The 53,493-nt window shown below is 71.2% G+C and carries 68 protein-coding genes and 3 pseudogenes (1 of these 71 running past the window's edge); 16 read left to right on the top strand and 55 right to left on the bottom strand.

All coding sequences use genetic code 11. The features are described 5' to 3' along the window. Nucleotides 1-565, top strand: a pseudogene (locus FF041_RS27615) (hypothetical protein); the annotation flags it as partial. Nucleotides 566-614: 49 nt separating this feature from the next. Here the strand turns inward: FF041_RS27615 and FF041_RS27620 are convergent. From FF041_RS27620 to FF041_RS27870, 51 genes are all read right to left on the bottom strand, one after another. Next, nucleotides 615-956, bottom strand: a complete 342-nt coding sequence (locus FF041_RS27620) for a hypothetical protein (RefSeq protein ID WP_323392883.1) — start codon at nucleotides 954-956, stop codon at nucleotides 615-617. Beyond that, nucleotides 953-1,189: a hypothetical protein gene (locus tag FF041_RS27625; RefSeq protein WP_323392884.1), complete on the bottom strand. Its 237-nt coding sequence runs from the start codon at nucleotides 1,187-1,189 to the stop codon at nucleotides 953-955. Before FF041_RS27625 ends, FF041_RS27620 begins: the two co-directional genes overlap by 4 nt. After that, nucleotides 1,186-1,401, bottom strand: coding sequence for a hypothetical protein (locus FF041_RS27630; protein WP_153525363.1), 216 nt, complete (start codon nucleotides 1,399-1,401; stop codon nucleotides 1,186-1,188). The genes FF041_RS27625 and FF041_RS27630 overlap by 4 nt, the downstream gene beginning before the upstream one ends. Before the next feature lie 2 nt (nucleotides 1,402-1,403). Then, on the bottom strand, nucleotides 1,404-2,288 hold the full coding sequence (locus tag FF041_RS27635; RefSeq protein ID WP_153525364.1) for a peptidoglycan-binding protein: 885 nt from the start codon (nucleotides 2,286-2,288) through the stop codon (nucleotides 1,404-1,406). After that, nucleotides 2,288-2,563, bottom strand: a complete 276-nt coding sequence (locus FF041_RS27640; RefSeq protein ID WP_153525365.1) for a hypothetical protein — start codon at nucleotides 2,561-2,563, stop codon at nucleotides 2,288-2,290. The genes FF041_RS27635 and FF041_RS27640 overlap by 1 nt, the downstream gene beginning before the upstream one ends. A gap of 66 nt (nucleotides 2,564-2,629) precedes the next feature. Then, the gene (locus FF041_RS27645; protein ID WP_153525366.1) at nucleotides 2,630-3,034 is read right to left on the bottom strand and encodes a hypothetical protein; all 405 of its coding nucleotides are present in this window, start codon (nucleotides 3,032-3,034) and stop codon (nucleotides 2,630-2,632) included. An 11-nt stretch (nucleotides 3,035-3,045) separates the two neighbouring features. Further along, complete coding sequence (locus FF041_RS27650) at nucleotides 3,046-5,829, bottom strand: hypothetical protein (RefSeq protein ID WP_153525367.1); 2,784 nt, start codon at nucleotides 5,827-5,829, stop codon at nucleotides 3,046-3,048. A gap of 3 nt (nucleotides 5,830-5,832) precedes the next feature. After that, nucleotides 5,833-8,658: a phage tail protein gene (locus tag FF041_RS27655; protein ID WP_153525368.1), complete on the bottom strand. Its 2,826-nt coding sequence runs from the start codon at nucleotides 8,656-8,658 to the stop codon at nucleotides 5,833-5,835. Nucleotides 8,659-8,690: 32 nt separating this feature from the next. Next, nucleotides 8,691-8,840: a hypothetical protein gene (locus tag FF041_RS27660; RefSeq protein WP_228388666.1), complete on the bottom strand. Its 150-nt coding sequence runs from the start codon at nucleotides 8,838-8,840 to the stop codon at nucleotides 8,691-8,693. 44 nt (nucleotides 8,841-8,884) lie between these two features. Beyond that, on the bottom strand, nucleotides 8,885-9,400 hold the full coding sequence (locus tag FF041_RS27665; protein ID WP_153525369.1) for a DUF7426 family protein: 516 nt from the start codon (nucleotides 9,398-9,400) through the stop codon (nucleotides 8,885-8,887). Beyond that, nucleotides 9,400-9,870: a phage tail tube protein gene (locus FF041_RS27670; protein ID WP_153525370.1), complete on the bottom strand. Its 471-nt coding sequence runs from the start codon at nucleotides 9,868-9,870 to the stop codon at nucleotides 9,400-9,402. Before FF041_RS27670 ends, FF041_RS27665 begins: the two co-directional genes overlap by 1 nt. A 13-nt stretch (nucleotides 9,871-9,883) precedes the next feature. Next, nucleotides 9,884-10,315 (bottom strand): minor capsid protein, encoded by a 432-nt coding sequence (locus FF041_RS27675; protein ID WP_323392887.1) that lies wholly within the window; start codon nucleotides 10,313-10,315, stop codon nucleotides 9,884-9,886. 52 nt (nucleotides 10,316-10,367) lie between these two features. After that, nucleotides 10,368-10,718 (bottom strand): hypothetical protein, encoded by a 351-nt coding sequence (locus tag FF041_RS27680; protein ID WP_323392888.1) that lies wholly within the window; start codon nucleotides 10,716-10,718, stop codon nucleotides 10,368-10,370. Continuing rightward, nucleotides 10,715-11,032, bottom strand: a complete 318-nt coding sequence (locus FF041_RS27685; RefSeq protein WP_323392890.1) for a hypothetical protein — start codon at nucleotides 11,030-11,032, stop codon at nucleotides 10,715-10,717. The genes FF041_RS27680 and FF041_RS27685 overlap by 4 nt, the downstream gene beginning before the upstream one ends. Further along, nucleotides 11,029-11,445: a hypothetical protein gene (locus tag FF041_RS27690; RefSeq protein WP_153525371.1), complete on the bottom strand. Its 417-nt coding sequence runs from the start codon at nucleotides 11,443-11,445 to the stop codon at nucleotides 11,029-11,031. Before FF041_RS27690 ends, FF041_RS27685 begins: the two co-directional genes overlap by 4 nt. Nucleotides 11,446-11,456: 11 nt before the next feature. Beyond that, complete coding sequence (locus FF041_RS27695; RefSeq protein WP_153525372.1) at nucleotides 11,457-11,960, bottom strand: hypothetical protein; 504 nt, start codon at nucleotides 11,958-11,960, stop codon at nucleotides 11,457-11,459. After that, a complete protein-coding gene (locus FF041_RS27700; RefSeq protein WP_153525373.1) occupies nucleotides 11,950-12,282 on the bottom strand; it encodes a hypothetical protein in 333 nt (110 codons plus the stop codon). The genes FF041_RS27695 and FF041_RS27700 overlap by 11 nt, the downstream gene beginning before the upstream one ends. 14 nt (nucleotides 12,283-12,296) lie before the next feature. Beyond that, on the bottom strand, nucleotides 12,297-13,247 hold the full coding sequence (locus tag FF041_RS27705) for an SU10 major capsid protein (protein WP_153525374.1): 951 nt from the start codon (nucleotides 13,245-13,247) through the stop codon (nucleotides 12,297-12,299). A 52-nt stretch (nucleotides 13,248-13,299) separates the two neighbouring features. Next, the gene (locus FF041_RS27710) at nucleotides 13,300-13,935 is read right to left on the bottom strand and encodes a hypothetical protein (protein WP_153525375.1); all 636 of its coding nucleotides are present in this window, start codon (nucleotides 13,933-13,935) and stop codon (nucleotides 13,300-13,302) included. A 101-nt stretch (nucleotides 13,936-14,036) separates the two neighbouring features. After that, complete coding sequence (locus FF041_RS27715; protein ID WP_153525376.1) at nucleotides 14,037-14,222, bottom strand: hypothetical protein; 186 nt, start codon at nucleotides 14,220-14,222, stop codon at nucleotides 14,037-14,039. Further along, nucleotides 14,219-16,219: a phage minor capsid protein gene (locus FF041_RS27720; RefSeq protein WP_323392892.1), complete on the bottom strand. Its 2,001-nt coding sequence runs from the start codon at nucleotides 16,217-16,219 to the stop codon at nucleotides 14,219-14,221. Before FF041_RS27720 ends, FF041_RS27715 begins: the two co-directional genes overlap by 4 nt. A gap of 16 nt (nucleotides 16,220-16,235) precedes the next feature. Beyond that, entirely contained in the window at nucleotides 16,236-17,798 is a 1,563-nt protein-coding gene (locus FF041_RS27725) for a hypothetical protein (RefSeq protein ID WP_153525377.1), read from the bottom strand. Then, nucleotides 17,779-18,030, bottom strand: a complete 252-nt coding sequence (locus FF041_RS27730) for a hypothetical protein (RefSeq protein WP_153525378.1) — start codon at nucleotides 18,028-18,030, stop codon at nucleotides 17,779-17,781. The genes FF041_RS27725 and FF041_RS27730 overlap by 20 nt, the downstream gene beginning before the upstream one ends. After that, nucleotides 18,030-19,277, bottom strand: a complete 1,248-nt coding sequence (locus FF041_RS27735; protein WP_153525379.1) for a PBSX family phage terminase large subunit — start codon at nucleotides 19,275-19,277, stop codon at nucleotides 18,030-18,032. The genes FF041_RS27730 and FF041_RS27735 overlap by 1 nt, the downstream gene beginning before the upstream one ends. Continuing rightward, nucleotides 19,277-19,810 carry a helix-turn-helix domain-containing protein gene (locus FF041_RS27740; RefSeq protein WP_153525380.1) on the bottom strand — a complete coding sequence of 178 codons (534 nt, stop codon included), beginning with the start codon at nucleotides 19,808-19,810 and terminating at the stop codon, nucleotides 19,277-19,279. Before FF041_RS27740 ends, FF041_RS27735 begins: the two co-directional genes overlap by 1 nt. A gap of 167 nt (nucleotides 19,811-19,977) precedes the next feature. Further along, nucleotides 19,978-20,415, bottom strand: coding sequence for a DUF6221 family protein (locus FF041_RS27745; RefSeq protein ID WP_153525381.1), 438 nt, complete (start codon nucleotides 20,413-20,415; stop codon nucleotides 19,978-19,980). Continuing rightward, nucleotides 20,412-20,624 (bottom strand): hypothetical protein, encoded by a 213-nt coding sequence (locus FF041_RS27750; protein WP_153525382.1) that lies wholly within the window; start codon nucleotides 20,622-20,624, stop codon nucleotides 20,412-20,414. Before FF041_RS27750 ends, FF041_RS27745 begins: the two co-directional genes overlap by 4 nt. After that, nucleotides 20,621-21,064, bottom strand: a complete 444-nt coding sequence (locus FF041_RS27755) for a hypothetical protein (RefSeq protein WP_153525383.1) — start codon at nucleotides 21,062-21,064, stop codon at nucleotides 20,621-20,623. The genes FF041_RS27750 and FF041_RS27755 overlap by 4 nt, the downstream gene beginning before the upstream one ends. 67 nt (nucleotides 21,065-21,131) lie before the next feature. Beyond that, the gene (locus FF041_RS27760) at nucleotides 21,132-21,905 is read right to left on the bottom strand and encodes a hypothetical protein (RefSeq protein ID WP_228388667.1); all 774 of its coding nucleotides are present in this window, start codon (nucleotides 21,903-21,905) and stop codon (nucleotides 21,132-21,134) included. Nucleotides 21,906-21,927: 22 nt separating this feature from the next. Then, nucleotides 21,928-22,083 carry a hypothetical protein gene (locus FF041_RS27765; RefSeq protein WP_153525384.1) on the bottom strand — a complete coding sequence of 52 codons (156 nt, stop codon included), beginning with the start codon at nucleotides 22,081-22,083 and terminating at the stop codon, nucleotides 21,928-21,930. Then, entirely contained in the window at nucleotides 22,080-22,487 is a 408-nt protein-coding gene (locus FF041_RS27770; RefSeq protein ID WP_153525385.1) for a hypothetical protein, read from the bottom strand. The genes FF041_RS27765 and FF041_RS27770 overlap by 4 nt, the downstream gene beginning before the upstream one ends. Continuing rightward, a complete protein-coding gene (locus FF041_RS27775) occupies nucleotides 22,484-22,795 on the bottom strand; it encodes a hypothetical protein (protein WP_153525386.1) in 312 nt (103 codons plus the stop codon). The genes FF041_RS27770 and FF041_RS27775 overlap by 4 nt, the downstream gene beginning before the upstream one ends. After that, nucleotides 22,792-23,661 (bottom strand): hypothetical protein, encoded by an 870-nt coding sequence (locus FF041_RS27780; protein WP_153525387.1) that lies wholly within the window; start codon nucleotides 23,659-23,661, stop codon nucleotides 22,792-22,794. Before FF041_RS27780 ends, FF041_RS27775 begins: the two co-directional genes overlap by 4 nt. Beyond that, nucleotides 23,658-23,888: a hypothetical protein gene (locus FF041_RS27785; RefSeq protein WP_153525388.1), complete on the bottom strand. Its 231-nt coding sequence runs from the start codon at nucleotides 23,886-23,888 to the stop codon at nucleotides 23,658-23,660. Before FF041_RS27785 ends, FF041_RS27780 begins: the two co-directional genes overlap by 4 nt. Nucleotides 23,889-24,002: 114 nt before the next feature. Next, nucleotides 24,003-24,743, bottom strand: coding sequence for a DNA-methyltransferase (locus FF041_RS27790; RefSeq protein ID WP_153525389.1), 741 nt, complete (start codon nucleotides 24,741-24,743; stop codon nucleotides 24,003-24,005). A gap of 36 nt (nucleotides 24,744-24,779) precedes the next feature. Continuing rightward, nucleotides 24,780-26,549 carry a DnaB-like helicase N-terminal domain-containing protein gene (locus FF041_RS27795; RefSeq protein WP_153525390.1) on the bottom strand — a complete coding sequence of 590 codons (1,770 nt, stop codon included), beginning with the start codon at nucleotides 26,547-26,549 and terminating at the stop codon, nucleotides 24,780-24,782. Between the two features lie 8 nt (nucleotides 26,550-26,557). Further along, entirely contained in the window at nucleotides 26,558-26,848 is a 291-nt protein-coding gene (locus FF041_RS27800) for a hypothetical protein (protein ID WP_153525391.1), read from the bottom strand. Then, nucleotides 26,848-27,219, bottom strand: coding sequence for a hypothetical protein (locus tag FF041_RS27805; protein WP_153525392.1), 372 nt, complete (start codon nucleotides 27,217-27,219; stop codon nucleotides 26,848-26,850). The genes FF041_RS27800 and FF041_RS27805 overlap by 1 nt, the downstream gene beginning before the upstream one ends. A gap of 11 nt (nucleotides 27,220-27,230) precedes the next feature. After that, entirely contained in the window at nucleotides 27,231-27,680 is a 450-nt protein-coding gene (locus tag FF041_RS27810; protein ID WP_153525393.1) for a hypothetical protein, read from the bottom strand. Beyond that, nucleotides 27,677-27,928 (bottom strand): hypothetical protein, encoded by a 252-nt coding sequence (locus FF041_RS27815; protein ID WP_153525394.1) that lies wholly within the window; start codon nucleotides 27,926-27,928, stop codon nucleotides 27,677-27,679. Before FF041_RS27815 ends, FF041_RS27810 begins: the two co-directional genes overlap by 4 nt. Next, nucleotides 27,925-28,548: a hypothetical protein gene (locus FF041_RS27820; RefSeq protein WP_323392895.1), complete on the bottom strand. Its 624-nt coding sequence runs from the start codon at nucleotides 28,546-28,548 to the stop codon at nucleotides 27,925-27,927. Before FF041_RS27820 ends, FF041_RS27815 begins: the two co-directional genes overlap by 4 nt. Beyond that, nucleotides 28,545-28,940 (bottom strand): hypothetical protein, encoded by a 396-nt coding sequence (locus FF041_RS27825; RefSeq protein WP_153525395.1) that lies wholly within the window; start codon nucleotides 28,938-28,940, stop codon nucleotides 28,545-28,547. The genes FF041_RS27820 and FF041_RS27825 overlap by 4 nt, the downstream gene beginning before the upstream one ends. Then, nucleotides 28,937-29,671, bottom strand: coding sequence for a 3'-5' exonuclease (locus FF041_RS27830; RefSeq protein ID WP_323392897.1), 735 nt, complete (start codon nucleotides 29,669-29,671; stop codon nucleotides 28,937-28,939). The genes FF041_RS27825 and FF041_RS27830 overlap by 4 nt, the downstream gene beginning before the upstream one ends. Then, entirely contained in the window at nucleotides 29,668-30,450 is a 783-nt protein-coding gene (locus FF041_RS27835) for an ERF family protein (protein WP_153525396.1), read from the bottom strand. Before FF041_RS27835 ends, FF041_RS27830 begins: the two co-directional genes overlap by 4 nt. Further along, complete coding sequence (locus tag FF041_RS27840) at nucleotides 30,447-31,496, bottom strand: YqaJ viral recombinase family nuclease (RefSeq protein WP_153525397.1); 1,050 nt, start codon at nucleotides 31,494-31,496, stop codon at nucleotides 30,447-30,449. The genes FF041_RS27835 and FF041_RS27840 overlap by 4 nt, the downstream gene beginning before the upstream one ends. Next, entirely contained in the window at nucleotides 31,493-32,221 is a 729-nt protein-coding gene (locus FF041_RS38195) for a hypothetical protein (RefSeq protein ID WP_194292198.1), read from the bottom strand. The genes FF041_RS27840 and FF041_RS38195 overlap by 4 nt, the downstream gene beginning before the upstream one ends. Then, the gene (locus FF041_RS27850) at nucleotides 32,218-32,628 is read right to left on the bottom strand and encodes a hypothetical protein (RefSeq protein WP_153525398.1); all 411 of its coding nucleotides are present in this window, start codon (nucleotides 32,626-32,628) and stop codon (nucleotides 32,218-32,220) included. The genes FF041_RS38195 and FF041_RS27850 overlap by 4 nt, the downstream gene beginning before the upstream one ends. Next, complete coding sequence (locus tag FF041_RS27855; protein ID WP_153525399.1) at nucleotides 32,621-32,872, bottom strand: hypothetical protein; 252 nt, start codon at nucleotides 32,870-32,872, stop codon at nucleotides 32,621-32,623. The genes FF041_RS27850 and FF041_RS27855 overlap by 8 nt, the downstream gene beginning before the upstream one ends. After that, on the bottom strand, nucleotides 32,869-33,300 hold the full coding sequence (locus FF041_RS27860) for a hypothetical protein (protein WP_153525400.1): 432 nt from the start codon (nucleotides 33,298-33,300) through the stop codon (nucleotides 32,869-32,871). Before FF041_RS27860 ends, FF041_RS27855 begins: the two co-directional genes overlap by 4 nt. Further along, complete coding sequence (locus tag FF041_RS27865) at nucleotides 33,297-33,677, bottom strand: hypothetical protein (protein WP_323392900.1); 381 nt, start codon at nucleotides 33,675-33,677, stop codon at nucleotides 33,297-33,299. The genes FF041_RS27860 and FF041_RS27865 overlap by 4 nt, the downstream gene beginning before the upstream one ends. Nucleotides 33,678-33,951: 274 nt before the next feature. After that, nucleotides 33,952-34,242 (bottom strand): helix-turn-helix domain-containing protein, encoded by a 291-nt coding sequence (locus FF041_RS27870; protein ID WP_194292199.1) that lies wholly within the window; start codon nucleotides 34,240-34,242, stop codon nucleotides 33,952-33,954. A gap of 260 nt (nucleotides 34,243-34,502) precedes the next feature. Between FF041_RS27870 and FF041_RS27875 the strand changes: the two genes are divergently transcribed. From FF041_RS27875 to FF041_RS27895, 6 genes and pseudogenes are all read left to right on the top strand, one after another. Further along, entirely contained in the window at nucleotides 34,503-34,910 is a 408-nt protein-coding gene (locus FF041_RS27875; protein WP_153525402.1) for a hypothetical protein, read from the top strand. Between the two features lie 165 nt (nucleotides 34,911-35,075). Then, a complete protein-coding gene (locus FF041_RS40595; protein WP_407698202.1) occupies nucleotides 35,076-35,519 on the top strand; it encodes a hypothetical protein in 444 nt (147 codons plus the stop codon). Nucleotides 35,520-35,534: 15 nt separating this feature from the next. Further along, a pseudogene (locus FF041_RS27880) lies at nucleotides 35,535-36,914 on the top strand (YifB family Mg chelatase-like AAA ATPase); the annotation flags it as partial. Then, on the top strand, nucleotides 36,914-38,188 hold the full coding sequence (dprA, locus tag FF041_RS27885) for a DNA-processing protein DprA (RefSeq protein ID WP_153525403.1): 1,275 nt from the start codon (nucleotides 36,914-36,916) through the stop codon (nucleotides 38,186-38,188). The pseudogene FF041_RS27880 and the gene dprA, both read left to right, overlap by 1 nt. Before the next feature lie 252 nt (nucleotides 38,189-38,440). Then, nucleotides 38,441-39,277 (top strand): RNA polymerase sigma factor WhiG, encoded by an 837-nt coding sequence (gene whiG, locus FF041_RS27890; RefSeq protein WP_153525404.1) that lies wholly within the window; start codon nucleotides 38,441-38,443, stop codon nucleotides 39,275-39,277. 70 nt (nucleotides 39,278-39,347) lie between these two features. Next, on the top strand, nucleotides 39,348-39,905 hold the full coding sequence (locus tag FF041_RS27895; protein ID WP_323392935.1) for a TetR/AcrR family transcriptional regulator: 558 nt from the start codon (nucleotides 39,348-39,350) through the stop codon (nucleotides 39,903-39,905). A 265-nt stretch (nucleotides 39,906-40,170) separates the two neighbouring features. Here FF041_RS27895 and FF041_RS27900 read toward each other — a convergent pair. Further along, a pseudogene (locus tag FF041_RS27900) lies at nucleotides 40,171-40,719 on the bottom strand (peptidoglycan DD-metalloendopeptidase family protein); the annotation flags it as partial. A gap of 218 nt (nucleotides 40,720-40,937) precedes the next feature. Between FF041_RS27900 and rpsB the strand changes: the two are divergent. From rpsB to FF041_RS27945, 9 genes are all read left to right on the top strand, one after another. Beyond that, entirely contained in the window at nucleotides 40,938-41,864 is a 927-nt protein-coding gene (rpsB, locus tag FF041_RS27905) for a 30S ribosomal protein S2 (RefSeq protein ID WP_153486259.1), read from the top strand. A gap of 145 nt (nucleotides 41,865-42,009) precedes the next feature. Further along, a complete protein-coding gene (tsf, locus tag FF041_RS27910; protein ID WP_153525405.1) occupies nucleotides 42,010-42,846 on the top strand; it encodes a translation elongation factor Ts in 837 nt (278 codons plus the stop codon). Nucleotides 42,847-43,043: 197 nt separating this feature from the next. Continuing rightward, nucleotides 43,044-43,838 carry a UMP kinase gene (gene pyrH / locus FF041_RS27915; protein WP_153486257.1) on the top strand — a complete coding sequence of 265 codons (795 nt, stop codon included), beginning with the start codon at nucleotides 43,044-43,046 and terminating at the stop codon, nucleotides 43,836-43,838. Between the two features lie 169 nt (nucleotides 43,839-44,007). After that, on the top strand, nucleotides 44,008-44,565 hold the full coding sequence (gene frr / locus FF041_RS27920; protein WP_323372240.1) for a ribosome recycling factor: 558 nt from the start codon (nucleotides 44,008-44,010) through the stop codon (nucleotides 44,563-44,565). Then, a complete protein-coding gene (locus FF041_RS27925; RefSeq protein ID WP_153486256.1) occupies nucleotides 44,565-45,737 on the top strand; it encodes a phosphatidate cytidylyltransferase in 1,173 nt (390 codons plus the stop codon). The genes frr and FF041_RS27925 overlap by 1 nt, the downstream gene beginning before the upstream one ends. Nucleotides 45,738-45,827: 90 nt before the next feature. Next, the gene (rlmN, locus tag FF041_RS27930) at nucleotides 45,828-46,934 is read left to right on the top strand and encodes a 23S rRNA (adenine(2503)-C(2))-methyltransferase RlmN (RefSeq protein WP_153525406.1); all 1,107 of its coding nucleotides are present in this window, start codon (nucleotides 45,828-45,830) and stop codon (nucleotides 46,932-46,934) included. 411 nt (nucleotides 46,935-47,345) lie between these two features. Next, nucleotides 47,346-48,440: a thiamine ABC transporter substrate-binding protein gene (locus FF041_RS27935; protein ID WP_323392903.1), complete on the top strand. Its 1,095-nt coding sequence runs from the start codon at nucleotides 47,346-47,348 to the stop codon at nucleotides 48,438-48,440. After that, a complete protein-coding gene (locus tag FF041_RS27940; RefSeq protein WP_407698203.1) occupies nucleotides 48,416-50,140 on the top strand; it encodes an ABC transporter permease in 1,725 nt (574 codons plus the stop codon). Before FF041_RS27935 ends, FF041_RS27940 begins: the two co-directional genes overlap by 25 nt. Next, nucleotides 50,140-51,162, top strand: coding sequence for an ABC transporter ATP-binding protein (locus FF041_RS27945; protein ID WP_153525408.1), 1,023 nt, complete (start codon nucleotides 50,140-50,142; stop codon nucleotides 51,160-51,162). Before FF041_RS27940 ends, FF041_RS27945 begins: the two co-directional genes overlap by 1 nt. 281 nt (nucleotides 51,163-51,443) lie before the next feature. Here FF041_RS27945 and FF041_RS27950 read toward each other — a convergent pair whose 3' ends face one another. The 3 genes in view from FF041_RS27950 to FF041_RS27960 are tightly spaced (each overlapping or abutting the next) and all read right to left on the bottom strand, a layout consistent with a single transcriptional unit that may run on beyond the window. Then, a complete protein-coding gene (locus tag FF041_RS27950) occupies nucleotides 51,444-52,064 on the bottom strand; it encodes a nuclear transport factor 2 family protein (RefSeq protein WP_323392906.1) in 621 nt (206 codons plus the stop codon). Continuing rightward, entirely contained in the window at nucleotides 52,061-53,200 is a 1,140-nt protein-coding gene (locus FF041_RS27955) for a hypothetical protein (protein ID WP_153525409.1), read from the bottom strand. The genes FF041_RS27950 and FF041_RS27955 overlap by 4 nt, the downstream gene beginning before the upstream one ends. Beyond that, a protein-coding gene (locus FF041_RS27960; protein WP_153525410.1) for an ABC transporter ATP-binding protein crosses the window boundary here: on the bottom strand, nucleotides 53,182-53,493 show its final stretch. The gene runs 417 nt beyond the window's last position; 312 of the gene's 729 nt are visible here — the last part of the coding sequence; its start codon lies off the right edge, out of view — the gene reads right to left on this strand; its stop codon occupies nucleotides 53,182-53,184. Before FF041_RS27960 ends, FF041_RS27955 begins: the two co-directional genes overlap by 19 nt.

Below are 53,493 nucleotides of genomic sequence, written 5' to 3' on the forward strand. Positions count from 1 at the left end.
ACGTCTCGGGTACTCGGCGGCGGCGATCACGGCCGCGGACCGCACCCGGCGGGCTCTCGGCCCGGACGCGCCCGCAGTAGCTCACGCGTGGGCCGCGGCGACGGAGGCTCTGGCGCACGCGGCGGCCGGTGACGCAACGATGGCCGATGAGGCGCTGGCGCGGTCGCGGGACGCGTCCGTACGCATACCGGAGGACACCCCGGTGCCGTGGCCGTGGCTCGGGCCCTTCGATCATCACAAGGTTGCTGCGGCCCGGATCTCGTGCGGGGCACTGCTCGGACGGCCCGGATGGGTGACAGGCGCGGTCGCGGACGTTCCGGCTGCCCTGTCCACCCCGCACGTCCGGCAGCGGGCGCTGCTGACGCTGGATCTGGCGGCCGGCCTTCTCGCCGCCGGGGACGTGGATGAGGCGTTCACCGTGGCGAGTGAAGCACTGCGCGTGGGCGCGGAGACGGAGTCCCACCGGCTGATTCACGGAGCGGTCGCGCTGCGGGGCCGGTACACCGGTGCCCGGCCACCGCGCTGTGTCGTCGCATTCGATGAGCAACTGGCGGCCGTGCTCTAAAACGCAGAAAGTCCCCTGCCCCTCCCGAAGGAGAGACAGGGGGCACAGCTCAGCGGGTGGTGAACTCCCACAGGGACACGGCGAGACCGAGCACACCCACCAACACGACCACGGACGCCAGCGGCCACCGGGCGCGTTCGAGGGCGTCCACACGGGCATCGTTCCGCTTCTGCCGCTCGGTCTCGCCGCGCTCGATCACATCGAGGCGTACGTCGTGCTCGTCGAGCCGCCGGGTGTGCTCCCGGATCTGCTCGTCGGTCTGATCGTGCCGCTGCATCAGCAGTGCGAGGGCACCGTCAGTGCGGGTGAACCCGACTTCGATCGTGCGCCGGATGCGCTCCAGCTCCACGGCGACCGCGGCCGGGTCCGACGAAGATGCAGGCGTAGTCACTGCGGGCCACCCCCGGGCCCGTCGACTATCCCGATCCCGACCCGATCAAGCAGCGCTTCCACACTCGGGAGCGCCATGACCCGCGCGAGCCCGCCCGCGACCGCGAGCGCCCCGGCCACCCACGGCAGCGACGCCGGGATCCCGGACGCCGCCACGATCCCGGGGAGCGCGACGGCCAGTGCGACGGCGGTCTGGAGCGCGGTCCGGACCGCACGCTTCGTGGTGTCCTTCACCGGTCCTCCCCGGGCAGATGCAGCGCGGCCCTCACCGCGCAGTCCTTCGCCTCCAAGATCTTCCGCAGGCACGTACTCCTCTCATCTCCGGCAGGCAGCGTGTCGGCCACCTCCTGGGCGAGCGCGGCGAAGGGCTTGCTCACCGCTTGAAGGCGCTCGGGCAGGTGGTGAGACGTGAAGTAGCGCAGGATGTACGGGTTTTGGTCGCTCATGATCAGTCCTCTCGATCAGCGTTGGGTACGCGGAGTCGCGCCCAGGATGCCGCGCCCGGGATGCCGTCAGCAGCGTTCCCCTCGTAGCCGAGCTTGCGCTGCCAGGCGGCGTACGACTTCCGGTCAGCCTCACCCCAGTTGGGGCCGGGGCCCACGGCGTACCGGCCGCAGCCCTCCGCCACCAGCCGTCTGCCCATGGCGGTGATGACCGCGCTGCGTCGACCCTGGGCGAAGAACGCGGCGCCGGGGAAGGGCTCGTACGACGGCTTCGGCTTCGACGGCGGCTTGTCGGGGCCGGCCGCGAGACGCCGGGCGATCCGGTCGCGCAGAAAGTCCATCGTGAAGCCACGGGGGTCGATTTTCCCCGGCTGCCACTCCTTGTGCCCGATCACCGAGCGCTGCGACCAGCCGTGCGCCCGGCAGATCGCCGCGGACACTCGTTCGATGGCCTCCAGCTGGACGGCGGGCCACGGATCACGGCCGTCGCCGAGGTTGACGCACTCGAAGCCGTAGAAGGAGCGGTTCCCGTCGGTGTCGGCCTCATTGTCGGCGGGCAGCGACCGCTCGGAGGCCACGGCCTGGAGCACGTCGCCGTCACCGAGTCCAGCATGGTTCGCCCGGCCGTAGCCGACGAGATGCACGGTGCCGTCCTTCGCGATCACGCCGTGACACAGCGGGCCCGGCAGGCTGCTGTGGCCGTCGCGGCAGAGCGCCACGGTGGACACGGTGCCCGTGGTGACGGTGTGATGGATCATCACCCCGTGCACCGGGCCCCACGGGCCCACATGGTTCCGGTTGTGCGTACGCCACCCCGGGTGCTCCACGACCGTGACGCCCTCTTCGCGGAGCGCGGCAAGTAGCCGGGCGGCTGTCAAGGGGGTGGCCATCACACACGCTCCGGCCAGTGCCAGGACCCGCCCGCCGCCGGGTCGGTGCAGCCGCCGTCGGCTCGGCGGCAGCCCCCGGCTGCGAGCGGGTGGTAGAAGCGGCCGGTCGGGTTGTCGACGGCGAGGCCGACCCGGTCCGGGTCGGCGAGGTCGACCTCGGTCACGACGGCGGCTCGGCAGGCGGGCGGGAATGCCCGGGTGCCGTCATCGAGGACGGGGGTGCCGTGGCTGACGTAGTGCACGATGCGGCCGATGCTCGGCGCGGGTATGGACATGATGCCTCCAGGGCAGCAGAAAGGCCCCGGCCGGACCGGCGCGGGGCAGGGGAACGTGGGGCCGTGTCAGCCGGTGACGAAGGCGCCGCTGAAATTCACGCTGTTCCCGGTCTGGATCTGAGAAGTCGGGTCCATCGAGGTGAGGTTGCAACCGCCACCGGCGGAGATCCGTACCGAGCCCGAGGCAACGCCCGACTTGTCGAACTGGACAATTTGGAGGTCTACCGGGCGGCAGTCAGGCGGCAGCACGCAGGCGGTGACGTCACCGATGTTGCCGGACGCCGACGCTGCGGGGAGGTCGGCACCGGACCGGGTCAGGGTCACGGAGAACTCCACGACGCCGCCCGATTTGCGGCCGGTGAAGTTCGTGAGGGTGAAGCCCGCGGCGGGGACGACTGTGCTGGTCAGCGCCACAGGGGTGGCGTCGTTGAGCCGGTCGGCAGTGATGCGCATACCTGAAAGCCACTGCATGTCTCCTCCTTCTACAGGGCGACGATGGCGGGGTGAGCGAGCCGGACATCCGTCCCGGCCGTGTGGGTTTTGCTGATGCCGTTGACGGCGCGGGTCACGGTGAACGTCTGCGTGCTGCTGGTGCCGGTGATGCCGGTCACCGTCATCACCTCCCCGCCGGCCCGGATATCGAAGGGGAAGTCCCCGGCACGGGCCGCTGAGGTCATCCACCGGGGCCCGGTCGTCGTGGTCACCGACAGGGCGGTAGCCGTCGCGGACACGCCCACGGCGAGCTGGGAGCCCGCAGTGTCCGCCCGCGCCGTCCCCTCCACGCCGACCGTCCACGGCCCGGCAGGGGTGCACACCAGGGTGACCTCCCACGTCCGGGGCAGAGGGATGTGGGTGATCTGCTGGACCAGCAGGTCGACGGGTTCCCCGGCGGCCCCCGCGTACAGCGGCAGCCCCACGATCCGGATCTTGTCGCCGATCCTCAGCCGGAGCACGTCCGGGATGAGCTGGGGCTGCTGGTGCAGCAGCACCCGGACCGAGGGGAACCGCGGTGCATCCCAGGTCCCGAGGTGGGCCCGCCAGGACGCGTGCTGCTGCGGCCGGTCGTCGGCGGCGAGGTTGAGGCTGATCGACTCGTCGTAGATCCCGACGCCGCCCTGCTCAGGCGGCTGGGCGCCGAGCGGCCCTTCCTCGATGACCACCCGGGCGCTCGAACCGCCGATCCGCTCCACCGTGACATCGTTCCGGATCCGCTGGTCGTCCTCCACCGGCTCCAGCGGCGGCGCTACGTGCCCGGCCGCGTAGTCCAGCACGAGGGTCGGGGTCTGGTTCTCCATGCTCGCGCGGTCCCGGTACCAGAGACCGATCCGATCCGGGCGCTCCGAGAGGATCCCGCCGTCGACCTCAGCGCAGTCGGCCACCAGGGCGGTGAGGACCGCCGGCCGTTGAGAGCCCATCTGCTCGGAGAGGCGGCTGGTGTCGCCGTCGTACCAGGCTATGGGCACCGTGGGTTCCTCAGCCGTGAGCCTGTTGAGCCTGTTGAGGGCGCTCTCCCCGGCGAAGCCATCATCCGCACCGGCGAAAATCGTGCTGCCGGGCGGGCTGGTGATGGAGTCCTCCGAGGCCCCCTGGTCGAACACCGCGAGATGCCCCACCGTCATGTCGGCCACGGCTGTACCCCAGGCACCGGACACGCCAGTGACCGCGCCCTGGAGGGTGGACGACGGAACGATGGCGGAGATGATCCAGAACGTGTCCTGGATGATGTTCCGCCAGCGGGCGAACAGCCTGAACCCGGCGGACCCGGGACCGGAGTAGATCGCCAGCCGGTTCCACACCCCGGCGAAATCCGCCAAGGCCTGCGGTTCGGTGTAGGTAAACCCGGCGATCACCTCGGCGTCCTCGTTCCGGGCCTCGATCCGTACCCCGGCGGTGCTGGCGTAGACGATGACCTGCCGGATCGACGGGCTGTTGACGACATCGACCCGGATGATCTCAGTCTGTGCCGCGGGCATCACCGGCAGGAAGTACACGAGCTCGACATGCCATCCGTACTCGGGACTGCGGGGCACAGCGGCCCGGATCGACGCGGGGGCCCGGACCTGAGGCAGCGGACCCGAGCCGCCGAGGGAGTCGACGGCGGCGAACTCCAGCCCGGTCACGGCCATGGGGGCGACGCCAGGCAGCGGGGATGCCGCCGTGGTGGAGGCCGGGCCGTCCTCCATCGGCCAGTACGCGATCAGGTTCGGATCGGTCGGGATCCTGCGACGCAGCGTGGAATCGATCGGCTTCCTGCCCTGCCCGAGGCGGCGGAGAATCCCCGCGGCCTCCATCGGGACCCACACATCCTGCCCTGACGGTGACCAACGGGACGGCAGGCTGCTGATCTCCCCGGTGAACAGGAAGTCCCGCTGCCGGACCGAGGCTGTACCGGAGAGGGTCCACGGCCGTCCGGCCCCATCCGTCCACCCGGTGACACCCGGAGCGAGCCCGCGGGCATCGACATCGGCAACAACAGCCCCATCGATCCCGGCACGGACCTGGACCCGGTAGACCCGGCCCCGGACCGGGACCCGAGGCGGGACAGTCGTGGAGTCCACGCCGCCGATCCGCAGTGGCGCGGTGCCCGCGAAGATGCTGGTCGCCCCGGCCTGGGTGAACTCCGCGAACACGGTCCACGGCCCGTCCAGGGACGGCGCGGTGTAGAAGCGGGCTACCCGGCCGGACGCCCCGTTGTCGACATCGAGCGTCACCCGGACCGCCGCCCGCTCCGGCAGCGGGGGCAAAGCCGCTGTCGCCGCGAGCACGGTGGTGCCGTCTGTCGTCCAGCCGAGCGAGAGCATCCGGTCGAGGAGCCGTAGCGCGTACGACCGCTGCCCGCCCGCGTCCCACTTCGAGACGAGCACCTGGTTCCTGCCCTGCTCGTTCCAATCGGTGGCCAGCTCAACCCGCAGATCGAGGTCCCCGGTGATGTCGAGGCTGGCATGGTCCGGGGTGGCGGCCATGGAGGCCAAGTCCCCGTCCAGGTCCAGATACGCATCCGTGCTGGGGACGGATATCTGGAGGCGGGTGTTGCGGCCCAGCCGCCCGAACCACGGCCCGAGCGGATTCCGCGGCGACAGGGCCCCGTCACCGTTGTTGAGGGTGAGCACGCAAGTGGACGGGTCCACTTGCGTGCCCTCCGCACTCATCCCGCTGATGATCCGGATCGGATCCCGGGTGTAGACCCGGGAGGTGATGTCGACCCGCTCACCGCCGCCGAGCTGGAGCTCCGCCCGCAGATCGAGCGGGGTCTCAGGAAACGCCACAACCTACCTCCGTCCTGCGATGACGAGCTGGACATCTCCACCGCGCACCCGCACGGAGCGCTGTACCGACTCCAGGATGAAATCGTCTTGAGGGCTCCCGCCCGAGCGGATCTCCAGCACGATCGGCCGACCCCCGGCTGTACCGACGGCGTCCGGCCGGGTGCCGGTCGGCCGGCCGCCGAGCGCGGGCACGGACGGCGGGGTGACCAGCGCGGCCATCGACTTATCGAGCGCCGGGGCCCCGGCGTCGATCCCGGCCTGGATGCCCCGGGGGATCCAGCGGCCGACCTGATCGGCCAGCACCCGCGACGGCGACTTGATCCCCAGCGCCTGTTTGATCGCCTTGGTCATGCCCTTGGCGATCAGCATCATCTGGCGCTCGATCGCCCCCTGCTCGGCTGCCAGACCCCTCACCAGGCCCTTCGCGGCGTGGATGCCTGCCCCGTACAGGGCGTCCCCGGTGACGTCCCCGGCGGCCTTGGCGGCGGTCACCAGCTGCCCCTGCGTGGAGTTGATTTCCTTGATCTGGCCCTTGGTCGCGTTCGCGAGAGCGGTCGCGGCACCGAGGCCGCCCTCCACTCCGGCGGCGGCGATCTGCGCGATGAGATCGCCCCTGACACCCTTTTTCCGCAGGATCGCGATCTGCTCCGCGAACTGGCGCGCTTTGCCCAACTGGTCATTCAGGCCCGTGAGAATGCTGTCCGCGGTCACCGGCCCCTCAGAGGCGGTGGTGATGTTCGCCGCGTCCAGGACGCTCTGCCGCACCGACGCGGCGGCCTCATCGCGGGCCTTCACCATGTCCTTCAGCGTCCGCGTCGCTTTCTTCATCCGGACGGCGAGGTTCTCCTCGCGCCGCGCGAGCCCTTCCAGCGCGTGGGAGTCCCGGCCGATACGGAGCAGAGCTTTCTTTTCCCGGCCACCGGAAAGGCTGTCTCGGACGATTTTCGCGAGTTTCTGTGCAGCGGTGCGGACCTCTTTGGAGGAGCCGGTGATTCCGACAGCCAGACCTCGGGCGACCCACTTTCCTTGCTCTCTCGTGACTTTCGACGGCGACGCGATACCGAGCGCATCAGCAATCGGGCCCGGAATCACATCCCGCGCCCACCCGATGACCTTTTTGGCAATCCATGTGCCCATCGATTTGATGCCGTTCCACAGGCCAAGGACAACGTCCTTGCCCTTGGACAACAGCAATTTGGAAAGGGATCCGATCGCCCGGACGATACGGCCGGGAAGCTCCCTCACCCAGGTGATGAAGGAAACCGTCTTGGACGCGGCTGCGTTCCGGAACTTCTGGAAATGCTCAGACGCGGCCTTGCCCAGCTTCGCGCCGAGGCCGGAGAGCGCGTCCCACGCCCGCCCCGGGAGGCCCTTCAGCCAGGTCAGCAGCTCGGCCATCTTCCGAACCGCAAGGGTCTTCGCGGTGCCGAACCATCTCCCGATCTTCTCCGGGAGTTTCTTCAGCCATTCGAGCGCGACTAGAATCCCGTCCACGGACGCCCGGAACGCGGATTTCACCGCGCCCCATACGGCGTCCCATGCTTTCTGGAACCATTTGGTTTTGGTGGCGATGAGGACGATGACCGCGATGAGCGCGACAATTCCGGCCACGATCAGCACCATGGGATTGGCCAACATCGCGGCGTTCAGCTGCCACTGGGACGCGGTCCATATGCGGTTCCGCAGCGCCACAATCGCCTGAGCGGCAGCCCAGAGTTTCATCGCCACCACCACGGTGCCGATGACGATGGCCAGCGCCGTCAGCACCGGCGTCGGCGTGTTGTTGATGATCTGCGCGAAACCGAGCGCCAACTGGGTGGTGACTCCGATTATCGGGCCGAGGGCCACCAGCAGCTGCACCACGGCCCCGCCGAGCGCGCCGAGAGTGGTGGCACCCTCCCCGGCCAGCTCCAGGAAGTCCGCGAACCTCTCCGAGCCGCTCAGCCCCTGTGCCCAGTCCGCGAACGCGCCCGTCATGCTGACGAGTCCGCCGGTCACCCCCGCGCTGGCCGGGGTGAACGCCTGGAACAGCCCGGCGAAGCCGCGACCGAGGTTCCCGATGACCTGGAGAAAATTGCTCAGCGCCGGCCCGGCGGCGGCAGCCGTGTCGGTCGCCCACTTCGTGAACTTGGCCGAGCGGACTCCGACGGCGATGCGGTCGAGCGTGTCACCGAAGACCTGCCCGGCAACCTTGACGAACGGCGTGACCTGCGGCAACAAGCTCCGCAGCACCTGCATGCCCTTGGTAAAGACAGGCATGGTGGTGCCGGACAGCTCGTCAGACCACGCCTTGTGGTCCCGCTTCAGCCCAACGAGCTCCTGGGCAGCCTCCCGCGTCGCAGGCGGCAGCTGGGACAGTGCATCCGTGTACGCCTTCTGCTTCGCCGCCGCATCGACCGCCCCAGACGCCGCCGCCGCTTCGGCCTCAGCAGCCAGCTTGGCGACATTCGCCACCGCCTCCATCTGCGGACCCGCCGCTGCCTTGAACGCGCCGACAGCCAGCCCGGCCGCGACCGCACCAGCGGCCAAACCGCCCAGAGCTGCTGCGGCAGCAGCCACCCCCGGAACACCCGCAGCCACCCCGGCGATCGCCGGGCCGACACGCCGCACGGCACGGACCGCGAGCTGAGCGTGCTCACGGATCCCGTCCGACAGCCCCCGGCCGGCCGCATCGCCCTCGGATATGAACCGGCCGCGCAGAGTGCGGAGCTGGCCGTTCGCATCGCGGGTGAGGCCCCGCATCCGCAGCTGGGCGGCGGACATGCCGGCCTCGAAGCCGCTGGCGTCCGCGCGGAGGGTGGCGACGAGTTCGCCGAGACGGAGGGCCACGGCACACCCCCTGTCTGGCCGGGCAGGCCGGGCTACTTCTTGGGCAGGTCAGGGGGTTCGAAGTGCCGGGCCAACCGGCTCTCGGTGCTCAGCAGTCCGAGGATGCGGATCCTCAGCCACCGCCACGAGCGGGCCTGCATCAGACCCGGGGCGGACAGATCGAGGCCATAGACCTCGTGCAAGTCGGCCTCGATGAGGGGCCACTGCTCCAGCAGCGCGGCCCACGTCAGGTCTGGTCGGCCTCGCGGGCTGGGCCGGTGCCCTTCCGGGGTTTCGTACCACTCCGGGAGCCCTGTTTCTTCGTCGATTTCGCCGCACGGGATGAGGCCCGGCGCTCCGCCCTGTTGGCCGGTGCCGGGCTCATCGCTTCCGGGTCGCCACCGGCGGCCCAGTACCTCTCCGCCGCCTCGATGTCGGCGGTGATCCAGATGACAGCGGTCATGGCCACGTGTTTGAACCACGGCCAGGACGTGTTGGCCCGCAGCTCCTGGTACGCGGTGCCGAGCGCGGTGCGGTACAGATCCATCTCACCCAGGTCGTCCAGTACCTCGGTGTCCGGTTCGGCGCCGCCTCGCGCCATCTTCACCCCTGCGTCCATCAGGGTCTGGACCTTGAGGCCGTCGTCAGCAGGAGGGGCCGGGATCCGTACCTCGTGCTCGCTGCCATCCAGGTAGGTGACGGGCAGGGTGAGCCCGTCGTCCAGGAACGCTTCCAGCGGCTTGAACCCGCCCGCGCCCGCCATCAGGGAGTCACCGGGTTCGTGATCGGGACCAGCGGGCCCGTGCCGGTCAGGGTGGCCTGGACCTGGTCGAGCGCGGTGTACTCCCCGCCCTGCGGCTCCCACGTCACCAGCGCCGTGCCCGTGTACGCCTCCGGGAGGCCGTTGCGGTCGAAGAAGCGCACGGGCACCTTCGAGTCCGCGCCGTACGCGAACGCCGCGAGCCTTAGCCGCTCGTGCGACGCCGCGTAGGCCGTGCTGTCGGGCGTGGCCTTGCGGTTGAAGGTCACCTCCACCTCCCATTCCTGGCCGGTCTTGGTGTTCTCCTTCCACCCGTCCGTGTCGTAGCTGGTGGCGTCCTCGTGGGTCGGCTCGGCCGTCCACTGGAACTCGGTGATCGCGGGGACGAGCTGCCAGTCCGGCACCACCTCGGTGCCCATATTGATTTCCAGGCGCCACCGTCGGGCGAGCGCGGTCTCTGTGGGCGTACTCATGAGCCCACACCTCCTATTCGTTCAGGAAAGGCGCGGGCCGATTCGACCTCGCGTAGTAGTTGCTGGTCAGCTCAGTACGGCCGTGCTGGTCCTGGCCGAGCAGGGCCTCGGACTGGCGCCAGATCAGCGAGACGCGGACGGTCCCGAAGTCGAGCTGGCAGCGGTTGTGCAGCGCCGCGAAGACGCCGTCCGCCATGTCGAGCACGGCCGTCGGGTCCGGCCCAGCGCGCAGCCGCACCTGGACCCCGGTGATCGCGTCGGTGAGGTCGCTGTCCTCCACCGGATAGGGGGACAGGAACACAGCCCGGTCCGGGCCCTCCGGCATCACCCCGTGGAAGATCCCCGTCTCGCCGTCCGTGTAGATCCCGCCGGGCCGGTACACGCCGAGCCCGGCAGCAGCGATGAGCTGGGACAGCCCGGCAAGAAGATCGCTGGTGTACCCCACGGCACCTCCCGGACAGTCGGCACCCGGGGCGGGTGGATGGTGGGGGTGGGGGTCAGCCGCGGAGCCAGTCCCGCAGGTCCACAGCCATGAGGCGGAGCATGGTCGCGCGCTCGGTGTTCATCGGCTGCTCCAGGTACTTCGCCTGGCGGCCGGGGAGGTGCTTCCAGGTCAGTTCCTCGTGCTGCCGCACGGCGTACGGGGTGTCAAAGCTGATCACTCCGTTCAGCCCGTCCACCTCCGCGCGGCCGGAGCGCTCCAGGGTCCCCTCCTCCAGGGGGACGAGTTTCCGGGCCTCGCCGAGGGTGTGCTCCAGCGCCCGCTGAAGCCCCTGGGAGGCGAGCCGACGCCCGCGGGCGGTCCACAGACGTTGGCCCTCGAAGGACATCCGTACGTAGCGGGTCACTGGAGCTGCACCTCCAGATGATCCGGGACCGGGAGACCGCCGCCGTCGCGCCGGAGCGCGGCGATCACCACGGTCCGACGCCCGCCCGGCAGCGTGATCCGGCTCTTCGCCGGGCACACGGTCTCCAGCCGGGCGTAGAAGGTCGAACTGGACGTGACCTGGTCGCCGGACGGCCCCCGGACGAGCCGGGTCTGCTCGTCCACGAAGCACCGCACCTGCGCGGGCGGGCCGTACGCGGCCCCCGTCGGGCCACTCCCTATATACGGCTCCACCGTCACCGTGTGCCGCAGCAGAAAGCCAGGCAGCGCGCTCACGAGCACACCGCGCCCAGCTCGAAGATGTCCGGCGTCAGATCCGGGCTGCGGAGCGAGTCCCAGACCTTCGGGGCGATCTGCCGCCCCGGCGAATCGTCCCCCGTCGTCGCCGTGACCGACCGGCCCAGCTGCACCGACCCGATCTTCAGGTTGCCCCAGCCGACCCCGGCCGCGCCCGTCGTGTCCCCGACCTCCTCTCCCCACTCCACCTGCGCGCACACAGCGCCCGCGAGCGCGTCGAGTACGAGCTGGTGGGTGGGGTAGCCGTCGGGGTCGACGTCGTACCGGCACAGCCGCAGGACCCGGGAGTCTAGGGTCCCGGAGGCGGCTGCCAGCAGCCGTCCGATGTCGGCGGGCGGGGCCTGCCCGGTGTAGGTCTGGTAGTCCGCCGAGGTGGCGTACACCCTGGCCACGGGACCACCTCCTACGCGGACGCGCCGATGATGACGATGTCGTACGAGACGGCGGAGCCCGCCCCGCTGTTGGCGACCTTCAGCAGGTCCCCGGTGGTCGGCGTGACCGCATAGCCGACAGCGTCGGCGTCCCCGGCCATCACGCCGAGGGTGGCGCCCGGCCGGAGGGTGATGGTGCCGGTCGCCCCGAGGAGCGTCGACCACGTGTTGGTCGCCGACGCTCCGATCACGACGTTGTTGGTGTTCGTTGCGGCGGCCGAGATGAAGATGCCCTTCACCCGGGCGAGCGCCACCGTGCCCCCGAAGGCATCGGTGAGGACGCCGACCAGGTCCAGATCCTCCGACCCGGACGCCGCGATCGAGCGCCGATCGTGGAAGACCTCGTCCGCCCGCCCGGCGGTGACGCCGTCCGCGAGGTGCACGGCCCGCCGGAACGCGAGCCGGTCCTCGGACACCGTCAGGTCCTGCGGCCGGGACTGGAGCACGGACGCGGAGATCCCGAGATCAGTGGTCACCGGCACCGCCGTCACCTCCCTCCGTGCGCAGTTCGGCGAGCTGGTCGCGGGTCATCGCTTCGGCGACCTCCGGGAGCATGCCCTGGAACACCGCGAAGGCCACCCAGTCGCCCTTCGAGGCCGACTTCGCCGGGCGGGCCGGTACGCCGACGGGTTCGGAGTCGGTGGTGGCGTCCACGGTGATGCCGTACTCCTCGGCCACACCGGCGAGTGCGGCAGCCTGGTCGGCGGTCGCCTCGGCAATGCCGTCCGCGAAGACGACTGGCCCGGCCGGGGTGTTCACCCGCATCTGCGGGTACCGCGTGCTGCGGATCGTGATCACGATGTCTCCCCCTGTCAGACGGTCGTGAGGCCGGTGATCTTGCCGTGCGTGCGCTCGTTGCCGTAGGCGAGACCCACCTCGCCGTACAGCTGAGTGCGATCCTTCGCCCCGGTCCGGGCGAGCGGCTCGGCGAAGAAGTGGCCCTTGCCCGGGGTCTCCTGGTAGACGGGCTGGCACTGTTCCAGCGACACCACGGCGATCTGATCGGTCGGCATGTGCCGGTTCAGCATCAGATTGAGGGTGCCGAAATCCGTCTCGATGGTCTGGACTCTGACTCCGCCGACCGTGCGGGACTCTTCCCGGTAATTCTTGTTCGTGATGAAGATGGTGGTCAGCATCCGCTTCTGGTGGGCGTTCGCTATCAGGGTCGCGGTCTCCGATTCCTGAATTCCGCCGCTGGTCCACACCGCCTGGAGCAGGTCGAGGACCATGTCCTCCGTGAGCGCCGCGGCCGGCGCGTTCGCGATGACGTTGGTCGCGATCGCCTGGAGCAGGCCACGGGTCCGGCGCGGGGTGAGGTTGTCGGCAGGCTTCTGGTAGGTGCCCTGGATGAAGCTGAACTCGATGTCGCGGACCATCTGCTTCAGCATCTGCTCGACCTGCCAGTCGAGTTCGCTGGTGACCGGGTTCGGCTGAGCGTTGTTGATCCCGGCCTTCGCCCCGGTCGCGGCCAGCTTGGTGTAGGAGACGCCGACGGTCTCGTGGTGGATCTGCACCAGGTTGGAGACGTTCGCCCGGACGCGGTTCTCGTCGCTGGGGGCATCGGCGCCCTCCAGCTTGGCGTTCTGCCCGGCCGCACGCAGGTCGAAGGTCTGCCATTCGAACTCGATCGAGTTGGTCTGGCCCCCTCCGGTGAGACCGCCGATCGCGGAGAAGAACGGGGTGTCGGCGGGTGTGAGCTGGTGGAGGATGCCGGTGTAGTTCGGCAGGTTGTAGGTGGTGCCCAGCGCGGTGATACCGGCCATGGCCATTCTCCTTCATATGTCGAGGGCGCGGCCCGTGGCCGGTCCCAGGGGGTCAGTTCTGAGCGGCCTCGGCGGTGGCGAGCTTGCTGTTCTCCAGCCGCATGACCGTGCGCCAGTCGCCGTTCGCCTTGGCCTGTGCGATCTCCTTGTCGAGGCTGTGGGCCTGGTCGCCGGAGCCCCCGCCGCCTCCCAGATCCGCGCCGGAGCGGCCGGCCCCGCGTGCGGGGGCGAGCTTGCCCAGCTTCTCCACTGCTGCCTTGATGGCCTTGTCGTCGACCGTGCCGTCATCGCCGATGAAGCGGGTGACGTCGATGAACTCGGCCAGCGGAGCGAGGTCGACGCCCGCGCGTGCGGCGGCGGCCTCCAGGCGGGCCTGGGCGATCTGCGGTGCGGCCTCGGAGAGCGCGGCCGTGCGGCCGTTCTTCTCCGCCGCGGCGATGGCCTTCTCCTGCTCGGTCTGGTTCGCGGCCTTCAGCTTCTCCAGCTCGGCCGCGGCGGTGCCGTTCTCCTTGGCCCGCTTCTCCCACTGGCGGGCCATGGCCTTCCAGTCCGTACCGTCACCGCTGTCAGCGGGCGGTACGGGCGGTGTAGCCGGAGGCGGGCTGCCCGCAGGTCCGGTGCCGCCCGTACCGCCCTCGGGAGGCGTACTACCGGCCGGAGGCGCAGGCGTGGGGGTGGGTGTGGACATGGTGATCTCTCCCGTTCCGGGAACGGCCCGGTGCCGTGCGGCCCCTGGGCATGCGAAAGGCCCCGTCCACCGGACGGGGCCTCGGTACTGCTGAAGGTGGTTTACAGGGGCGTGTCGCCTGGGAGGGGCATGCAGTTCTCGGTGCCGGAGCCCGACCACTCGACCCGGATGAAACTCTCGCCGCGAGCGCGGCGGCGGGCGGCGTCGCGTGCCGATCTCGCGTACCGGCCGTCCAGCTCCGCGAGATCGGCGAAAAGCTCGGTCAGATCAAGTCCTGGGACGGTCACTGCGCCTCCTGCCGGGTCATTCCGTGTGCCCTGAACACCTCGGTGAGGGCGTCGAGCACTGGCTCGATGTCGTCATCATCCCACGCCTCAGGCGGAACGAGGGGCGTTCCGTCCTTCAGACGTGGCACATCGCGCAGTTGCTCGACGGCGTATCGCAGACGGGGGTCGCCGGTCTCCCGCGCCATCCACTGCAAATAGGTGCGGGCGAAGATCTCGCGCACCCGCAGCAGGTACTCCAGGTGCTTATCGGAGACGGTGTACTCGCGGCCGTCCAGGACGCCGAGGACGTGACCGTCTCCCCGCCGGCGCATGGCGATCAGCTCCCGTACCGATCGGGTGTTCATCACGGCGGCGAACCACTGGACCAGCGGGCCCGTGGGGGTGCTGGCCTCACCGGCCGCGGCCATGCGAAGCCACACGTCCAGGGGCTCTTCGGGGAGCCCGTCGGTTCCCATCATGCGGTCGTCGCCGAGCGCCTGATGGTCCAGGATGTGCCCGGCCTCATGCACGATCGTCGCCACGAGATCGGCCGGCCGGTCGGCCCGCAGACGGAGGATGCCGCCCGCGCCGAGAGGGAGCCGGCTGTCGGGGCCGGTCCGGCGGCGCCGGGTCCAGCCGTCCGGGATGTAGCTGCCGCGCAGCCCAGAAGGCGCGTCGTCGGACAGCTCCTCGAACCGCACACGGCCCGATAGACGCAGGCCGGGATGCGCGCGCTGGAGGATGCGGTTGGCGCGTTCCAGGGCGTTCCCGAGGGTCTGGCTGAGCGAGGTGTCCGTGCTCCACAGCGGGGAGCGGGCCTCCATGTCGGCCGGCGGCTGGGTGCTGGGGGTGTCGGCGGTAGTGGTATCGGCGGTGGGGCGCTCGGAGACGGGTATCTGCTCCCGCGCCGGTTTGCGGGTGAGGTCGGGGTGCGCGGCGACGTGTTCCCGCGCGGCTTTCTGCCAGGCCCTCACCTTGGCGTTCGCGGCGCGGCGGGCCGGTTCGTCGAGCGCGGCGGCGGCCCGGCGTTTCCAGCGGCGTATGTGGCGCTCGATCTCCCGCTGGCGCTGCGTGTCCTCATAGGTCGTGCCGGGGGTGGGGTGGTCCGGCGGCCGGGTGGTGACGCCCGGGAGGTAGGCGGCGAGGGAGTGGCGGCAGTTGGGGTGGAACAGGCCGGAGGCCCGTGCTTCGGTCAGCGATCCGGTGACACGGACGTCGACTGTCTGCCGCCGGGCGAACAGGCCCGATGGCTGGATCGCGTGCTCGGCCTGGATCGTGTGCGGCCCCGACTCCGGCCCCAGCGTGAGGGTCTTCCCCTCCCACCGGGCACACAGCGGGCACTCCAGCGGGGCATCGCTCACGATGACGAGCCCGACGCCGATCTCTGCGAGGGCGTCGATGTGGCCCTCGATCGCCGCCCGCGCCGTCACGGACCGCACGGCCATCTCCGCGTAGGACGCCATGTCCCAGGAGCGGCCGGCCTTGTCCACGAACCCGGTGATCCCGGCCGATGCCAGCTGGTCCATGGCTCGCTGCGACGCCTGGCGGCGGGTGAGCCCACCGATGAGGCTGGTCGCAGACGCGCGCGAGGTGATCGACCGGTACGCGTCCACCACGACGCGGCTGACGCGCTGGTACAGCGGCCGGGTGTCCGCCACAAGCGACGCAGCGAGCCGGTCAACGGCCGGAGCGTTCGGCAGTACCGGGCGGGCCGCCAGCTCGCGCCCGATGTCCAAACCGCCCATCTCCGCCACCGCGGCCTGCCGCCCGCGCCCGTACGCCTCAACGAGCGCCCGGCGTACGGCACCATCGGTGTCGGTCTGGAGCGCGGTAATGATCTCGTCGACCGAGTTGCGCAGGCTCCCGATCGCGGCGAGCTTCAGCTCGACCCACCGGGGGCTGTCGATCCCGTCGGCGAGCGCCTCGGCGAGCTTCTCCAGGAGCGCGCCCTCGGCCGCGTCGTACAGGGCCCGGACCTCGCGGGCGAGGTCCTCGGCCATCTCGGGGGATACCGGCACGGCACCCCCTCAGCAGCTACTCGACAGGGCCGGATCCGTGCGTGCCGGGGCCTTCGGCACCGGTCATCGTGGGGTCGGAGACGGCGCGGCCCGACTCGCCGAGGATCGCGGCGACTTCGGCCGTCACCTGCTGGTCGTCCCAGTCCGGGTGCTGCATCCGCACCAGCGTCTCCGTGGACGCGGCCTCCGCCCGGCGCAGCAGCTCGGCCGTGGTGGCCAGTTCGCCGAGCCCTTCGGTGACGGAATCCTGAAACTCGACCTTCGGCGGGACGGACAGATCCAGCCCTGTGACTCCGAAGCGGAACCCCGCTTCCACGGCGAGTTGAGCGGCGAGGATGTCGGAGAGGGCCGGGTCGGCGTAGAGAGCCTTCCGCGCCCGGGTGGCAAGAGAGCGCCGTTCACGGGCCTTGATCTCCGTGGCGGTGACCGCCTGCCCGTCGCCGTGCTCACCAAACGTGCTGGCGCTGTACCCGGCCTGCCGGGCGGCCTGCTCGGTCAGCGCAGCGCAGGTGTCCGCGTGCTCCTTCACCCGGATCGCGAACTGCACGCTCGTGATCGGATCCGGATCGCCTGCGCGCGGGAGCATGTTCAGGCCGGTGTAGACACGCCGGTCCTCCCAGCGCACGCCCTTGCCAGGGCCCAGGGACTGAAGCAGATGGTCCCCGACGATGATCCGGGAACGCCCGTCCTGGAGGTCTCGCATCCAGCTCGTCCATGCCTCGTCCAGGGCATCCATCAGACCCTCGATGCCCTGAAAATCGGACTGGCCCCAGTAGGCGGCGCTAGGGATGTGCCGCCACGCCCGCGCTGGCCGCACGTTGGGCATGTACGAGGCGGTCAGGTGCGCCGGTGCGCCGGTGTCGAGGCCGCCTTCCGCGTCCACCATGGCGGCGAGCGGCGCTGTGTCGGGGTGATCAGCCAGCGGCCGGGCGGCTCCGAGCGCGGTGAGGCTGCCCTCGTAGAGGCCGTGGAAAATCCGGCCCTTCTCATGCCGCTCCAGATGCCGGAAGAGGCGACGATCGTTGGTGTCGCCGGAGTCGAGGACGGTCCAGAAGGTGACCGCGGTGAGCCTGCCGTAGCGGAACTCCGGGACGGCCCGGTCGGCGGCCACCGTGTCGATCCACGGCCGGTCGGACACTTCGTCGTCCCAGACCACGCGGAAGTACGCGCCGCCGAGCGCCGCGCACACCTCCCCAGCCTCCAGAAGGGTGGGGTGCAGGCTCTTCGCCATCGCGTCGAGACGGTCCTGTGTGCCCTGGTGTTCGCTGATCAAGGCGGGCGGCTCGGAGAAGAGCAGGCCCGAGCTGGTGCGCGCGATATCCCCGGCGAGCGGTATGTGGAGCTTGCTGGACTTCTCCCCCGCCGGGGTGGGCTGCCCCCAGAACCAGCGGGCCAGCCGACCGCGCAGGCCGCCCGCGTACTGGGCTGGCCGGTTGGCCTGCTCCAGAGAGCCACGTCCCTCGTAGCGCTGCTCCAGCCGCTCTGGCTCGGCGCTGTACCAGGCGTCCCAGTCCGCGAGCGAGGTGAGGACCCGGGTGTCGACCGGGGGCCAAGGTGTGTCAGCCGTCGGCAGCGGCATCGTCGGGCACCTCCTGGTCGCTGCGGGGGATACGTATCTCGGTGAGGAGCGGTCCGCCACCGTGTGCGAGGGTCTGCCCGGCGTCGTTGGCAACGTGGAGCACAGCTGTCACGCCCTCGCGCACGTCCACGGACAGCGCGACGAGATGGCGGGTCGGCAGCCCGAGAGCGGCGCAGGCGTTCTGCATCTGCTCCAAGGTCACTGCTTCCGGGAATCCCTTGATGAACGACATCAGGCGGCCACCTCCAGAAGAGTAGGGATGTGAGGCCGCCACAGGGCCTCGGTCGTACGGACGCCGTACCGCAGCGCGTCACAGGAGTGGTCGTCGAGCTTGATCGGGGCGTCCTCGCCCTTCTCCGCCTTCTCGTCATCCCAGCTGTAGCCCGGGAGTTCGTCGATGAGGCCGGTGCAGGAGCGGTGGATCCTGAGCTTGTCCGCGGCGAAGAGGGAGGCGATCGTGCGGATGCCGTCGAGGACGGTGTTGTCGGCGGGCATCACGGACGAGACCTGGTCGCGGTGCAGCTGCTCGATGAACGAGCTGGCCGAGGGGTCCACGATGGTCCACTCCGGCCGGACCCCGGCAGTGGCGAGCCAGCGGCGGCGGGCGGCGGAGTACTCGGCGTCCGTGAGCTGGCGGCGGGCGGTGCGGGAGTCGTGCCGGTACTCGCTCGCGACGTACAGCCGGCCGTCCGCGCCGAGACCGATGAGCAGGGAGACGAACGGGTTGACGGTGCCGTAGTCGATCGCGTCGCACAGCCAGCGGGTCATCGACGGCAGCTCGGTGACGACGTGCTTCTCGGTGTCGAACATCTCGTAGATCGCGCCCTCGGACTGGACCCAGTGGCCGAGGATGAACCGCCTGTGCCAGAGCCCGACGTACTCGGCCCGGAGCGCGGCGACGTACGCGGGGTCGAGGGCGGGGTTGTCGTCGAGGGTGAACTGCCAGGACCGCAGATCGAGCGCGCCAGCTCTGTTCAGGAAATCTTTCCGCAGCCAGTGCCCGGGGTTGTCCGGGTTTGTGGTGGCCATGAGCCGGGCCCCGGGGACGCTGAGGCGGCCGAGGAGCTGGTTCCAGAACCCGCGCGGGATGAGCGTGGCCTCGTCCACGTACGCGAGGCACGCGGTGAGCCCGCGCAGGCGGCCTTCCGCGCGGGAGTCGGCGGCACCGATGAGGTGGACGGTGCGGCCGAGGATCGTGGCGGTGGTCGCGCCGCGGGTGTGGACGACGTGCGCGGCGATCGGGCCGAACAGGGAGGCGTCCTGCAAGGGGTCGAGGACGTTGCGTTCGATGGTCTGGAGTGACCGGCCGACGATGACGATCAGCCCGGACGACGGGGCGGCGGCGACCGCGATGAGGAACGCCACCAGCGACGCGATGGTCTTCCCGGAGCGGATCGCGCCGTGCCAGATGTTGATGCGTGCGGTCGCGTCCGCGATGGATCGGATCTGCTTGCGGGAGAGGGGCAGCGAGTCGAGCATCAGCCCTCCTCGGCGGTGTCCTCCTCGTGCGCGTCGGCCAGGCGGCGGATCCCGTCGGCGAGGCTGGTGAGCATGGAGCGGGCGGCGTCGGTGCCGGGGTCTCCGTCGACGGTTTCGAGGCGGGTGGCGGCGGTGATGGCGGTGGAGATGCCGGTGAGGAGTGCGCGGCGGTCGATCGCGGGGAGCCGGCCGACGCGGAAAGCGACGGCCTTCCCGGCGGAGACTTCCACCAGTTCGTACGGGCCAGCGCGGCGGAGGTAGTCGAGATCCGCCTCGGCCACGTCGTAGAGGCCGGAGATGATTGCCGCGCGGCGGGCCTTGGCGTCGCTGACGCGGGCCTGCGTGGCAACGGCGGTCGCGGTCCGGTCGAAGGTGAGGCCGAGGTCTTCGGCGATGCGGGAGACGGTGCGTTGCCCGCGGCCGAGCTGGCGGGCGATCTCGTTGCGGCCGAGGCCTTGGGCGTGGAGGGTGCGTACGGCGGCGCGGTCCTCGTCGGTGACGGGACGGTCGCCCTTCTTCAGGCCGCCGCTCATGGGGTCACCTCCTGGGGGCATGCGGAAGGCCCGGCACTATCGGGGGTGGCCGGGCCTGGAACGGGCGAAGGCCCAGCTAGTTGGCTGGGCCTTCGGTGTCTGTGGGGTTTCCGGGCACGCCGGAGACGGCTCCATGATGCGGGATGACGGGCCCGGCGCGCAACTGCCTACGGCCGCCATGCTTCCTGGTAGTCCGGGTGAGCGGCGTACGGCAGCGCCAGCAGACGGAGCGTGCCGCATGGGTACTGCGCCGGGAAGTGGTCGCAGATCGCGCAGTCCTCGTTGATGCCTCCGGCGCTGCCGGTGGACCGGCGATGCACGCGCCGGTGCACGTCGAGCATCCGCCGTTTCGCGTCGACCTCGGCCAGCACCCGCTCCGGGTCCCAGCGTGCGACGTGGCGGCCCACGCCGTCGGGATCGGCGTTCTCCGGGGCGACGATGACCACGCCGTCGTCGCAGTAGTCCTCAACCGTGTACCGCTCGTGGCGAGTCTCCGGCGGCCGTGCGGTCCAGGACCCCGAGTGCTCGTCCCACATGGCGGCGTGTGCTGTCTCCGTGTCTTCCTTGAGGCGGTCTCGGAGGAACGCGTCGATGTCGTCGGTCATGGGGTCATCGTCTCGTGGGGCTCGGGGTCGGGTCCGCAGATCGCGCATGTGCCAGCGGCGCAGCGTGCCCCCAATGCGGCGGCGACCTCAAGTGCAAGGTCGCGCTTCTGCGGTCCGAAGGGCACGCCGAGGTAGGCGAGTGAGGGGGACGCGATCCAGCCGCGTCGGTGGGCGAGCAGTCGGAGGCGGGCGGGCAGTCGCATGGTCATGGTCCTTCCGTTGTGGACAGCGGGTAGCACTCCTCGAACGCGGTCTCCAGCTCGGTGAGGCTCGCTGTGCGCTCACGGAGATCTCGGCGCCATCGGTGTGCAACGGCGGGCGGGACGATGGCGCGCGCGGGGCGGGCCGCGACGATGTCGGTGACGGCGGCATCGAGTTGCGCCATGGTTGCGTCGACGGTGGTGATGCGGTGCGCGATGCGTTCGCGCAGTGTTGCACCGACGGCGGGTTTCTGCTGGTCAGCGGCCTGCGCCGCTTGCGCTCGGATTGCGCGGGCGTCGCGCGAGACCACGCTCTGAGTTGCCCCGAGGAGTCGCGCGATGTCTCTCTGGCTGATGCCTGCGTTGAGGAGGGCCGCAACGGCGGTGCGGCGGAGTGCAACGGGAACGTGATCCCGCTCGGCGGGGGCGGTACGGTCGGTGGTGGTCATGCGGGGGTGTCTCCCGTGTGGTCGGGGCCCGTCCGGCGCTGTCATCGCCGGGCGGGCCGCTTCGTGTTCAGGCCGCGGCGGTGGGTGTGGTCCAGGTTCGGCCGCAGCTGGTGCAGTGCGCTATCGGGGTGGTGCCGGCTCCTCCGGTTACGGTGAGCCGGCCGGAGCAGTCGGGGCACGGCGCGTCGAGGACGGCGGTGCGGGTGCCGGTGTCGAGGACGCGCTCGATGCGGTCGGCGGCTCCCTGGGCGATGGTGGCGATGCGCTGCTGGTGCTGCGCGGTCAGCGGTCGGCACGGGCCGGGGATCTGCTCGACGCGGGCCCAGAGCCAGAGCGCGGCCTGTGGTGCGGTGCGGGTGCCGGTGTAGCGCCAGCGGTGCGGGTGCTCCCGGTCGGCGCGGGCGAGCGCGTCCCGCCGGGCCCGGTCCGCGGCCGGCCACGACCGGGGGGCGTCCGTGAGCGGGGATCGCTGGATGTTGGCTGCTATCTGGTCCGCCAGCTGTACGAGGACCGTCTCCACCATGCGCATGGTGTCGTGCACGGCGAGCCGGATCGGCACGGGCCTGACCCCGATCTGATCCGGGGAGCGCTCCAACTGACGCAGGGCGGCGGCGCGGTGGTGGGCGGCCTCGATCTCCTCGGCGTCGAGGGCGGCGAGGTAGGCGTGGAGAGTGACGGGCGGCCATGTGGACTGTGTCCGCCCTCCAAGGGCGTCTTGGAGGTCGGGCCAGAGCTGGGCGATCGACTGGAGGTGGCCGGCGGTGGTGGTCATCGTGGTCTCCGGGGTGCTGAGGGGTACGGTGATCTCCACCGAGAGGGGCGCCCCGGCCTGCCAGCACAACGGGCGCCCCTTCTGCGTGCGGTCAGTCGTCGGCGATCAGGAGTGTGGCCATGCCGAGCCAGCCGAGGACCATGGCGATCCCGGCGATGATGCAGGCGAGGTCGGTGTCGCCGGTCAGGCCGTAGGTGATGCTCCCGGAGAGGGCTCCGAGGATGATGCCGAGCATGAAGCGGATCACGATGTCTCCTTGGGCTGGTCGAGGGCGGCGTGGACGGCGCTGAGAGCCGAGTCCCAGCCGTCGTCCACGGCGTTGGCGTACCGGTTGTGGGGCGAGCGGCCGGGGGCCTTCTTGATCGCGCGGACGCGGGCGACGGCGGCCTCGGCGGTGCTTGCGCGGTCGAGGGCGGCGGTGAGCGTGGTCGTGTCGACGGCGCACTCGGTGGTGATGGTGGCTTCGTCCCAGGCGTAGTCGCAGCGTTCGCACTCGCGGTGCAGCCGGGGTGCCAGGTTCAGGCCGATGGCGATGCCGCCGGGGTCTTCGTGGATGCACTCGCCGAGGGCGCGGTACTCGGTGCGGGCGCTGCGATGGCCGCAGGCGGTGCAGGTGGGGGTGTCGCCGGTGTAGGGCGGGAGGGTGGTCACGGGGTGGGCTCCTGGAGGGCGGTGCGGATGTCTCGTCGGATGTCTTCGTGGTCATCTCCGCCCCAGGTGGCGTCGGCGATGGCCCGCACCCGGGCGATGGTGCTCTCGGCCTGCTCGGCCCGCTGCTCGGCGTCGGCGATCTGCTGCCGGAGCTGGGCCATCCCCTCGCTGAGGGTGGCGAGGAGCGCGTCGGCGACGCGGTACCAGACAGCCCGTTCGTGATCCCACACGCGCCCAGAGGCGCGGAAGGCGCAGCTCCCAGCGTTGTCGGCGAGGGCGCGGGCGAGTTGCTCGCGGAGGCTGGTCACGGGGTGGGCTCCTGGTCCTGGTCGAGGGCGGCGAGGATGCGGGCGACGTGCTCGTAGGGGAGGTCGTGGCAGACGGTGGTGACGCGTTCGATGGCGGCCTCGGCCTGCTCGGCGCGCTGCTCGGCGGCGACGGAGCGGTCGCGTTCTTCGGCTGCGATGGTGGCGGCGCGGAGGAGCCGGGCCTCGGTCTGTTCGGCGCGGGTGCGGAGGGCGTGGCGCGCGGTGTCGGCGGCCTCCAGCTCGGGCACGAGGTGCTGGACGTGCCTCCGGTTGCTCGCGGCGACGGCTTCGAGGGCGCTGATGCGGGCGTAGAGCTGGTCGAGGTCGTCGCTGGTGATGGTGTCGGCGGTGTGCCGCGTGCCCGCCGCGGGGGTGGTCGCCGGGGTCTCCTCAAGAGCGGCGAGGATGTTGGCGCAGGCGGCTTCGTAGCCGTTCTCCCACTCGCCGGGGGTGGTGGTGCCGCTGGTGGGTCCGGCTTCGGCTACGGCGCGGACGCGGGTGATGGCGGCGGTGAGTGCAGCGGCGGTGGCGTCGGGTCGCCGGAGCGGTTGACCCTTGCGGAGGTTGATGATGCGTGCGGCGCGGGCGTAGCGGTCCATCAGGTCTCCTGTGCTGTAGCTGGGGGGTGGTTTCAGGGCGTCGAGGATGGCGGCGCGGATCTGGTTGTTCATCCGCTCGTTGAGTCGCTCGATCTCTTGGACATGGATGGCCCGCCGGGTGGCGGCCCGTCGTGTAGCCCTGTTGGCGCGTGCGGGCTCGGCGTCGTCCGGTACGACGATCTCCCCACCGAACTGGAGTTCGGTCTCCCAGTGGGCGCCAGGCTGCCCGGAGCGCTCCCCACGCGGGACGGATGACGGGCCGGTCACTGGGTCGGCTCCTCGGTCACGGTGGTGGTGACGGTGGTGGCGACGGTGATCATCCGGTGCTCCCAGTTCGGCTGCCGCTCACGGCGCTCGGCGAGGTACCGCTCAGCCCTGGCGCGGTCCGACCAGGAGGCTGCGATGCTGCGGGTGGCGGCCCGGCGCCAGGGCTCGGTCGTGCCGCGCGGGCGGGACTCGATCAGGTAGCTGACGGTGGTGATCGGCGTGGTCACGGGGTCTCTCCTGTGTGCGGGTGGTGGAACCGGATCGGGCCCGGGGGGCTGTTGGTGGTGGGTTGTTGGTTATGCGGCGGTGCCAAGGGCGTCGGTGAGGTCGAGCCAAAGCTGTTAGCAGACGAGTTCGGACAGGCGCTTCGCGGCGGTCTCGCAGTACTGCTCGTTGGCTTCGATGCCTATGGCGCGGCGGCCGGCAAGTCGGGCCGCGTCGAGCGTGGACCCGGATCCGGCGAAGGGGTCAAGGACTAATCCGCCGTGCGGGGAGGCGTACTCGATCAGCGGGGTGAGGACGCTGACGGGCTTCTGCGTGGGGTGCAGGCCGCGCCGGACGGACGGGGACTGGAGGACCGACCGGATGAGCCGTGTCCCGTCGCTGGTCACAATCGCCGGTGCGATAGGTGAGTTGAGATGGGCGGCAGTGCGGAGGCTGTGGTGTCGGGCCCGGCTACGCGTGTCGACTGCGGGGATCCGGGGCACGGCCTTGCGCTGGTCGCGCCATGAGCCGCGGTACCAGTACAGGATGTGCTCATGGACGCGCTTGAAGCGGTCCGCGACGAAGTCGCTTCCCTGGTCTTTCTCCCAGATGACGTCCTGTGACAGTCGCCAGTCGGTGAACTCTGCGTGCCGGGCGAGGTACATGCGCATGCTGCCGAAGCACCACATGCTGCTCGTGACGGCGGCGGCAAGCGCTGGCCATCCGTCCGGCCACCGGTCCCACGCAAGGGCCGTGTCGTTGTAGGGCGGGTCGGTGACGATGCAGTCGGCCGTGACGCCGAGTGTGGGCAGAAGGTCGCGCATGTCTCCGTGGTAGAGGGTGACGTGGTCGTCGCTGTAGTACGGGGTCGGTGGCATGGGGTCTCTCTTCTGTGTGCGGGTGGTGGAACCGGATCAGGCGGCTGGGTGGCTGCTGGTGGTGGGGTCGCATCCGAGGTGGGTGGTGTATCCGCGTGCTGCCCAGTCGGGCTGGATGGGGTGGGTGCAGATGGTGCAGAGGGGTTCGGTTGAGGTCTTTTCCTCCGGCGTTCCCTCCCTGTCCCCCCTCCTAGAGGGGGGTGACAGGGGAACGGAGGGCGTTCCTGGTGTTCCCTCGGTGTTACCGGGGAACGGTTGACCTGCGTCTTTACTGTCCCTTGACCCGTTCCGGGGAACGTTCCCGGGGAACGTGTCCTGGAACGCCTCGGGGGAACGTTGCGGGGAACGCTCCGCGGCGCTGTTCTGGCGGGCCTTGACGATGCGGGCGACCTTGTCGGAGCCGGCGGGTATCTGGAGTTCGGCGAGCTTGGCCTTGACGACGCGGTTACCAGCGTCGAGGGGGACCCCGGCATCGTTGAGGCGGGCGATGATGTGCTCGTCGGTGCCGGGGGCGGCGGCCTGCGTGGCGGGGTCCTGCTCGTAGGTCATGAGGACATGGCGGGTGCAGCCGGGCATGTAGGTGTCGCCGTCACGGCGGGCCTGGCGGACGATCCTGAAGTGGTCGGGTCCGATGCCGGTGCGGGTGTGAGTCCGGCGAAGGGTGAGGTTGCCGCCGCCCTGCGCGGCGAGGGTCCATACGTGGTCGACGTCCTGCGTCTTCGCGGAGGAGCCTCGGGCGCCCTTGTCGCTGTCTTTGCCGAGGTGGTCAAGGCGGACGGAGCCGATGCCGGCACGCTTCAGCGGGAGGAGGGTGTTCCGGTAGAGGCTGAGCCAGGTGTCCGATTCGTTCTCCGGGCCGGAGATGAACCGGCTGACGGTGTCGATGCAGACGACCTGGGCTTCGACCTCGGCGGCCATGGCCATGAGGTCGGCGCCGCCGCCGGGGGTGTCGAGCGGCCGGATCGGGGGGAAGGACGCGTAGGTCAGCATCCCCATCCGGCCGGGCCCGGCGCCGTAGGAGATGAATCGTCCCTGCACGTCGGGCCAGCCGTTCTCGGCGTCGACGTAGAGAACGCTGATCTGGGGCTGCGGGCGGTCTCCGAGGAAGCTCTGTCCGGTGGCCATGCGCCACAGCCACTCCTGCGTGAACAGGCTTTTCCCGGCCTTGCCGTCGCCGACGATGGTGATCTGCTGCCCGGGGGCCATGAGCCGTCCGGGGAGGAGCTGGACGGCGCCGAAGTCGGTGGCGAAGAAGTCGTCCCACGCGAGGAAGGAGTCCGCAAGGTGGCTGGAGCGGGCGGTGGTGCCGCTGCCCTCGGTGGCGGTCTCGATCTCCTTGCGGCTGGTCGTGATGACCTCGTCCAGGTCACCGTCGTACCCGAGCTGGGTGATGCGGACGGCGGCTTCGATGACGCGCCGGCGGACGGCATGCTCGGCGATGACGTCAGCGTAGTAGCCGACGTTGGCCACGGAGGGGACGGCCTGGACGAGGACGTGGAGGTAGGCGGTGCCGCCGACGCGGCCGATGTCGCCTCGGCTGACCAGTTCGGCGGCGACCATGATGGGGTCGACCGGCTCGTCCTTGGCGTGGAGGTCGAGGATGGTTCGGAAGATCGTCTCGTGTGCCGGGCGGTAGAACGCGGTGGGGTTGAGGGTGCGGGCGGCGAGGATGCCGTCCCTGGAGAGCAGCATGCCGCCGAGGACGGCCTGCTCGGCGTCCAGGTTGTGCGGGGGGACCCGGGTGAAGGCGTCGCCGTCCGCCGCCGCGGGGTCGGGGCGGTGGTTCAGGTGGCGGACGTTCTCCACGGGGCTCCTCAGAACAGGGTGTCGGGCGTGCTGGTGCAGCGGTGTTCGGTGACGATCTGGTGCTGGCAGGCGCGGGAGGGGCAGCGCCAGCGGAGGTGCGGGGGGCCGATGTGGGGCTGGTGGAGGCACCAGGTGAGCCGCATGGGGGTGCGGTGGTGGTGTTCGGTGGCGGGGTCGATCGGGGCCGGGTCCGCGGTGACGTGGAGTGCGGCGCGGTGGCCGACCCACTGGCGGAGGACGGGGGCCGCGCACGTCGGGCACCGGGAGTCGGCGGTGCCCGACGTGCGACGGCCGGTCATCAGCTCTGCTCGCTGCCCGCGCCGACGAGGAGCCCGGAGCCGTGCCGGAGCACGTCGCGGGCCTGCTGAACGTCGGGGTGGAGTTCGCCGTCGAGGGTTCCGCCCTTGGTGCGGAGGCGGTACAGGCCGCGCTGGAGTTCGCGGAGTCGTTCGTCGCTGTAGTCGTCGGCGGCGACCTCTATGGCGACGATGCGGATCTTGACGGCGGGGTTCTTGTCCTCGTCGGGGCCGGGCTCGGTGCGCTCGACGTGGGCCAGTTCCACGACGGCCATCCAGCGGCCCTGGCGGTTGCGGAACATGTCGAGGGCGTGGTCGGCGAGGGCTTCGCGAACGTCCTCGATGATCTTCGAGTCGAACTTGATGTCGGGCATGTGGGTTCCTTTCAGAGGTTGGCGAGGACGCGGCGGGACAGCTCCATGACGAAGCGGGTGCGGGCGTCGTGGTCGAGGTCGGGGTGGAAGGCGAAGTGGAGGCGGACGCGGGGCGTGTCCACGCCGTTGCCGGGGTCGTATCCGACGGTGAGGGTGTGCTCTTCGGGCTCCAGGCCGTCGATGCCGAGGGCGATGGCCCACGCGGAGGTGTCGGCGGCTGTGCAGATGAGGTCGTGGATGCAGCCCTGGGCCTCGCTGTACTGCCTGTCGCCACCGGTGCCTCTGAGGAGGTCTCGCCAGCTCACCGGGGTGCTGGTGTCGACGGTGTGGGCGACGGGGGCGCTCTGCATCATCTCGCCGACCTCCATGAAGTAGGGGTCCTTGGCGAGTTCGGCGTGCTGTCGGGCGGCCTCGGCGCGGAGGTCGGCGTCGGTGTACGGCGGCCGGGCGTGGGCGGTCATGCGGCTTGCCTTTCAGTGATGGGTGCGGCGGGGTGGCATCGGGTGGCGTGGACGGCCCGGACGGTGTCCACGAAGCGGCGTACGGCGAGGGGGCCGGTGACGGGGCCTTCCTGGGTGCCGCAGCGGAGGCAGGCGTAGACAGCGCGCGGCGGGCGGCGGTACTCGATGTGGCCGGTGAGGTCGCCGCGCTTGATCTCGTAGCCGTCGCCGAAGTCGACGGCGAGCGCGCCGCTCATGCGGGCGGTCATCGGGCCACCACGGTGGCGCGGTCGGGCCAGCGCACCGAGTCGAGCGCTCGGCGGTGGGTGTCCGGGACGACGGCGAGGGGCCAGCCGAGCCAGTGCACGCCCATCGCCATGAGGATGTGCGCGTCGGCCTCGTCGTAGCGGGCGGGGCCCTCGGTGTGGATGCCGTACGTCTCGGCGACGGCGTCCCGGAGTGCGCCCTTGAGGGCGTCCCCGCGGAGCCGCTTCCCGGTCTCGGGATCCTTCGGCGCGGCGGTGCCGACGGCGTAGATCATCCGCTGGCCGGGGGTGACGACGGCGTACGGGATGCGGCGTTTCCACAGGTCGTGGCGGACCATCCACCGCATCGCGGCCAGCGCGTCGGCCCCGGTGTTGTTGTGGCCGTAGGCGGCGCCCTCGATGACGACGAAGTCCGCCGCGCGGATGTGGTCGGCGATGCCGATGAGCTGCTGCTCGAACCGGGAGTGCTGGCTCTGGCCGCGGGCCTTGACGTGGTCGGTCCAGCCCTCCCCGGCGATGCCGGTGATGCCCATCGCGATATCCAGCCCAATGACCCGGGGCCGGGCCCCGGCCGCCACAAGGGCGGCCGGGGCCTCGGGGGTGAACGGGGTCGGGGCGGTCACTGGTCCTCCCAGCAGTTCATGGCCTCGGTGAGGGCCAGCGCGCCCGTCCACGCGACCGCAGCGGGCGCGGCCGGACCGGCCGGACCGTGCTCGCAGATGTGGAAGACGAAGGCGGTGACGTCGTCGGGGGCGGCGATCACGGGGCCGGGAAGAAGCGGGCCGTCCCCGTCACGGTCTCCGGAGGCGGACCAGCCCTTGATCGACGACCACGCGAGGTGCAGGCCGTGCGGCCAGTAGTCCTCGGTGAGGGCGTGGTGGTCGGCGGCCCACTGGAGCCGGATGCGGTAGTCGAGGTCGTCGGTGGTCCGCAGCTCGATGAGCGCGGGCCGGACGTCGGCCCCTGCGAGGTCGGCGTAGACGGCCTCGGCGTAGGCGATGTGAGGGAGGATCATCGGTCGCCGTCCTCGGTGCGCTGCTGCGGGATGAAGGGCCACTCGGTGCGCACGTCGTCCGCCCACTCCTCTTTGCCGGGCGTCCGGGCGAAGTACGCGCGGAGCCCTTCGGCCTGCACTCGGGCCCACTCGATCTGCCAGCGGTGCAGCTCCGCGAGGGACGCGCCCCCGATGTCCGCGCGTTTGTTCGCGATCCGCCAGGCGACCCGGCATGCCGCGATGGCGTCGGCGTCCGCCGAGTGCGCCCCGTCCAGGGCGACCTGGTAGTGGCGGGCGAGGTCGTCGAGCTTCCGCCCGCCCTTCCGGTACGGGTCGACGTGCTTGTCCAGCACCCGCGGGTCTATGACCCGCAGCTGCTCTCCGACCAGGTCGGTCAGCGGCTGGACACCATGACGGCGGGCCTCCCGGTCCAACATCGTCAGATCGAACGACGCGTTCATCGCCACCACCGGGATGCCGTCCCGCACGACCTGCGCGAGCGCCGCGACGACCTGCTCGACGACCTCGGCGGCCGGCCGACCGTCGGCGCGGGCCTGCTCAGTGGTGATGCCGTGCACGGCAGCGGCCTCGGCCGGGATGTCGATGCCGGGGTCAGCAAGCCAGGTCGCGGAGGCGGTGGGATGGTGGCCGCCGCACCGGACGACGCACGCGGTGACGATGCGGTCGTCCTCCACGGAGACGCCGGTGGTCTCCAGGTCGAAGCCGCACATGCGGCCGAGGTGCCAGCTCACTGGCCACCTACCTGGATGCGCTCCTGACCGATCCGGAACAGGAAGGCCCCGAGGGGTTCCTCGTCCCCGACCTCGTTCACGACCTGAGCGTTGAAGAGGCCGACCTGCTTGATCTCGTAGTTGATCTGTGCGAGCCGCTGCCGGGACGTCCCCGCCTCCAGGATCTCGTCACGGTACGAAGCGGCCGTCCGAGGCGGCGCCTCGCCCCGTTCGATGTTCGACTCGTCACTGTCCGGGGCCCCCGTGGGGATCAGCCCGGCGATCAGCAGAACGACCCGCTGCGCGATGGTCTGCGCCTTCGCAGTGCCCTTGTCGGCGTAGTCCAGGGATTCCCCCTCGGACTCCATCTCGAAGAAGTCGCCTCGGGGCCCGTACACCCTCCACGTCACCTTCGTGGTGGCTTCCCGCATCGGGGTGCCCTTACCGCTCTTGGCGTCCCGGTGGGACGGCGCGAGCCGGTGCGGGATGACGGAGACACCGTGCTTGAGGGTGACGGGGCCGAAGGCGGCGACGGTGCGCTCGTAGCCTCGGAAGTCGTACTTCTTCTTCCCGTTCTCGACGTAGGCGTCGCCCTTGCCGATATAGGCGATGTCCCGGCGGACGCGGAGCCAGGCGATGTGGACGGGAACGTCCGCCCACTCTTCACTCTCCGCAGGCACGTAGCCGGACAGGTCGGGCAACGACTCAGTGATGATCCCGGTGTCGTCGGCCGATCCGGCTGGCGGCAGGGTGTCGGTGCGGCCAGCGGCGGCAGCGGCGCGCTCGGCGAGCGTGCTCATGAGCTGTACTCCTCACGGATGGTGCTGGGAATGTTCAGACGGCGGGAGACCCGGTCTTCGACGCAGTCGGCGTACGCCTCGGGCCACCGCTCGGCGAGCCGCCGGGTGTCGCAGTGCTCGCGGGCCTGCTCGTCGTAGCTGTAGAGGGTGCGGTCGAGGTGGATCGCGGTGTCCGCGCCGTCGAGCGCGCCGATCATCACGGCCTTCGCCGCGTCCTTCCGGCGCAGGGCGGCGCTCTCGTCGGCCCCGGCGGCGACGTAGTCGGCCAGGGCCTCCGTGACCTCGCCCTGCCGGGAGATATCGACCGTCCCGGCCCGGTCGGGGTGCAGCTGCTCGTAGAGGTCGAGGAGAACGGCCGGGTCGGCGTCGGCGGCGAGGACGGGCGGGTGCCGGTCCGTGATCTGCTGCCAGGCGCGGGCCCCGGCGGCGCGGAGGTCGGCGACGAGCTGGGCGTGGTCGGCGACGCGCACCACGAACTGCCGGTAGTCGTTGCCGCCGATCAGGCATGCGACGTGCATGTGGTCGTAACCGCAGGTGTCGGCCTGCCACAAGGTCTGAGCGAGGACATCGTCCGGGACACCGCGCCGCCACTGGTCCGCCTTCATGCGGTCGCGGCACTTGATCTCCACCGCACAGCGCTCGTCAGCGTCGGCGAGCGGGCAGGCGAGGACGCGGCGGTCGAGCGTGCACATCTGCCACGGCCGGTCGACGTTGGCGACGAGCCCGACTCGGCGGACCATAGAGCGGTTGCGGCGGGCCCACTCGCGGGCCACGGTCTCCTCAAACGCGCGGCCCCACAGCGCGGGCTCGGAGTCGTCGGACTCCAGCGGGAGCCCGCCGGTCTTGTCGTGCCAGACGGACAGCGCGTTGCCGTACCGGCTGATGCCGAGAACGGCAGCCATGTCCGAGGACCCGAGGCCCTGGCGGCGGGCGGTGAGCCAGACGGCCCGGTCCGCGTCCGCGGGGAGGATGAGCCGGCCGGTGGGGGTGACCCGGCGGCCGGGGGCCGGGCCCGTGGTGGGCCCGGCCAGCGGAGCGGTCGTCACTCGTCCGCCTCCGCGTCGTACTCGGAGGCCACGGTCAGCGCCGTGACGACGTAGCCGGTCGACCGCTCGTCCTCACCGAAGCTGGCGACCAGCTCGGCAACGCCGTCGGCCTCGTCCTCGATCCAGTCGAGCGCCGCGCCAGGGATCTCCCGGCGGACATGCGCCTCGCAGTGCGCGCGGGCGGCGGCCGCAGTCGCGTAGAGGCCGAGGGGGACCGTGTTGCACCAGGCGCGGTACACGGCGGCCGGAGTGGACTCGCCGCGCGACGGCGCGGTGTCCTTCTCCAGCTCGGCGGTTTTGTCGGCCATGCGGCGGAGCTCGGTGATGGCGGTCATCAGGCCGGGGCCTCGGGTGTCGCCCCAGCCGTCCTCGAACCGGTCCAGGGCGCGGATGTCGGTGACCTTGGCGTCCAAGGCGTCAGCGGCCTCCCGCAGCACCTCGGCGCGGCCCGACCGGGCCGCGCGGTCCGTGTTCAGCAGCTCGACCAGATACACGGCCAGCTCCGGGCACTCGACCTCCACGGCCGGGGCCGGGCAGCAGTCGTACACCGAGCCGTCGTCCGGGTCGTGGTGCTCGTCGCCGCAGACCGGGACGATGCCGTCCGGGGCGTCGGCGGCGTTGGCGATGTAGCAGGTCCGCCACTCGGGCAGGTGGGGCGGGGTGGCCCCGGTCCAGGCGGGCAGTGCGCGGGCCGCAGCGTCACGGGCGCGGTCGAGGGCGCTCATGCGGCACCGGCCTCGGCGATGCGGCGGACACCGGCAACCCTGATGCCGCGCCAGTGGAGGACGCGCCTCCAGGTCTGGCGGCGCGTCTGCTTGCGGGTCGCGGCGGTCAGCCGCTTTGCCAGGACGCGGGCCTTCGTTCCGTACAGCGGCACCCGCGACGACGCACGCTCCGTCAGATCGGAGACGAGCTCCTCGAACGGCAGGCGCCCCTCCTCGGGCGTGCGGGTCTCGGTCGCGAGGTCGGTCAGCCGGTCCCACAGGTCGGTGTCGGCGCTGTCGAGCAACGCGTCCAGGACATCGCCCACGACGCGCTCGGTGAGGCCCTCCAGGTCGAGGACCACGCCCGCCGGGATCGTCCGGACGTAGATGGGGATGGGCCCGGCGACGGGCTCGGAACGGTCAGACATCAGAGTCCCCCTCAGGGATGGAGAGGCAGTGAGCACAGGTCACGGCACCGGAAGGCACCGGGCGCGAGCAGGAGTCGCACCGCGCGAGAGTGATCAACACCGGAGGCTCGTCGGCCGGGCGGTGCAGAGCCGCGATCACACGGCCCACCAGCTCGGCGATCACCGGCAGCACCTGGAAGAGGAGCAGGGCGAGCGTCGCGTACGCGATCAGCGCGTAGGCGATCATCCGGGCGACCAACATCACCGCTCACCCGCCTCGGGCCGCATCACGACCGGGTCCCCGGACGCCGACAACAACGCCTCCGGGAACTGCCCCTGGGGCCGCAGCAGCTCCGCCTCCAGCTCAGCGACCCGAGCCCGCAGACGGCCCAGCTCCCGCCGCGCACGACGCGCCCGCATCCGCTCCAGCACGATCCGCTCGGACGGCCGCGTCCACTGGTGCAGGCCCACGGACTTCACCCACCGACTGCCGTGGCCGTCCTCAGGAGTACCGCACTCAGCGCACGCCCACGGCTCCACAGCCAGCCCGGCCGTCGTCTCCGGGGCGACCCACCCGGCGGCGGACACCACCTGAGCGAGCTGCAACGGCTCGCCCCGGCCCGCCTGCATGGACGCCCGCAGCGCCGTCTCCAGCGCTGTCTCCAGCGCCGCCAGTTCGCGGTAGCTGCTCATGCCGCCACCGCCGACAGCAGCTCGTGCATCACAGGCTCGCCACACGGCACGGGCACACTGACGCGGACCGGGACCCGGTCACCGGTACGGCCCGGCGGGGTGAACGTGTGGAGCGTCCACAGCTGGACGCCCTCAAACGCGGGACTCCGGTGAATCGTTCCGTCCAGCGCGGCCAGCCACGGCAGCAGGTCATCGGGGTCCGCGACGTTGACGTACACGGCGTCGGCGCGGGCGGACATGGTCGGCGCGGGCAGCGGCATGTAGTCCAGCAGGGCCGTGACGGCGAGCCGGGTCTCCGCGACCGCGCGGAGAGCGCTCGCGGCCGGGGCAGTCCACGCCTTGGGCAAGACCGTGGGGGATGGAATGATGGAGGACACGTGTCCTCTCCTTTCGATCGGTGTGCGATCGGGATGGGGTGTGATGCGCAGGGGTCGCGTACGGACCAGGCCCGGTCCGGGGCGGCCCCGTATTTGTGCGGTCAAGCAGCGCGGTTCAGGTGGCTCGCGCTGGACCGCGCCGACACGAACACCGCACGAAGTGCGGCTCGCTGCTCGGCACGGAGCGGTGGCGCGGCGGTGGCGGTTCGCCGTATCGCGGCCACAGCATCCGGCCCGAGCCGCTGCTCGGCGGCTGCCCGGCTGAAGGGCTCCGTCATATGGACACCGGCGTCCGGTTTGACCGGGGGAGCGCGGCAGCGGCCCGCTCGGCGGGCATGAAGAGGACGAGCAGATCGACGCCGAGCGCGCTGGTGATTGCGTGGGCCGTCTCGGTTCGGACGGTCTGCTGCTCGCCGGTGAGCAGGTTTCCTACGGTGCCGTGGGGGATGCCAGCGCGGTCGGCGAGCTGTCGTACAGAGACGGCATCGCCGCGTCCGGTGCGGCGCATCAGCATCTCCAAGAGCTGGGGATTGACGATCTTGTAATGCAGGGCAGGTCTAGTCACGTCCACCTCGTGCGCCGGTTCATTGCACCGCTTGGATGAAGGAATCATTGCATGACTTGGACGAGTCGTCCAGGGAGTTGGAGAGGGTCAGCGGTTTCGGCCACTTGGCCGGTCGCTTGCCCTAGCGAAGGGTGTCCTTCCTCATGGACACTTCGTCCATCGAGTGGGATGGCGCAGAGTTGCTACCAGGGGGGATGCGGCGCGCGCCTCACTGCCCACATGGACACCCCACAGCCCATGACATGACACGGAGTGGCAGGATGACCCTCATGACCGCAGAAAAGGCCGCGCCGGCCCCAGGCAGGAACCACCTGGGTGACCTCGTGCTGGAGCGCAAGGACGCCCTGCGGCTGAGCTACGAAAAACTGGCGGCCCGCTGCGTCGACCCCGAGAGCGGGGAACAGACGGTCAAATCCAGCTGGCTCCATCGGATCGCGACCCGGCTGCCCGTACAGGCACCGGATGTGCCAGCCCTCCGCGGGATGGCGGCCGGGCTGGGTGTGCCGCTGCGCCTCGTCCAGGACGCCGCGAGCGCGCAGTTCTTCGGCGTGGATCCGGTGTACAGCGACACCGAGGCAGTGCGCGCGATGGTGTACCACTTCGAGGAGATGAACGAAGAGGATCAGCGCAAGATCCAGGCTCTGATCGAGGCATACAAGCGGGCTTAACTGATCAGCACTCCGCTATTTTCTCGTTTCACCTGGTGATCCAGTCGGGTGCGGGGCATGATGAGGCATCCGCCTGGGGGTGGAAGTGGAGATTCCGCATGCCTAATGGAATCGAACTGACATACGGTTGCGCCACCGTCGTCGCAGCCGGAGGGGTGGAACAGCATGTCGCACCAGGTGACCCGGGCCCGCTACCGCTTCGCGAACACACCAGACGAGATCCCGCCCGGCCGGGCCGTGGCCGTGCTGGATGAGGACGGGTGGGTCACTCTCGTCGTACGGCCGGGTCACGCCACCCAGGGCCTGCTTGATGACATAGATCGGCAGCAGCGCCCCGGCAACGAGCTCGGGCAGTGGCTCCGCCTACCTCCAGATGAACCCCCGGTGCCTGGTGATCAGCGACTTGCCGAGGCGTGCTGGACCTTCGCGGAGCCCGGAGCCCTTCCGGACGCCCTGCGGTGCGTGCCACTGGAAGCTGAGGGGCGGCACACCCTTTTCCTCCGCCCTGGAGCCGCCAGCAAGCAGCTTGCAGCAGAGATGACTGACCTGCTGATGGCCATGGTCCGGGCCGGGGTCTGGGTGCAGCGTTGGATCGTCGCCGTAAAGTAAGGGCGCAATTGGCAAGGATTCGATCTCGCCGTGGCCTGTGCGGTGCTCGGCGCGGCCGAGCGCATCGACCCCGCGGCCATCGCCGACCTGGTGCTGATCGGGGAGTTGGGGCTCGACGGCCGGGTGCGCCCGGTGCGCGGGGTGCTGCCCGCCGTGCTCGCCGCCGCCGAGGCGGGATACCGGCAGGTGGTCGTGCCCGAGCGGACCGCCGGGGAGGCGGCGCTGGTGCCCGGTGTGTCGGTGCTCGGGGTGCGGAGTCTGCGTCAGCTCATCGCCGTGCTGACCGATGCGCCGGTCCCCGAGGAGGAACCGGTGCCCGAGGGCAGCCCCGACCCCATGCTGTCGGGGCTGCTGGTGCCGGGCGCGGGGGTGGGCACAGGACTCGCGGCCACCCAAGCCGAAGGCCCCGACCTCGCCGATGTCGCGGGCCAGCACCTGGCCCGCAGGGCCCTGGAGGTCGCGGCGGCCGGCGGCCACCATCTGATGCTGCACGGGCCGCCGGGCGCGGGCAAGACCATGCTGGCGGAGCGGCTGCCCGGGGTGCTGCCGCCGCTGACCCGGCAGGAGGCCCTGGAGGTCACGGCCGTGCACTCGGTGGCCGGGATCCTGCCGCCCGGCGAACCGCTGGTGCGCACCCCTCCGTACTGCGCCCCGCACCACTCGGCCACCATGCCCGCACTCGTCGGCGGGGGGAACGGGCTGCCCAGGCCGGGAGCGGTCTCCCTGGCCCATCGGGGAGTCCTCTTCCTCGACGAGACACCGGAGTTCACCGGCAAGGCGCTGGACGCCCTGCGGCAGCCGCTGGAGGCGGGGCATGTGGTGGTCGCCCGCAGCGGGGGAGTGGTCCGGCTGCCGGCCCGCTTTCTGCTGGTCCTCGCCGCCAACCCGTGCCCCTGCGGACGGCACGCGCTGCACGGCGGCGGATGCGAATGCCCGCCCGCCGTCGTCCGGCGGTACCAGGCGCGGCTGTCCGGGCCGCTGCTCGACCGGGTGGATCTGCGGGTGCGGGTCGAGCCCGTCAGCCGGGGCGATCTGCTGGGGCGGGGCGGCCGGGGCGAATCCACCGCGACGGTCGCCGCCCGGGTCCGCGCCGCCCGCGCCCGCGCCGCCGCCCGGCTGTGCGGCACCCCCTGGACCGTCAACAGCGAAGTCCCCGGCCATGAGCTGCGCACCCGCTGGCCGGTCGCGCCCGGGGCGCTCGGCGCGGCCGAACGGGACATGGAGCGCGGTCTGCTCACCGCCCGCGGCCTGGACCGGGTGCTGCGGGTCGCCTGGACCCTCGCCGATCTGTCGGGCCGGGACAGCCCCCGCGCCGACGATGTGGGCCTCGCCCTGGAGCTGCGCACCGGAGTCGCCCGAGGGGCGTCGCTCGCCCAGGCCCGGGGAGGCGCGTGATGGGCGAGGACCGGGCCGAGGGGCCGGAGTCCGGGCGGGGGCGGGCGGTCGGGCCCGGTGACGGTGAGCGGTCGGCGCATGACCGGGCCGGGGGCCCGGAGTCCGAGTGGGGGCGGGTGGTAGGACCTGGTGATGCCGAGCGGTTGGCGCGGATCGCGCTCACCCGGGTGATCGAGCCGGGCGATGAGCGCGGCGGGCGGTGGCTGCGCGAATTCGGGGCGCGGGAAGTGTGGGACCGGCTCACCGCACCGGGCGCCGGGGCGCTCCCCGGAGCCACCCCGCGCCGGCTGGCGGGGTACCGCGCCCGGGCCGCCGGCGCCGACCCCCGCCGCGACCTCGAAGCCGTCACCGCCGCCCGGGGCCGCTTCATCTGCCCGGGCGACCTGGAGTGGCCGACCCAGCTCGATGACCTCGGGGACGCCAGGCCCATCGGCCTCTGGCTCAGAGGCGGCCCCGATCTGCGCACCTGGGCGGTGCGCTCGGTCGCCGTCGTCGGCGCCCGGGCCTGCACCCCCTACGGGGCGCATATGGCGGCAGCCCTCGGCTCGGGGCTCGCCGAACGGGGGTGGGTCGTGGTCTCCGGAGCGGCGTTCGGGATCGACGGCGCGGCGCACCGGGGGGCGCTGGCCGCAGGCGGGGCCACCGTCGCCGTGCTCGCCTGCGGAGTCGACGTCGTCTATCCCCGCGGCCATGCCGCCCTGATCGGACGCATCGCCGAACAGGGTCTGATCGTCGGCGAATTACCGCCCGGCGACCACCCCACACCCAGCAGATTCGTGCTGCGCAACCGGGTGATCGCGGCCCTCACCCGGGGCACGGTCGTCGTGGAGGCCGAGCATCGCAGCGGCTCGCTCGTCACCGCGCGCTGCGCTCAGCGGCTGTCCCGGCACACCATGGGCGTGCCCGGCCCGGCGACCAGCGGACTCTCGGCCGGGGTGCATGAACTGCTGCGCGGCGGCGCGGTGCTGGTCACCGACGCGGATGAAACAGTCGAACTGGTCGGGGGCATGGGAGAGCTCGCCCCGCCACGCCGGGGGCCGGTGCTGCCGCGGGATCTGCTGGACCCGGTCAGCGCGCGGATCCTCGAAGCCCTCCCCGCCCGGGGCCCCGCCGACCCCGCGCGACTCGCCCGCGACGCGGGGACGACCCCCGATGAGACCCTCGGCAGGCTGTACGGGCTGCACGCGCTGGGGTTCGTCGAACGGCACGGCGACAACTGGCGGTTGACGCCTCAGGCGATCCATCGGCCGAATACGCGGCGAGACGGCACTTGACCTGGAGCATTCGGGTGAAAAGGCGATACCGGCGATCTTCCGTGGCACCGTCGGCCGCACCCCGCAGACGGGCACGCCATGGGTCCTCCCCGGCCGCGAGGGGTGGCCGGGGACGGTACCCCCGCGCAGGGTGTTCCCCGGATCTTCGCCCACAGCGACCGTACAGTCACGCTACGCTCACCATTCCCGGTCCAGACGCTCGCCCGCTCCCCCTTCCGAGTCCCCTCACGGCAGAACGGCTCAAGGCAACGCATGCCCCAGCACACCTCCGGGTCTGACCGCGCGGCAGTGCCCCCCGCCGCCCGCGGCGCCGTGCGCCCCTCCGCTCCCACATCGCTTGAGGAGTTGTGGCGGTCGTACAAGGCCACCGGGGACGAGCGGCTGCGTGAGCAGTTGATCCTGCACTACTCGCCGCTGGTGAAGTATGTGGCGGGCCGGGTGAGCGTCGGCCTGCCCTCCAATGTGGAGCAGGCCGACTTCGTCTCCTCCGGGGTCTTCGGGCTCATCGACGCCATCGAGAAGTTCGACATCGAGCGGTCCATCAAATTCGAGACCTACGCGATCACCCGTATCCGCGGCGCGATGATCGACGAGCTGCGCGCGCTCGACTGGATCCCGCGTTCCGTCCGCCAGAAGGCCCGCGCCGTGGAGCGCGCCTACGCCACCCTGGAGGCCCAGTTGAGGCGCACCCCGTCCGAGGGCGAGGTGGCCGTCGAGATGGGCATCGCGGTGGAGGAACTCCACGCGGTCTTCAGCCAGTTGTCGCTGGCGAACGTCGTCGCCCTGGAGGAGCTGCTCCATGCCGGCGGCGAGGGCGGCGACCGGCTCAGCCTGATGGACACCCTGGAGGACACCGCCGCCGACGACCCGGTGGAGGTGGCGGAGGGCCGCGAGCTGCGACGGCTCCTCGCCCGTGCCATCAACACCCTCCCCGAGCGGGAGAAGACCGTCGTCACCCTCTACTACTACGAGGGCCTCACCCTCGCCGAGATCGGCAATGTGCTCGGCGTCACCGAGAGCAGAGTCAGCCAGATCCACACCAAATCGGTGCTCCAGCTGCGGGCGAAGCTCGCCGACGTGGGGCGTTGACGCCGAATCCTGGCCGGGTCTTGCGCGGCATCCGTAAAGTGGAGACGTGCCCAGGATTCGAGCGGCCTCCGTGGCCGAGCACCGGACCATGCAGCGCGACGCCCTGCTCGACGCCGCGCGAACCCTCCTGTCCGAGGGCGGTACGGAGGCGCTGACCTTCCCCGCCCTCGCCGAGCGCACCGGACTGGCCAGGTCGTCGGTGTACGAGTACTTCCGCTCCCGAGCGGCGGTCGTCGAGGAGCTGTGCGCCGTCGACTTCCCCGTCTGGGCGGCTGAGGTCGAGGACGCGATGGAGCGGGCGGACACCGCCGACGGCAAGATCGAGGCGTATGTGCGCACCCAGCTGGAGCTCGTGGGGGACCGGCGGCACCGTGCGGTGGTCGCCATCTCCGCGAGCGAGCTGGACGCCGCGGCGCGGGAGAAGATCCGCGCGGCGCACGGCGGGCTGATCGCCATGATCGTCGAGGCGCTCGGCGAGCTGGGGCATCAGCAGCCGAGGCTGGCGGCGATGCTCCTCCAGGGCGTCGTGGACGCCGCCGTCCGGCGTATCGAGCTCGGCGCGGCCGAAGAGCCCCAGGTGATCGCTGACGCGGCGGTGTCCAGGGCCCTGCACGGGGTCCTGGCCTGACAGCGCGCGCCCGGCGCCGGTGCGGGTGCGGGTGCCGATGCCGACGCCGGTGCCGCACCGGCTCGCACCGGGCCCGGTCCCCGGCCCGCACCGCCTCGGTGCGCCTCATCACCTCGGCCCGCACCGCCCCGGTGCGCCCGGCCCCGGCCCGTACCGCCCCTGAGCCCGGCCCCGGCCGCAGGGGGGCCGTCCCCGTCAGCGGCAGCAGTCGGGGCGGAGCGCCGTGCAGCAGCTCCGGCGGGAGCAGGGTGAGCGGGTTCAGATACTCCCGGCCGCGCAGCAGGCCCCAGTGGAGACACCCCGTCGCGCAGTGCGAAGGCCCCGGCCCGGTCCGAGCCACCGGGACGCCCCGGTCCACCTCCGTGCCCACCGGGAGCAGGGCCGTCACCGGCTCGTAGGTGATCCGCAGCGCCGGGCTCCCCGGCCCGGACCACCCCGCCGTGAGAGTGATCGTGAGCACACCGCGGCCCGCCACCGGGCCGGAGAAGGCGATCCGCCCGGCCGCCGCCGCAAGGACCGGGGTCCCCGGCGGGGCGGCCAGATCAACCCCGCGATGCCCGGGGCCGTACTCCGAAAGCGGTGGTTCCCAGCCACGCACCACCCACGGGCGCGGCGGTCCCACCGGCCAGACTCCCCGCCCGGAATCCCCGGGGGATTCCCCGCCGGGGACGGGCGCCGGCAGCCCCCGCGCCACCGGGACGGGGCCGGAAACCGTCGGTCGCGCGGCGGTCACGGAGAGAAGCAGCAGAAGAACCAGTAGCCCTCGGTACATGGCGAACACGCTCCCGCGACCGGCCCCGAGCGGGGGGATCATGCTCCCGATCTGTGGATTACCGACCGGTTGTGGACAGCGCCGTCACCCGGGACGGCCCCCGTCCCGTACACTTCTTCTGGCGATCCGGGTCACCGGGTCGACTTCGCACGCCCCGCCATCATCAAGCCTTCACGGTCGATGGTCGCGCTCCTCGGTCCTCTGTGGCACGGCGCGTCGGGGCGTCAGGAACACAACCGAGAACCCAAGGAGATACGGCTATGGCCGTCGTCACGATGCGGGAGCTGCTGGAGAGCGGCGTCCACTTCGGTCACCAGACCCGCCGCTGGAACCCGAAGATGAAGCGCTTCATCTTCACGGAGCGCAACGGCATCTACATCATCGACCTGCTCCAGTCGCTGTCGTACATCGACCGCGCCTACGAGTTCGTCAAGGAGACCGTCGCGCACGGCGGCTCCATCATGTTCGTCGGCACCAAGAAGCAGGCCCAGGAGGCGATCGCCGAGCAGGCGACCCGCGTGGGCATGCCGTACGTCAACCAGCGCTGGCTGGGTGGCATGCTGACCAACTTCTCCACCGTCTACAAGCGTCTGCAGCGCCTCAAGGAGCTTGAGCAGATCGACTTCGAGGATGTGGCCGCCTCCGGCCTCACCAAGAAGGAGCTGCTGGTCCTCTCCCGCGAGAAGGCCAAGCTGGAGAAGACCCTCGGCGGCATCCGCGAGATGCAGAAGGTGCCGAGCGCCGTCTGGATCGTGGACACCAAGAAGGAGCACATCGCCGTCGGTGAGGCGCGCAAGCTCCACATCCCGGTCGTCGCGATCCTCGACACCAACTGCGACCCCGACGAGGTCGACTACAAGATCCCGGGCAACGACGACGCGATCCGCTCCGTCACCCTGCTCACCCGCGTGATCGCCGACGCCGTCGCCGAGGGCCTCATCGCCCGCTCCGGCGTCGCCACCGGCGACTCCAAGCCGGGCGAGAAGGCCGCCGGCGAGCCCCTCGCCGAGTGGGAGCGCGACCTGCTCGAGGGTGAGAAGAAGGCCGACGACGCCGAGAAGCCCGCTGAGGCCGCTGCTGAGGCTCCGGCCGCTGAGGCCCCCGCCGCCGAGGCCGAGGTCGAGGCCCCGGCCGAGGCTGCTGAGGCCCCCGCCGAGCAGCCCGCCGCGGACGCCGAGCAGGCCTGACGCGTCGCAACGCTTCGGTAGGTGAACGGCGGGGGACGGTGTGACGATGACACCGGCCCCCGCCGCTCACCCGTAGATCGTCCGCGGCCCCTCCGACCGCGGCGGATCTTCGAATTTCGACTTTTTCGAGAAGAGACTCAAGGACATGGCGAACTACACCGCCGCTGACGTCAAGAAGCTCCGCGAGCTGACCGGCGCCGGCATGATGGACTGCAAGAAGGCGCTGGACGAGGCCGGCGGCGACGTCGACAAGGCCGTCGAGCTGCTCCGCGTCAAGGGCCAGAAGGGTGTGGCCAAGCGCGAGGGCCGCAACGCCGAGAACGGTGCCGTCGTCTCCCTCATCTCCGAGGACAAGACCTCCGGCGTTCTGCTTGAGCTGAAGTGCGAGACCGACTTCGTCGCCAAGGGCGACAAGTTCCAGGCCGTCGCCAACACGCTCGCCGCCCACGTCGCCGCGACCTCCCCGGCCGACCTGGACGCCCTGCTCGCCTCCGAGATCGAGGCCGGCAAGACCGTTCAGGCGTACGTCGACGAGGCCAACGCCAACCTCGGCGAGAAGATCGTCCTCGACCGTTTCGCGCAGTTCTCCGGTGCGTACGTCGGTGTGTACCTGCACCGCACCATGCCCGACCTTCCGCCGCAGGTCGGCGTGCTGGTCGAGCTGGACAAGGAGAACGGCGAGGTCGCCAAGGACGTCGCGCAGCACATCGCCGCGTTCGCGCCGAAGTACCTCACCCGCGAAGAGGTTCCGGCCGACGTCGTGGAGAACGAGCGCCGCGTCGCCGAGGCCACCTCGCGTGAGGAGGGCAAGCCCGAGGCCGCCCTCCCGAAGATCGTCGAGGGTCGGGTCAACGGCTTCTTCAAGGAGGTCACCCTTCTTGACCAGCCGTTCGCCAAGGACAACAAGAAGTCCGTCAAGAAGGTTCTTGACGAGGCCGGTGTCACGCTGAAGCGCTTCGCGCGCATCCGCGTCGGCGCCTGAGCGAGTAGTACGGCGAGTACGCGATCGGCTGGGGAGCCCGCTAGGGTTTCCCACGCTGTCAACGGCCGCGGATGCCACATGGCACAGCGGCCTGGCGGCGCCGGACGACCGCAGATCTGACGAGGAGGCCATTGCCGACAGGGACACCAGCACCCGAACGGCAGTGGCCTCCTTCGTATGTGCACGAGGAGATCTCCATGAACAAGGGCGCGGACGCCAACCAGGCTGCCGGCGATAACAGTGACCACGACGGGAAGCATGACGTGAAGAAAGCCGGACGCTTCATGCTGAAGCTCTCCGGCGAGGCGTTCTCCGGCGGCGGAGGACTCGGCGTCGACCCCGATGTCGTCCACGCCATCGCCCGTGAGATCGCCGCGGTCGTTCGCGACGGTGCCGAGATCGCGGTCGTCATCGGCGGCGGAAACTTCTTCCGCGGTGCGGAGCTCCAGGTGCGCGGCATGGACCGGGCCCGCTCCGACTACATGGGCATGCTCGGCACCGTGATGAACTGCCTCGCCCTCCAGGACTTCCTGGAGAAGGAGGGCATCGACTCCCGAGTCCAGACGGCCATCACCATGGCCCAGGTCGCGGAGCCCTACATCCCGCTGCGCGCCGTGCGGCATCTGGAGAAGGGCCGGGTCGTCATCTTCGGCGCCGGCATGGGCATGCCCTACTTCTCCACCGACACCACCGCCGCTCAGCGGGCTCTGGAGATCGAGGCCGAAGCCCTGCTGATGGGCAAGAACGGCGTCGACGGGGTCTATGACTCCGACCCCAAGACCAACCCCGACGCGGTGAAGTTCGACGCGCTGGAGTACGGCGAGGTGATCGGCCGCAACCTCAAGGTCGCCGACGCGACCGCCGTCACCCTCTGCCGCGACAACGCGCTCCCGATCCTCGTCTTCGAACTTCTCACCGAGGGCAATATCGCGCGGGCCGTCAAGGGTGAGAAGATCGGCACGCTCGTGAGCGACCAGGGCACCCGGACCTGACTCCCGGGACATCCGGGACGCCGGTGACGGCCTTCCGGGGATGGACAAACTCCTGCCGGTCGGACACCGTGCAGGGAAGACGCGACACAGTTCCGCCCCGCCCAGGCATTCCCCCGAGGCCCTGGGCACGGGGGAACCACAGCCTACTCAAGACACGCAGGAGCAAGTGGTGATCGAAGAGACCCTCCTCGAAGCCGAGGAGAAGATGGAGAAGGCCGTCGTGGTCGCCAAGGAGGACTTCGCCGCGATCCGCACCGGACGTGCGCACCCGGCGATGTTCAACAAGATCGTGGCGGACTACTACGGTGCGCTGACCCCGATCAACCAGCTGGCCTCGTTCTCCGTTCCGGAGCCCCGGATGGCCGTGGTGACCCCGTTCGACAAGAGCGCGCTCCGCAATATCGAGCAGGCGATCCGCGACTCCGACCTCGGCGTCAACCCGAGCAACGACGGCAACATCATCCGGGTGGTGTTCCCCGAGCTCACCGAGGAGCGCCGTCGCGACTACATCAAGGTCGCCAAGGGCAAGGCCGAGGACTCCAAGATCTCGATCCGCTCCGTGCGCCGCAAGGCCAAGGAAGCCATCGACAAGCTCGTCAAGGACGGCGAGGTCGGCGAGGACGAGGGCCGCCGTGCCGAGAAGGAGCTCGACGACACCACCGCGAAGTATGTGACACAGGTGGACGAGCTGCTGAAGCACAAGGAAGCCGAGCTGCTCGAAGTCTGATGAACGACTCTTCCTGGGGGGCCCCGCCGAGGGCCGACTACGTCGGGGACTGGCGAACGTCCGACCAGGGCCCTGCCTCGGCGGGTCCCGCATATGTTGGGCATGAGGCACAGCAGACTCGGCCCATGCCCATCGTGCCGGACTTTCCCGATGCAGGTAGAGACGCCGAAGACCGTGACGACCGCGACAGCCGCGAGGCACACGGCCAGGGGGCCGCTCCGCTGAACGGCCCCCTGTTCCGCAGCGGGACCCCGCCCGAGCCGATGCCCGACCCGGCCGGTCCGGGGGCCACGCCGCCACCCGGGAGCCGGGGCGACAACCGGTCGGGCCGCAGCGGGCGGTCGGGCCGGGAGAAGAAGCGCGCCGGGCGCGATCTGAGGGCGGCCATAGGAGTCGGCGTCGGTCTCGGCGCCGTGATCGTGGCCTCGCTCTTCGTCGTCAAGGCCGTGTTCGTCGGAGTGGTCGTGGTCGCCGTCGTCGTCGGCCTGTGGGAGCTCACCTCCCGGCTCCATGAGCGCAAGCAGATCAAGGCGCCGCTGGTGCCGCTCGCGGTCGGCGGAGCCGCGATGGTCGTCGCCGGTTACGCGCGGGGCGCCGAGGGGGCCTGGGTCGCCATGGCGCTCACCGCCCTCGCCGTACTGGTGTGGCGGATGACAGAGCCCCCCGAGGGCTATCTGAAGGACGTCACCGCCGGCGTCTTCGCCGCCTTCTATGTGCCGTTCCTGGCCACGTTCGTCGCCCTGATGCTCGCCTCGGACGACGGCTCCTGGCGGGTGCTGACCTTCCTGCTGCTCACCGTGGTCAGCGACACCGGCGCGTACGCGGTGGGCTGGCGCTTCGGCAAGCACAGGCTCGCGCCGCGCATCAGCCCCGGCAAGACCCGTGAGGGACTGTTCGGCGCGGTGGCGTTCGCGATGGCGGCGGGCGCGCTCTGCATGGAGTTCCTGATCGACGGCGGCAGCTGGTGGCAGGGGCTGCTGCTCGGCCTCGCGGTCGCGGTCAGCGCCACGCTCGGCGATCTGGGCGAGTCGATGATCAAGCGTGATCTGGGCATCAAGGACATGGGCACGCTGCTCCCCGGACACGGCGGCATCATGGACCGGCTGGACTCGCTGCTGCCGACCGCGCCGGTGGTATGGCTGCTGTTCGTCATCTTTGTAGGCAGCGGCTGACCTGCGATTTTCTGCCAAGGGGCTCGTTATCCACAGGGTAGCGGGCCCTTTGTCATATCTCTGCGGCGTCTCTGCGACACTGGAGGGACCATGCCCAAGCCCGGAGAACTGACATTCGTCGCCCCCCGCGGAGCCAAGAAGCCCCCGCGGCACCTCGCCGACCTCTCGCCCGCCGAGCGCAAGGAGGCCGTCGCCGCGATCGGCGAGAAGCCCTTCCGCGCCAAGCAGCTCTCACAGCACTATTTCGCGCGGTACGCCCATGACCCGGCCCAGTGGACCGACATCCCGGCCGCCGCGCGCGAGAAGCTCGCCACCGAGCTGCTGCCCGATCTGATGTCCGTCGTGCGACATGTCTCGTGCGATGACGACACCACCCGTAAGACCCTGTGGCGGCTGCACGACGGCACCCTCGTCGAGTCCGTGCTGATGCGCTACCCGGACCGGGTCACCATGTGCATCTCGTCGCAGGCCGGCTGCGGGATGAACTGCCCGTTCTGCGCCACCGGGCAGGCCGGGCTGGACCGCAATCTCTCCACCGCCGAGATCGTCCACCAGATCGTCGACGGAGTGCGCGCCCTGCGCGACGGCGAGGTGCCCGGCGGGCCCGCCCGGCTGTCGAACATCGTCTTCATGGGCATGGGCGAGCCGCTGGCCAACTACAAGCGGGTCGTGGGCGCCATCCGCCGGCTCACCGACCCCGAGCCGGACGGCCTCGGTCTGTCCCAGCGCGGGATCACCGTCTCGACGGTCGGTCTGGTCCCCGCGATGCTGCGCTTCGCCGACGAGGGCTTCAAATGCCGTCTCGCCGTCTCGCTGCACGCGCCGGACGACGAGCTGCGGGACACCCTGGTCCCGGTCAACACCCGCTGGAAGGTGCGCGAGGTCCTCGACGCCGCCTGGGAGTACGCGGAGAAGTCCGGCCGCCGTATCTCCATCGAGTACGCCCTCATCCGGGACATCAACGACCAGGCGTGGCGGGGCGATCTGCTCGGCCGGCTCCTCAAGGGCAAGCGGGTCCATGTGAATCTGATCCCGCTCAACCCGACGCCCGGCTCCCAGTGGACCGCCTCCCGCCCCGAGGACGAGAAGGCGTTCGTCGAGGCGATCGCCGCCCATGGCGTGCCGGTCACCGTGCGGGACACCCGGGGACAGGAGATCGACGGGGCCTGCGGGCAGCTCGCCGCCTCCGAGCGCTGAGCCGGGCCGGGCCCGAGCGCTGAGCCGGGGGCCGGAGCACGGAGCCGGGCCGGGCCGGCTCGGATCCGGGGCTCGACCTCGGAATCCGCCGGGCCCGCGCCCGGAATCGCTCGGGGTCCGCGCCCGGAATCCGTCGCGGCCGGGCCTGCCGCAGCACGCCGCTGACCTTGTACTCTGGGCTCGAACATCCGCAGGGATGATCTTCATATATTTCTGAATATATTTCCGACAGGGGAGCGCCACAGCGCTGAGAGTGCGGTATCCCAGCAGACCGCAGACCCTCTGAACCTCGCCCAGGTCATTCTGGGTAGGAAGTCCGGTCGATACTCAAGCTGTTGCGTCCTGCCCGGATTCTCTTCGGAGAACCGGGCGGGGCCGCGTCTCTTCCTGGCCACCCCAGGAGGAATCTCAGTGAGCACCACCAAGAAGATGGCCGTCACCGCGCTCGCGGCGGCGCTGGGCGTCAGCACGCTCGCGGCCTGCGGCGGAGAGTCCTCGTCCGGGGACTCCGCCGGGAAGAAGCCGTCGAAGACCGTGACGCTCGTCAGCCATGACTCCTTCGCCGCCTCCGACGCCGTGCTGAAGGAGTTCACCGAGCAGACCGGCTACCAGGTCAAGGTCCTCAAGAGCGGTGACGCCGGGGTCGCCCTGAACAAGGAGATCCTCACCAAGGGCTCGCCCCAGGGCGATGTGTTCTTCGGCGTCGACAACACCCTGCTCTCCCGGGCCCTCGACAACGGGCTGTTCACCCCGCACCGCGCCAAGGGCCTGGACCGGGTGGCCGAGGAGGTGCAGCTCGATGCGGGCGAGCACCGGGTCACCCCCGTCGACACCGGCGACGTCTGCGTCAACTACGACAAGAAGTACTTCGCCGACAAGAAGCTCGCCCCGCCGAAGACCTTCGACGATCTTCTCAAGCCCGCGTACAAGGACATGCTGGTCGTGGAGAACGCCGCGACCTCGTCCCCCGGGCTCGGCTTCGTCCTCGGCACCGTCGCCGAATACGGTGAGCAGGGCTGGCAGGGCTACTGGAAGAAGCTCAAGGACAACGGCGTCAAGGTCGTCGACGGCTGGGAAGAGGCGTACAACGAGGAGTTCTCCGGCTCGGCAGGCGGCCGGAAGGCCAAGGCGGACCGGCCGCTGGTCGTCTCGTACGCCTCCAGCCCGCCGGTCGAGGTGCTCTACGCCGATCCGCAGCCGAAGGAGGCCCCCACCGGGGTCGCCACCGGCACCTGCTTCCGGCAGATCGAGTTCGCCGGGCTGCTCAAGGGGGCCGGGAACGAGGAGGGCGGCAAGGCGCTGCTGTACTTCCTGATCTCGAAGGAGTTCCAGGAGGACATGCCGCTGAACATGTTCGTCAGCCCGGTGAACCGGGACGCGCGGCTGCCCGAGCTGTTCACCGAGTTCGGCGCGGTGGTCGACCAGCCCGGGACCCTCGCCCCGAAGAAGATCGCAGACAACCGTGAGCAGTGGATTCAGACGTGGTCCTCGCTCGTAGTGAAGTAGCCCGGCCCGGGGCGGGACCTCGGAAGAGGCCCGCCCGCCGGTTCCGGGGCGGCGCGGCGCGGCTCGGCCTGATGGCCGTGCCCGTCGCGTTCTTCGCCGTCTTCTTCGCCTATCCGGTCGCCGCCATCGTCAGCCGTGGACTGAAGACGGGCGACAGCTGGCAGTTCGGCTGGATCGGCGAGGTGCTGGGCCGCGCCGATCTTCAGCGGGTGCTCTGGTTCACCACCTGGCAGGCGCTCGCCTCCACCGTGCTCACCCTGCTGATCGCGCTGCCCGGCGCCTATGTCCTCGCCCGCTACGACTTCCCCGGCAAGAAGCTGCTGCGGGCCGTGGTGACCGTGCCGTTCGTGCTGCCCACCGTGGTCGTCGGCAGCGCCTTTCTGGCGTTGCTCGGACGCGGCGGACTGCTGGACGAGCTGTGGGGCGTCCGGCTCGACACCAGCGTATGGGCCATTCTGATCGCCCATGTCTTCTTCAACTACGCCGTCGTCGTACGGACCGTGGGCGGGCTGTGGGCACAGCTCGACCCCCGTCAGGAGGAGGCCGCCCGGGTGCTGGGCGCGGGGCGGTTCACGGCCTGGCGGCGAGTGACCCTGCCGGCGCTCGCGCCCTCCGTCGCGGCGGCGGCCCTGATGGTCTTCCTCTTCACCTTCACCTCCTTCGGCGTCGTACAGATCCTCGGCGGACCCTCCTTCGCCACCCTGGAGGTGGAGATCTACCGGCAGACCGCGCAGCTGCTGGATCTGCGGACGGCCGCCGTGCTGACCCTGGTGCAGTTCGCCGCGGTCGGCGCCGTGCTGGCCGTGCACGCCAGGACCGTGCGCCGCCGGGAGAGCGCGCTGAAGCTGGTCGACCCGGCCCGTACCGCGCGACGGCCGCGCGGGTGGGGGCAGTGGGCGCTGCTCGGCGGAGTGCTCGTCACGATCGCGCTGCTGGTGCTGCTGCCGCTCGGGGTCCTGGCGGAGCGTTCGCTGGACACCCCCGGCGGCTATGGCCTCGGCTACTACCGGGCGCTCGGCTCCGTCGAGGCGAGCGGCGGCGCGTTTCTGGTCGCGCCGATCGAGGCCGTGCTGAACTCCCTCTGGTACGCGCTGGCCGCGACCGCCATCGCGGTCGTCGTCGGCGGGCTGGCCGCGGCGGCGCTCACCCGGCGGGCCGGACGGCTGGTGCGCGGCTTCGACGCGCTGCTGATGCTGCCGCTCGGGGTCTCGGCGGTCACCGTCGGCTTCGGCTTCCTCATCACCCTCGACGAGCCGCCGCTCGATCTGCGGGCCTCCTGGATCCTGGTTCCGCTCGCGCAGGCGCTGGTCGGCGTCCCCTTCGTGGTACGGACGATGCTGCCGGTGCTGCGGGCGGTGGACGGGCGGCTGCGGGAGGCCGCCGCGGTCCTCGGGGCGTCTCCGCTCCGGGTCTGGCGCGAGGTGGACCTTCCGCTGGTGCGCCGGGCGCTGCTGATCGCGTCGGGGTTCGCCTTCGCCGTCTCGCTCGGCGAGTTCGGCGCGACCGTCTTCATCGCCAGGCCGGACCGTCCGACGCTGCCGGTCGCGGTGGCACGGCTGCTGGGCAGGCCCGGCGAACTCAACTACGGGCAGGCGATGGCCCTCAGCACGATTCTGATGGTGGTGTGCGTGGTGGCGCTTCTGTTGCTGGAGCGAGTCAGGGTCCGTGGGGCGTCGCGGGGCGGGGCGGGGGAGTTCTGATGGCTCTGCTCAGTCTGGACGGGGTGACCGTACGGTTCGGGGCGCGGGCGGCGCTGGACGCGGTGGATCTCGATGTCGCCGAGCAGGAGACCGTCTGTGTGCTCGGGCCGAGCGGCAGCGGCAAGTCCACCCTGCTGAGGGTGGTCGCCGGGCTTCAGCACGCGGACTCGGGCCGGGTGCTGCTGTCGGGCCGTGACCAGTCGGATGTGCCGGTGCACCGGCGCGGGGTCGGGCTGATGTTCCAGGACCATCAGCTGTTCCCGCAGCGCGACGCCGGCGGCAATGTCGCCTTCGGGCTGCGGATGCGCGGGGTCGGGCGGGTGGAGCGGGACCGCCGGGTCGCCGAGCTGCTGGAGCTGGTGGGGCTGCCCGGGGCCGGGCGCCGGGCCGTCGCCTCGCTCTCGGGCGGTGAGCAGCAGCGGGTCGCCCTGGCCAGGGCGCTGGCTCCGGAGCCCCGGCTCCTGATGCTGGACGAGCCGCTCGGGCAGCTGGACCGGGGGCTGCGGGAGCGGCTGGTGGTCGAGTTGCGGGAGCTGTTCGGCCGGCTGGGCACCACCGTGCTCGCCGTCACCCATGACCAGGGCGAGGCGTTCGCGCTCGCCGACCGGGTGGTGGTGATGCGCGAGGGCCGGATCGCCCAGACGGGTACTCCGCTGGAGGTCTGGCAGCGGCCCGCCGATGAGTTCGTGGCGCGTTTCCTCGGTTTCGACAATGTGGTGCCCGCGACCGTCGGCGGCGGGGTCGCGGACACCGTCTGGGGAAGGATTCCGGTCCCGGACGGCTCGCGGGAGGGGAAGGGCAGTGTGCTGGTGCGGCCCCCGGGCGTACGGATCCGGGAGACGCCCGACGGGCTGCGCTGTGTCGCCGAGACCTGCGTCTTCCGCGGCGATCATGTGGCGGTACGGCTGCGACCGCCGCGCGGGCCGCTCCTGGAGGCGGAGGTTCCGCTGCGGGACGCGCCGGAGACGGGGGCCGAGGTGACGGTCGCCTTCGCCGCCGAGGAAGTGGTGGTGCTGGGCTGAGCCCGCGCCCCGGACGCCGGAGGCGCTCAGGCGGGGCCGGGCGCGTGCCGTGTCCCCGGGCCGGTCGCGCGGTGCGCCGGGGCCGGGCCGGGCCCGCGCCGTGTCCCATGACGTACTCCCGGGCCGGTCGGTTCGCCCGGCGTGCCCCGGCCCGGTCGGTCGCGCGTATGCCGTACCCCCCCCGGGGGGGCGTATGACATGCGCCGGCCCGGACCTGGCACCCGGACGTGCCCAGGTCCGGGCCGCGCCCGGGGAACCCGGCAGGCTCGGGCCCGTGGCGTTCAGCCGTCCGCCGTGTCCCGGGGCGGCCGGGCGTCCGGGGTGCAGGCCGCCGCGATCGTGAGGGCGTCCTCCACCACGCGGTAGCGCACGATCAGACCGTTCTCGACCGTCAGCCGTATCGTGAAGGGCGAGCGGAACGTCTTGCCCGTCGCCCGGACCGTGCCCGCGAGCCATCCGCTGAGCAGCGCCTCCGTGCCGTCCACCGTCACCGCGTCGATCGAGGTGCCCGCCGGGTCGGCCTCCTGCCCCTCGGCCACCTCACGGAAGTGGCCCGCGACATCGGCGCGCGTACGGCGCGGACGGACCCAGGGGACGGCCGGATTATCGGCGATCACCCAGTCCACCCGCTCGGCGAACGCCTCGGCGATGCCCTCCGGGTCGCCCTCCTGGAGCCGTGCCAGAAACGACTGGACAGCGGCGCGAGTGCGGTCGGCCGCGCTCTCCGCGCTGCTCGCGGCGTCCCCGGTGCTCTCCGCGCTGCTCCCGGCGTCCGATCCGCTCCCCTGGACCGGATCGGACGGACGGTTCCCGCGCGGTCTGCGGGTGCGTCCGGTGCGCCCGGCGACGACCGCCGAGGCACCGCCCGCGCGACGTCGCCGCCGCGGCCGGGACCCCTTCACCGGCTCAGTGGAAGCGCGGCCAGCGTCGCCACCGCCCAGGTCAGCGGCGCGAACACCAGCAGCAGAACCGCGGCCCGCAGCAGCGCCGCCAGCCGGAGTGTGCCCACGGACGCGCCCAGCCGTCTGAGCTCCTCCGTCGCCGTCGCGCGGTCGTGCCGGGCCTGGGCCACCGCGGTGAGCAGGGTCGCCGTCGTACAGGCGACGACCAGGGCGGCGCCCAGACCGGTCAGCGGTCCGAAGGGGCGCGGACCCGTGTCGTACAGCGCCCAGGCGGTGATCACCGCCGAGGCCACCGCGCAGACCACCCCGAGGGGGCGGCCGATCCGGTGGGACTCCTCCATCAGGATCCGGCCCGCCAGCAGCCGTACGGCCCCCGGCCGCAGGATCTGGAGCAGTCTGCCGCAGAAGAAGGTCAGGGCCGGTCCCGCGAAGGCGAGGCCCACGGCGGTCAGCGCCCAGCCCGCCAGGACGCCGGCCGGATGCGCGCCGAACTCCTTGGGCAGGGGCAGCGGCGCGGCCTTCTCGGCGCGGGCCGTGAAGGTGCCCACCGCCAGCCCCGCCGTCGTCAGCGCGCACCCCCAGGGCAGTCCGCCCGGAGGTCTCACGGGCGCGCGTTCCCGGGCGGCGTCGCGTCCGCGCAGGGCCAGCGCCGCCGCGACCGTCGCGGTCAGCGGCACCAGGGCCAGCAGGGTGAGCGTGGCGGCCAGCGGCAGCGGCGCCTCCGCCGCGAGCAGCTCACGGGCGGCTCCGTCGAACGGCAGCCCCGTCAGATCGCCCCGCAGATGGAGGAAGAAGAGCAGCGCGAGCACGCTGCCGAGCGCCCCGGACAGTGCGGTGGAGGCCGCCGCCAGCGCGGCGAGCCGCCCGGGCCCGAGGCCGACCGCGGAGAGTCCGGTGCGGGGGCGGGTGCTGGGGTCCGTATGCGCCACGGCCACCGCGAAGTGCACGGTGGCGGCGAGGGGGATCGCGCACCAGGACAGCCGGAGCAGGGCGGCGGTCCGGTCACCGGGGTGGGTCAGCGCGTACGCCAGCGCGCACAGCAGCAGAAAGCCGACGCCCCCGGAGGCCGCCGCGACCAGCAGCCGGCGCAGCAGGACCAGGGGGTGGGCGCCGCGGGCTAGACGGAGAGCGAGCATGCGGCCATGCCTTCCGCGTCGGTGCCGTCCGGCGAGCCGGTCAGCCGGCCGTCCACGAGCGCGAGGGTACGGTTCGCGAGCGCGGCCACCTCGGTGTCATGGGTGGCAAGGACGACGGTGGTGCGCTGCGAGCCGGCCGCGGCCAGCAGCGTACGGAGCAGCAGGGCCCGGTCCGCGCGGTGCAGCGCCGCCGTCGGCTCGTCCGCGAAGAGCACGGCGGGCTCCCCGACCAGGGCCCGCGCGGCGGCGGTGCGCTGGCGCTCGGCCCGGGTCAGGCCGTACGGCCGCCGCCG

This window comes from Streptomyces jumonjinensis, from assembly GCF_009600885.1.
Taxonomy (GTDB): domain Bacteria; phylum Actinomycetota; class Actinomycetes; order Streptomycetales; family Streptomycetaceae; genus Streptomyces; species Streptomyces jumonjinensis.

Excerpts from the sequence above, each read along its gene's own strand:
- FF041_RS27630 (WP_153525363.1), bottom strand. The coding sequence starts at position 1,401 with ATGAGCGACCAAAACCCGTACATCCTGCGCTACTTCACGTCTCACCAC.
- FF041_RS27635 (WP_153525364.1), bottom strand. The coding sequence starts at position 2,288 with ATGGCCACCCCCTTGACAGCCGCCCGGCTACTTGCCGCGCTCCGCGAA.
- FF041_RS27640 (WP_153525365.1), bottom strand. The coding sequence starts at position 2,563 with ATGTCCATACCCGCGCCGAGCATCGGCCGCATCGTGCACTACGTCAGC.
- FF041_RS27645 (WP_153525366.1), bottom strand. The coding sequence starts at position 3,034 with ATGCAGTGGCTTTCAGGTATGCGCATCACTGCCGACCGGCTCAACGAC.
- FF041_RS27665 (WP_153525369.1), bottom strand. The coding sequence starts at position 9,400 with ATGGCGGGCGCGGGCGGGTTCAAGCCGCTGGAAGCGTTCCTGGACGAC.
- FF041_RS27670 (WP_153525370.1), bottom strand. The coding sequence starts at position 9,870 with ATGAGTACGCCCACAGAGACCGCGCTCGCCCGACGGTGGCGCCTGGAA.
- FF041_RS27705 (WP_153525374.1), bottom strand. The coding sequence starts at position 13,247 with ATGGCCGGTATCACCGCGCTGGGCACCACCTACAACCTGCCGAACTAC.
- FF041_RS27710 (WP_153525375.1), bottom strand. The coding sequence starts at position 13,935 with ATGTCCACACCCACCCCCACGCCTGCGCCTCCGGCCGGTAGTACGCCT.
- FF041_RS27725 (WP_153525377.1), bottom strand. The coding sequence starts at position 17,798 with ATGCCGCTGCCGACGGCTGACACACCTTGGCCCCCGGTCGACACCCGG.
- FF041_RS27730 (WP_153525378.1), bottom strand. The coding sequence starts at position 18,030 with ATGTCGTTCATCAAGGGATTCCCGGAAGCAGTGACCTTGGAGCAGATG.
- FF041_RS27735 (WP_153525379.1), bottom strand. The coding sequence starts at position 19,277 with ATGCTCGACTCGCTGCCCCTCTCCCGCAAGCAGATCCGATCCATCGCG.
- FF041_RS27740 (WP_153525380.1), bottom strand. The coding sequence starts at position 19,810 with ATGAGCGGCGGCCTGAAGAAGGGCGACCGTCCCGTCACCGACGAGGAC.
- FF041_RS27745 (WP_153525381.1), bottom strand. The coding sequence starts at position 20,415 with ATGACCGACGACATCGACGCGTTCCTCCGAGACCGCCTCAAGGAAGAC.
- FF041_RS27750 (WP_153525382.1), bottom strand. The coding sequence starts at position 20,624 with ATGACCATGCGACTGCCCGCCCGCCTCCGACTGCTCGCCCACCGACGC.
- FF041_RS27755 (WP_153525383.1), bottom strand. The coding sequence starts at position 21,064 with ATGACCACCACCGACCGTACCGCCCCCGCCGAGCGGGATCACGTTCCC.
- FF041_RS27790 (WP_153525389.1), bottom strand. The coding sequence starts at position 24,743 with ATGCCACCGACCCCGTACTACAGCGACGACCACGTCACCCTCTACCAC.
- FF041_RS27800 (WP_153525391.1), bottom strand. The coding sequence starts at position 26,848 with ATGACCGGCCGTCGCACGTCGGGCACCGCCGACTCCCGGTGCCCGACG.
- FF041_RS27805 (WP_153525392.1), bottom strand. The coding sequence starts at position 27,219 with ATGCCCGACATCAAGTTCGACTCGAAGATCATCGAGGACGTTCGCGAA.
- FF041_RS27810 (WP_153525393.1), bottom strand. The coding sequence starts at position 27,680 with ATGACCGCCCACGCCCGGCCGCCGTACACCGACGCCGACCTCCGCGCC.
- FF041_RS27815 (WP_153525394.1), bottom strand. The coding sequence starts at position 27,928 with ATGACCGCCCGCATGAGCGGCGCGCTCGCCGTCGACTTCGGCGACGGC.
- FF041_RS27825 (WP_153525395.1), bottom strand. The coding sequence starts at position 28,940 with ATGATCCTCCCTCACATCGCCTACGCCGAGGCCGTCTACGCCGACCTC.
- FF041_RS27835 (WP_153525396.1), bottom strand. The coding sequence starts at position 30,450 with ATGAGCACGCTCGCCGAGCGCGCCGCTGCCGCCGCTGGCCGCACCGAC.
- FF041_RS38195 (WP_194292198.1), bottom strand. The coding sequence starts at position 32,221 with ATGAGCGCCCTCGACCGCGCCCGTGACGCTGCGGCCCGCGCACTGCCC.
- FF041_RS27850 (WP_153525398.1), bottom strand. The coding sequence starts at position 32,628 with ATGTCTGACCGTTCCGAGCCCGTCGCCGGGCCCATCCCCATCTACGTC.
- FF041_RS27860 (WP_153525400.1), bottom strand. The coding sequence starts at position 33,300 with ATGAGCAGCTACCGCGAACTGGCGGCGCTGGAGACAGCGCTGGAGACG.
- FF041_RS27875 (WP_153525402.1), top strand. The coding sequence starts at position 34,503 with ATGACCCTCATGACCGCAGAAAAGGCCGCGCCGGCCCCAGGCAGGAAC.
- FF041_RS40595 (WP_407698202.1), top strand. The coding sequence starts at position 35,076 with ATGTCGCACCAGGTGACCCGGGCCCGCTACCGCTTCGCGAACACACCA.
- dprA (WP_153525403.1), top strand. The coding sequence starts at position 36,914 with ATGGGCGAGGACCGGGCCGAGGGGCCGGAGTCCGGGCGGGGGCGGGCG.
- whiG (WP_153525404.1), top strand. The coding sequence starts at position 38,441 with ATGCCCCAGCACACCTCCGGGTCTGACCGCGCGGCAGTGCCCCCCGCC.
- rpsB (WP_153486259.1), top strand. The coding sequence starts at position 40,938 with ATGGCCGTCGTCACGATGCGGGAGCTGCTGGAGAGCGGCGTCCACTTC.
- tsf (WP_153525405.1), top strand. The coding sequence starts at position 42,010 with ATGGCGAACTACACCGCCGCTGACGTCAAGAAGCTCCGCGAGCTGACC.
- pyrH (WP_153486257.1), top strand. The coding sequence starts at position 43,044 with ATGAACAAGGGCGCGGACGCCAACCAGGCTGCCGGCGATAACAGTGAC.
- FF041_RS27925 (WP_153486256.1), top strand. The coding sequence starts at position 44,565 with ATGAACGACTCTTCCTGGGGGGCCCCGCCGAGGGCCGACTACGTCGGG.
- rlmN (WP_153525406.1), top strand. The coding sequence starts at position 45,828 with ATGCCCAAGCCCGGAGAACTGACATTCGTCGCCCCCCGCGGAGCCAAG.
- FF041_RS27945 (WP_153525408.1), top strand. The coding sequence starts at position 50,140 with ATGGCTCTGCTCAGTCTGGACGGGGTGACCGTACGGTTCGGGGCGCGG.
- FF041_RS27955 (WP_153525409.1), bottom strand. The coding sequence starts at position 53,200 with ATGCTCGCTCTCCGTCTAGCCCGCGGCGCCCACCCCCTGGTCCTGCTG.